The 50259-nt window shown below is 73.8% G+C and carries 48 protein-coding genes (1 of these 48 cut by a window edge); 37 read left to right on the top strand and 11 right to left on the bottom strand.

From position 1 onward, the window contains the following. The 6 genes from VFZ92_RS08525 to VFZ92_RS08550 all read left to right on the top strand — a co-directional run. A protein-coding gene (locus tag VFZ92_RS08525) for a hemolysin family protein (protein ID WP_330875265.1) crosses the window boundary here: on the top strand, nt 1–723 show its 3' portion. 684 nt of this gene lie to the left of the window's left edge; the window shows 723 of its 1407 coding nt (coding positions 685–1407); the start codon falls outside the window, past its left edge; its stop codon occupies nt 721–723. Next, the gene (locus VFZ92_RS08530; protein ID WP_330875266.1) at nt 720–1772 is read left to right on the top strand and encodes a hemolysin family protein; all 1053 of its coding nucleotides are present in this window, start codon (nt 720–722) and stop codon (nt 1770–1772) included. The genes VFZ92_RS08525 and VFZ92_RS08530 overlap by 4 nt, the downstream gene beginning before the upstream one ends. Before the next feature lie 121 nt (nt 1773–1893). Next, complete coding sequence (locus tag VFZ92_RS08535; protein WP_330875267.1) at nt 1894–3132, top strand: sensor histidine kinase; 1239 nt, start codon at nt 1894–1896, stop codon at nt 3130–3132. Then, a complete protein-coding gene (locus VFZ92_RS08540) occupies nt 3129–3812 on the top strand; it encodes a response regulator transcription factor (protein ID WP_330875268.1) in 684 nt (227 codons plus the stop codon). Before VFZ92_RS08535 ends, VFZ92_RS08540 begins: the two co-directional genes overlap by 4 nt. Nucleotides 3813–4486: 674 nt before the next feature. Beyond that, the gene (locus VFZ92_RS08545; protein ID WP_330875269.1) at nt 4487–5233 is read left to right on the top strand and encodes a class I SAM-dependent methyltransferase; all 747 of its coding nucleotides are present in this window, start codon (nt 4487–4489) and stop codon (nt 5231–5233) included. Nucleotides 5234–5282: 49 nt separating this feature from the next. Further along, the gene (locus tag VFZ92_RS08550) at nt 5283–5861 is read left to right on the top strand and encodes a sigma-70 family RNA polymerase sigma factor (protein WP_330875312.1); all 579 of its coding nucleotides are present in this window, start codon (nt 5283–5285) and stop codon (nt 5859–5861) included. A gap of 127 nt (nt 5862–5988) precedes the next feature. Here VFZ92_RS08550 and VFZ92_RS08555 read toward each other — a convergent pair whose 3' ends face one another. After that, nucleotides 5989–6741 carry a zf-HC2 domain-containing protein gene (locus tag VFZ92_RS08555; protein WP_330875270.1) on the bottom strand — a complete coding sequence of 251 codons (753 nt, stop codon included), beginning with the start codon at nt 6739–6741 and terminating at the stop codon, nt 5989–5991. A gap of 64 nt (nt 6742–6805) precedes the next feature. On the opposite strand from VFZ92_RS08555, the gene VFZ92_RS08560 reads away from it, so the two are divergent. The 7 genes from VFZ92_RS08560 to VFZ92_RS08590 all read left to right on the top strand — a co-directional run bounded on the left by VFZ92_RS08560 (nt 6806) and on the right by VFZ92_RS08590 (nt 15071). Next, nucleotides 6806–7372, top strand: a complete 567-nt coding sequence (locus VFZ92_RS08560) for a sigma-70 family RNA polymerase sigma factor (RefSeq protein ID WP_330875271.1) — start codon at nt 6806–6808, stop codon at nt 7370–7372. Between the two features lie 105 nt (nt 7373–7477). Continuing rightward, nucleotides 7478–8536, top strand: coding sequence for an ABC transporter substrate-binding protein (locus tag VFZ92_RS08565; protein ID WP_330875272.1), 1059 nt, complete (start codon nt 7478–7480; stop codon nt 8534–8536). 3 nt (nt 8537–8539) lie between these two features. Beyond that, nucleotides 8540–9607 (top strand): iron ABC transporter permease, encoded by a 1068-nt coding sequence (locus VFZ92_RS08570; RefSeq protein ID WP_330875273.1) that lies wholly within the window; start codon nt 8540–8542, stop codon nt 9605–9607. Further along, nucleotides 9608–10405: an ABC transporter ATP-binding protein gene (locus tag VFZ92_RS08575; RefSeq protein WP_330875274.1), complete on the top strand. Its 798-nt coding sequence runs from the start codon at nt 9608–9610 to the stop codon at nt 10403–10405. 107 nt (nt 10406–10512) lie between these two features. Then, nucleotides 10513–11940 (top strand): PepSY domain-containing protein, encoded by a 1428-nt coding sequence (locus tag VFZ92_RS08580; protein WP_330875275.1) that lies wholly within the window; start codon nt 10513–10515, stop codon nt 11938–11940. A 174-nt stretch (nt 11941–12114) separates the two neighbouring features. After that, entirely contained in the window at nt 12115–13857 is a 1743-nt protein-coding gene (locus VFZ92_RS08585; protein WP_330875276.1) for a hypothetical protein, read from the top strand. Between the two features lie 17 nt (nt 13858–13874). Continuing rightward, nucleotides 13875–15071: a VWA domain-containing protein gene (locus VFZ92_RS08590; RefSeq protein WP_330875277.1), complete on the top strand. Its 1197-nt coding sequence runs from the start codon at nt 13875–13877 to the stop codon at nt 15069–15071. A 95-nt stretch (nt 15072–15166) separates the two neighbouring features. On the opposite strand, the gene VFZ92_RS08595 is transcribed toward VFZ92_RS08590, so the two are convergent. After that, nucleotides 15167–15733 (bottom strand): hypothetical protein, encoded by a 567-nt coding sequence (locus VFZ92_RS08595; RefSeq protein WP_330875278.1) that lies wholly within the window; start codon nt 15731–15733, stop codon nt 15167–15169. A 144-nt stretch (nt 15734–15877) separates the two neighbouring features. Between VFZ92_RS08595 and VFZ92_RS08600 the strand changes: the two genes are divergently transcribed. The 16 genes from VFZ92_RS08600 to VFZ92_RS08675 all read left to right on the top strand — a co-directional run bounded on the left by VFZ92_RS08600 (nt 15878) and on the right by VFZ92_RS08675 (nt 32695). Beyond that, nucleotides 15878–16570, top strand: coding sequence for a TetR/AcrR family transcriptional regulator (locus VFZ92_RS08600; protein WP_330875279.1), 693 nt, complete (start codon nt 15878–15880; stop codon nt 16568–16570). 93 nt (nt 16571–16663) lie between these two features. After that, a complete protein-coding gene (locus VFZ92_RS08605) occupies nt 16664–17254 on the top strand; it encodes a (2Fe-2S)-binding protein (protein ID WP_330875280.1) in 591 nt (196 codons plus the stop codon). Continuing rightward, entirely contained in the window at nt 17255–18235 is a 981-nt protein-coding gene (locus VFZ92_RS08610; RefSeq protein ID WP_330875281.1) for a xanthine dehydrogenase family protein subunit M, read from the top strand. Next, complete coding sequence (locus VFZ92_RS08615) at nt 18232–20439, top strand: xanthine dehydrogenase family protein molybdopterin-binding subunit (RefSeq protein WP_330875282.1); 2208 nt, start codon at nt 18232–18234, stop codon at nt 20437–20439. Before VFZ92_RS08610 ends, VFZ92_RS08615 begins: the two co-directional genes overlap by 4 nt. A 240-nt stretch (nt 20440–20679) precedes the next feature. Next, nucleotides 20680–21411, top strand: coding sequence for an ABC transporter permease (locus VFZ92_RS08620; RefSeq protein WP_330875313.1), 732 nt, complete (start codon nt 20680–20682; stop codon nt 21409–21411). After that, a complete protein-coding gene (locus VFZ92_RS08625) occupies nt 21411–22235 on the top strand; it encodes an ABC transporter permease (RefSeq protein WP_330875283.1) in 825 nt (274 codons plus the stop codon). Before VFZ92_RS08620 ends, VFZ92_RS08625 begins: the two co-directional genes overlap by 1 nt. Next, nucleotides 22232–23500 carry an MCE family protein gene (locus tag VFZ92_RS08630; protein WP_330875284.1) on the top strand — a complete coding sequence of 423 codons (1269 nt, stop codon included), beginning with the start codon at nt 22232–22234 and terminating at the stop codon, nt 23498–23500. Before VFZ92_RS08625 ends, VFZ92_RS08630 begins: the two co-directional genes overlap by 4 nt. Further along, complete coding sequence (locus tag VFZ92_RS08635; RefSeq protein ID WP_330875285.1) at nt 23497–24546, top strand: MCE family protein; 1050 nt, start codon at nt 23497–23499, stop codon at nt 24544–24546. The genes VFZ92_RS08630 and VFZ92_RS08635 overlap by 4 nt, the downstream gene beginning before the upstream one ends. Continuing rightward, nucleotides 24543–25559, top strand: coding sequence for an MCE family protein (locus VFZ92_RS08640; RefSeq protein ID WP_330875286.1), 1017 nt, complete (start codon nt 24543–24545; stop codon nt 25557–25559). The genes VFZ92_RS08635 and VFZ92_RS08640 overlap by 4 nt, the downstream gene beginning before the upstream one ends. After that, nucleotides 25556–26740 (top strand): MCE family protein, encoded by a 1185-nt coding sequence (locus tag VFZ92_RS08645; RefSeq protein WP_330875287.1) that lies wholly within the window; start codon nt 25556–25558, stop codon nt 26738–26740. The genes VFZ92_RS08640 and VFZ92_RS08645 overlap by 4 nt, the downstream gene beginning before the upstream one ends. Next, nucleotides 26737–27894 carry an MCE family protein gene (locus VFZ92_RS08650; protein WP_330875288.1) on the top strand — a complete coding sequence of 386 codons (1158 nt, stop codon included), beginning with the start codon at nt 26737–26739 and terminating at the stop codon, nt 27892–27894. The genes VFZ92_RS08645 and VFZ92_RS08650 overlap by 4 nt, the downstream gene beginning before the upstream one ends. Then, nucleotides 27891–29120, top strand: a complete 1230-nt coding sequence (locus VFZ92_RS08655; protein WP_330875289.1) for an MCE family protein — start codon at nt 27891–27893, stop codon at nt 29118–29120. The genes VFZ92_RS08650 and VFZ92_RS08655 overlap by 4 nt, the downstream gene beginning before the upstream one ends. Further along, a complete protein-coding gene (locus VFZ92_RS08660) occupies nt 29117–29605 on the top strand; it encodes a hypothetical protein (RefSeq protein ID WP_330875290.1) in 489 nt (162 codons plus the stop codon). The genes VFZ92_RS08655 and VFZ92_RS08660 overlap by 4 nt, the downstream gene beginning before the upstream one ends. Then, nucleotides 29602–30108, top strand: coding sequence for a hypothetical protein (locus VFZ92_RS08665; RefSeq protein ID WP_330875291.1), 507 nt, complete (start codon nt 29602–29604; stop codon nt 30106–30108). The genes VFZ92_RS08660 and VFZ92_RS08665 overlap by 4 nt, the downstream gene beginning before the upstream one ends. Before the next feature lie 90 nt (nt 30109–30198). Continuing rightward, nucleotides 30199–31644, top strand: coding sequence for an argininosuccinate synthase (gene argG, locus VFZ92_RS08670; protein ID WP_330875292.1), 1446 nt, complete (start codon nt 30199–30201; stop codon nt 31642–31644). 265 nt (nt 31645–31909) lie between these two features. Then, on the top strand, nt 31910–32695 hold the full coding sequence (locus VFZ92_RS08675; protein ID WP_330875293.1) for a class I SAM-dependent methyltransferase: 786 nt from the start codon (nt 31910–31912) through the stop codon (nt 32693–32695). A gap of 25 nt (nt 32696–32720) precedes the next feature. Here the strand turns inward: VFZ92_RS08675 and VFZ92_RS08680 are convergent, their stop codons facing one another. The 5 genes from VFZ92_RS08680 to VFZ92_RS08700 all read right to left on the bottom strand — a co-directional run bounded on the left by VFZ92_RS08680 (nt 32721) and on the right by VFZ92_RS08700 (nt 36606). Next, entirely contained in the window at nt 32721–33350 is a 630-nt protein-coding gene (locus VFZ92_RS08680; RefSeq protein WP_330875294.1) for a DUF6518 family protein, read from the bottom strand. 151 nt (nt 33351–33501) lie between these two features. Further along, nucleotides 33502–34170, bottom strand: coding sequence for a polysaccharide deacetylase family protein (locus tag VFZ92_RS08685; protein WP_330875295.1), 669 nt, complete (start codon nt 34168–34170; stop codon nt 33502–33504). An 86-nt stretch (nt 34171–34256) separates the two neighbouring features. Continuing rightward, entirely contained in the window at nt 34257–34940 is a 684-nt protein-coding gene (locus VFZ92_RS08690; RefSeq protein WP_330875296.1) for a glycoside hydrolase family 11 protein, read from the bottom strand. 355 nt (nt 34941–35295) lie between these two features. Next, on the bottom strand, nt 35296–36273 hold the full coding sequence (locus tag VFZ92_RS08695) for an alpha/beta hydrolase (RefSeq protein ID WP_330875297.1): 978 nt from the start codon (nt 36271–36273) through the stop codon (nt 35296–35298). Between the two features lie 27 nt (nt 36274–36300). Continuing rightward, nucleotides 36301–36606, bottom strand: coding sequence for a putative quinol monooxygenase (locus VFZ92_RS08700; RefSeq protein WP_330875298.1), 306 nt, complete (start codon nt 36604–36606; stop codon nt 36301–36303). A 144-nt stretch (nt 36607–36750) separates the two neighbouring features. Between VFZ92_RS08700 and VFZ92_RS08705 the strand changes: the two genes are divergently transcribed. After that, nucleotides 36751–37626, top strand: a complete 876-nt coding sequence (locus VFZ92_RS08705) for an AraC family transcriptional regulator (protein ID WP_330875299.1) — start codon at nt 36751–36753, stop codon at nt 37624–37626. Nucleotides 37627–37635: 9 nt separating this feature from the next. Here the strand turns inward: VFZ92_RS08705 and VFZ92_RS08710 are convergent, their stop codons facing one another. Then, on the bottom strand, nt 37636–38211 hold the full coding sequence (locus VFZ92_RS08710; RefSeq protein WP_330875300.1) for an XRE family transcriptional regulator: 576 nt from the start codon (nt 38209–38211) through the stop codon (nt 37636–37638). Beyond that, nucleotides 38199–39059, bottom strand: coding sequence for a LysR family transcriptional regulator (locus VFZ92_RS08715; RefSeq protein WP_330875301.1), 861 nt, complete (start codon nt 39057–39059; stop codon nt 38199–38201). Before VFZ92_RS08715 ends, VFZ92_RS08710 begins: the two co-directional genes overlap by 13 nt. Before the next feature lie 132 nt (nt 39060–39191). Here VFZ92_RS08715 and VFZ92_RS08720 point away from each other — a divergent pair, with 132 nt between their 5' ends. From VFZ92_RS08720 to ligD, 3 genes are all read left to right on the top strand, one after another. After that, the gene (locus tag VFZ92_RS08720; protein ID WP_330875302.1) at nt 39192–40046 is read left to right on the top strand and encodes an SDR family oxidoreductase; all 855 of its coding nucleotides are present in this window, start codon (nt 39192–39194) and stop codon (nt 40044–40046) included. A gap of 164 nt (nt 40047–40210) precedes the next feature. Further along, nucleotides 40211–40492, top strand: a complete 282-nt coding sequence (locus VFZ92_RS08725; RefSeq protein WP_330875303.1) for a hypothetical protein — start codon at nt 40211–40213, stop codon at nt 40490–40492. A 512-nt stretch (nt 40493–41004) separates the two neighbouring features. Further along, complete coding sequence (ligD, locus tag VFZ92_RS08730) at nt 41005–43047, top strand: DNA ligase D (protein WP_330875304.1); 2043 nt, start codon at nt 41005–41007, stop codon at nt 43045–43047. Nucleotides 43048–43218: 171 nt separating this feature from the next. Here ligD and VFZ92_RS08735 read toward each other — a convergent pair whose 3' ends face one another. Further along, complete coding sequence (locus VFZ92_RS08735; protein WP_330875305.1) at nt 43219–43635, bottom strand: helix-turn-helix transcriptional regulator; 417 nt, start codon at nt 43633–43635, stop codon at nt 43219–43221. A gap of 224 nt (nt 43636–43859) precedes the next feature. Between VFZ92_RS08735 and VFZ92_RS08740 the strand changes: the two genes are divergently transcribed. From VFZ92_RS08740 to VFZ92_RS08750, 3 genes are read left to right on the top strand one after another with little or no spacing between them, the layout of a single operon-like run. Further along, the gene (locus tag VFZ92_RS08740; RefSeq protein ID WP_330875306.1) at nt 43860–44324 is read left to right on the top strand and encodes an MFS transporter; all 465 of its coding nucleotides are present in this window, start codon (nt 43860–43862) and stop codon (nt 44322–44324) included. Then, nucleotides 44317–45150, top strand: coding sequence for a hypothetical protein (locus tag VFZ92_RS08745; protein ID WP_330875307.1), 834 nt, complete (start codon nt 44317–44319; stop codon nt 45148–45150). Before VFZ92_RS08740 ends, VFZ92_RS08745 begins: the two co-directional genes overlap by 8 nt. Beyond that, a complete protein-coding gene (locus tag VFZ92_RS08750; RefSeq protein ID WP_330875308.1) occupies nt 45147–47009 on the top strand; it encodes a WD40 repeat domain-containing protein in 1863 nt (620 codons plus the stop codon). Before VFZ92_RS08745 ends, VFZ92_RS08750 begins: the two co-directional genes overlap by 4 nt. A gap of 9 nt (nt 47010–47018) precedes the next feature. On the opposite strand, the gene VFZ92_RS08755 is transcribed toward VFZ92_RS08750, so the two are convergent. After that, a complete protein-coding gene (locus VFZ92_RS08755) occupies nt 47019–48017 on the bottom strand; it encodes a LacI family DNA-binding transcriptional regulator (protein WP_330875309.1) in 999 nt (332 codons plus the stop codon). A gap of 95 nt (nt 48018–48112) precedes the next feature. On the opposite strand from VFZ92_RS08755, the gene VFZ92_RS08760 reads away from it, so the two are divergent. Continuing rightward, nucleotides 48113–50035 (top strand): glycoside hydrolase family 30 beta sandwich domain-containing protein, encoded by a 1923-nt coding sequence (locus VFZ92_RS08760; protein WP_330875310.1) that lies wholly within the window; start codon nt 48113–48115, stop codon nt 50033–50035. Nucleotides 50036–50259 lie beyond the last annotated feature (224 nt).

Here is a 50259-nt window from a genome sequence, read left to right on the forward strand (position 1 = left end):
ACCGTCAAGGCGGACGAGCCCGTGTCGCGGATCGTGGAGCTGCTCGACACCGGGCACTCCCGCTTCCCCGTCGTGGGGGAGGACCTCGACGACGTGGTCGGCCTGGTCGGCCTCGCCGAGGTCCTGACCGTCGACCCCGAGAAGCGCGCCGACACGCCGATCGGGCGGATCGCCTCGCCCGCCGTGCTCGTGCCCTCGACGCTGCCGCTGCCCGCCGTGCTGGAGCGGCTGCGCGCCGAGCACCGCCAGACCGCCTGCGTGGTCGACGAGTTCGGCGGGTTCGCGGGCGTCGTGTCGCTGGAGGACCTGGCGGAGGAACTCGTCGGGGAGATCCACGACGAGGACGACCTGATCGCCGACGTGGTCGAACAGCGGCCCGACGGCTCGTGGACGGTGCCCGGCAGGCTCCGCATCGACGAGATCGAGGACGCGACCGGCGTCTCGCTGCCGACCGACAACGGCTACGACACGGTGTCCGGCCTCGTGCTGAGCGAACTCGGCCGCACCGCCCGCGTGGGCGACGAGATCGAGGTCGCCGTGCCCGTGCCGTCGCTCGACGACGAACCGCCGTCGTGGCGGCACGTGCTGGTGCGGGTCGCGGCGGTCGCCAGGAACGTGCCCAGCACGGTCGTGCTGCGCGACCGGCCCGCGCCGCCCGACCCACCGGACGACGAGGAGGAACGGGGAACCGTGCCCGAGGATGACGAGGTGCTGGGCCGATGAGCATCGGGTTGTCGCTCGCCGTGTCGTTCGCCCTGCTGGTGGGCAACGCCTTCTTCGTCGCCGCGGAGTTCGCGCTGATCTCCGCGAAGCGCCACCGGCTGGAGCAGTCGGCCGCCGAGGGCAGCCGGGCCGCCCGCGCGGCCGTCGCGGGCGTGCGGGAGCTGTCGCTCATGCTCGCGGGCGCGCAGCTCGGCATCACGCTGTGCACCCTGGGGCTCGGCGCGCTGGCCGAGCCCGCCGTGGCGACGCTGCTCGACCCGCTGTTCCTGCTGACCGGGCTGCCCCCGGTGGTGGCGCACGGGATCGCGTTCGCGCTCAGCCTCGTGCTGGTGGTGTTCCTGCACATGGTCGTCGGGGAGATGGCGCCGAAGTCGTGGGCGATCTCGCACCCCGAGCGCTCGGCGCTGCTGCTGGCGCTGCCGTTCCGCGGGTTCGCCCGAGGGGTGCGCTGGCTGCTGTCCGCGCTCAACGGCACGTCCAACGCGCTGCTGCGGCTGCTCAAGGTGCAGCCGCAGGACGAACTGGCCCAGGCGCACCGGCCGAACGACCTGCTGATGCTGCTGCGCCAGTCCGGTGAGCACGGCACGATCCCCGAGGGCCAGCAGCGCCTGCTCACCAGGATGCTGCACCTCCAGAACACCACCCTGGCCGAGGTGATGATCCCGAGGGACAGGACCGTGACCGTGACCGAGGGCACCACCGCCCACGAGGTCGAGCGGCTCAGCCGCGACACCGGTCGGTCGCGGTTCCCGGTGCTGGACCCCGACGGCGCGTTCGTCGGCCTGCTGCACATCCGCGAGGTCGTGCGCGCCACGGCCACCGGCGCCGACCCGGCGGCGGGCACGATGATGACCACACCGCTGACGCTGCCCGCCGACCTGCCCGTCGCCCGCGCGGTCACCGCGATGCGCGGCGCGAGGTCGCAGCTGGCGCTGGTCGCCGACGGCGAGCGGACCGTGGTGGGCATCGCCGCGCTGGAGGACCTCCTCGAACAGCTCATCGGGGAGTTCGACGACGAGACCGACCGCGAGCGCGGCACCGCGGGCTGACCTCGACCGCGGTGTCCGGTGTGGACCGTGCACACCGGACACCGCGGGTTCCGTCCCCCGTGGTGGCGCATCCCCTGGGGTGTGACTCCCCCGGTTCCGGGGGGCCAGCACAATGGCTCCCATGACCAGCAGTGCGACGGAGGCGGTCGGGACGCCGGTCCGCCGGGTACCGGGGCGCGACCGCGACGTGGCGCGGTCCCTGACGCGCCAGTCGGTCCTGGTGGCGGCCGTGTGCCTGCTCACCGACGCGGTGAGCTTCCTGACCAGGGGACCCGAGAGCGTGGGGGCGTTCGAGGCGCTGCTCCTGGTCGTGATCGTCGTCGCGGACGCCGCCCTGGCCTCGTCGCCCCGGTACTCGGGCTGGGTCGCGCTCGCGCAGGGCGCCCTGGTCCCGGTGCTGGCGGTCGTCCTGCCGGGCCGCAGCGCGACCACCGCCGGGCTGCTGGTGTCCGCCTACCGGTCGGGCGCCTGGCTGCGGAACCTGCCCGCCGGGCTCTCGCTGATCGCACTGGGCACCGGCGTGCTGGTGTCGCTGTGGATCAGCGGGTCGAGGGACCCCCTGGCCGTGCTGACCCTGGTGACCGCCAACTCCGTGCTGCCGTGGCTGGTCGGCCGCTACACCACCGCGCGCAAGGCCCACGTCGACGAGCTGCGCCGCCAGCGGGAGGACGCGCTGCGCGACGCGCGCGCCGAGGTGGCCAGGGCGGTGGCCAGGGAGCGCGAGGCCATCGCCAACGACCTGCACGACGTCATCTCCCACCACGTCAGCGCGATCGGCGTCCACGCCGCCGCGGCCAGGCTGAACCTGGACGACCGGGACTCCGCGGCCTCGGGCGCGGGTCCGGTGACCACGTCGCTCACGGCGGTGGAGGCGTCCAGCCGGGCGGCGATGGTGGACCTGCGCAGGCTGCTCGACCTGCTGCACGAGGGCGACGACTCCGCGCAGCCCGGCCTCGGCAAGCTCCAGGAGCTGTTCGACGGCGTCCGGAACTCCGGTCTCCGGGTGGCCTTCGCCGTCTACGACGACCCGCGCCCGGTGCCGAGCGCCGTCGACACCGCGCTGTACCGGGTGGCGCAGGAGATGATGACCAACGCGCTGCGGCACGGCGACGGGACGGCGGTGCGGGTGGAACTGGAGTACGGCCGCGACCACGTGGTGCTCACCGCCCGCAACCGGGTCGCCTCCGAGGCGGTGCTCGCGGAGCGCGGTTCCCTGGTGGGGCAACGGGGTTCGGCTCGCGGGCTGGAGGGGATCGGGAAGCGCGCGGAGAGCCTCGGCGGTTCCGCGACCTCCGGCCTCGTCGAGGACGGGCAGTTCTGGGAGACCAGCGTGACGATGCCGATCGGAAGCGGAACATGACCCTGCGCATCGTGATCGCCGACGACCACGCGATGTTCCGCTCCGGCCTGCGGGCCGTGCTGGACGCCCAGCCGGACATGAGCTGCGTCGCGGACGTCGGCGACGGCTACAGCGCCGTCGAGGCGACCCGGAACCTGCGGCCCGACCTGGTGATCCTCGACGTGCGGATGCCCAAGCTCGACGGGCTCGCGGCGGCCCGCGAACTCATGTCGTCGGGGTTCCGCGACCTCAAGGTCGTGCTGCTCACCACGTTCGACGCCGACGACTACGTGCACGAGGCGCTGGCGTCGGGCGTGAGCGGCTTCGTGCTGAAGAGCCTGCCGCCCGAGGAACTGGTGACCGCGATCCGCGTCGCCGCGCGGGGCGACACCTACATCGACCCGTCGATCACCCGCCGCCTCGCCCCCCGGCTGGCCGACGTGCTGACGCCCACCGCCGGGCCCAGGAGCACGGCACCGGGGGTGGACCGGCTCACCGCGCGCGAGCACGAGGTGTTCCTGCTGATGGCGGCCGGCCTGTCCAACGCCGAGATCTGCGACCAGCTCTACGTCGGCGGTCAGACCGTCAAGACCCACGTGTCGCGCGTGCTGGCGAAGCTCGGGCTGCGGGACCGCGTGCACGCCGTGCGCTTCGCCCACCACCACGGCCTGATCGGGCAGGACGACACCTCCGGCCTGTGACGGACCCGGAACCGTCGGTGCTGTCCGGCAGCGTCGTCCTGGGAGTGGACGCAGGAGGCCGTCGCGGGTGGTTCGGACGGGGGTCCGCGTTCGGCGACCGCCGAGGAGCGGGCGAACGCCAGGCGGGCGGTGTCGCCGCGCGCGGCGCTGGTGGACCTGCCGCACGTCCTGGAGGGCGGGGTGCCCGGCGCGGCGGCCCACCAGGCGGCCGTGCGGCTGCTGCCCGCCGGGCACCGGGCCCAGGGCGGCGCACCCGGCAGGCGCGCGGTGGGACCCGTCCACCGGCACCTGGTCGGTGGACGACGCGGCGGCGGTGCGCGCCCTGGAGCCCCGCGACGGGCGCGGCCCGCCACCCGCGGAGGTGGTGGACGCGTTCCTGTCCGTGCACGCCGAGCGCGCCGCGCGTCCGCTGGTCGAGGAGCTGCACGCCCGCGCCGGCACGCGGAACGGCGGTACCGCCCGCAGTTCGAGCCGCCTGCGGCGCGTGCGGCCGACGCGACCGGGCGCATCCCCGCCGCCGGCCGCACGGTCCTGGGCTCCGGGGCGGCGGGCCCAGGGGAAGGGCTCGGCGCGACGGGCCGGTCGTTCGGCGGGGACCCGGTCCAGGTCGCTGTTGCCAGTGTTTGGCAGTAAGCTTCGTCACATCGGGAGCCGAGCGGCGGAGGACGAACGTGGTGGACCAGGTGGTCGCGGAGCGGTGGGTCGAGCGGTGGGACCGCCAGCAGGAGCGCTACGTCGCCGACCGCGAGGAGCGGTTCCGGGTGATCGGCGACGTCGTCGAGCACGTGTGCGCCGCCGTGGAGGCACCGGTGGTCGTGGACCTCGGGTGCGGGCCCGGTTCGCTGTCGACGCGGCTGCACGCCCGCGTGCCCGCCGCGAGGGTCGTCGGGGTCGACGCGGACCCGTTCCTGCTGGCCCTGGCCCGCGCGGGTCGGACGCCGGTCGAGTACGTGCGGGCGGAACTCGGTGAGCCCGGCTGGGTGGAGGCCCTCGGTGTCGGGTCCGGGTGGGACGCGGCGGTGTCGACCACGGCGCTGCACTGGATCGCGGCCGAACGCCTGGAGGGCGTCTACCGCGACCTCGCCGCGGCGATCCGGCCCGGCGGTGTGCTGGTCAACGGCGACCACCTCCACGACGAGCGGCCCGCGCTGCGGGAGCTGGCCGAGGTCGTCCGCCACCGGCGGGCCGAGCGCGCGGGGGTCGTCGAGAACGAGGAGTGGTCGGCCTGGTGGGACGCCGTCCGCGCCGATCCCGAGCTGAGCGGTGCGTTCACCGGCGAGCGACCCCGAGCCGAGAACGACGGCCGCGGCAACGGGCTGAGCGCGCGCTGGCACGTGGAGGCGCTGCGGCGGGCCGGGTTCGCCGAGGTGGGCGTGGTGTGGCAGTCCGGTGACGACCACGTGGTGGTCGCGGTGCGCTGACGGGAGGTTGAACGTCCGGTCCGGCCGTTCCGTAGTCCTCGTCGTGAGGCTGCTGCGGAACGACGACGCCGAGATCACCCGGTTGGCGCTGGAGGCCCGTTCCGGGGACCGGTCGGCGACCGAGCGGTTCGTGCGCGCGACCCAGGCCGACGTCTGGCGCTTCGTCGCGCACCTGGCGGGCGACGCTCAACTCGCCGACGACCTGGCGCAGGAGACGTTCCTGCGCGCGCTGCCGAGCCTCGCGCGCTTCCAGGCCAGGTCGTCGGCCAGGACGTGGCTGCTGTCGATCGCGCGGCGGGTGGTGGCCGACCACCTCCGGTCGGTGAAGGTCCGGCCCAGGGTGGACGGCCACGACGACTGGCGGACCGCGGCCGAACTGGCGCAGCCGGACGCGGGACCGGGCTTCGCCGACCGCGTCGCGCTGCACGACGCCGTGTCCTCGCTCGACCCCGACCGCGGGGCGGCGTTCGTGCTCACCCAGGCGCTCGGCCTGTCCTACGCCGAGGCCGCGGAGGTGTGCGACTGCCCGGTGGGGACGATCCGGTCGCGCGTGGCCAGGGCCCGCGAGGACCTGGTGGCGCTGCTGCGCGACGACGACCGGTCGGGCCGGGAGCGGTCGGCGGGCTGACGCCGCGGGGCACCCCGCCGACCGCCGGTGAGGCGACGACACACCGACCGCGACACACCGAGGCGCTCCGGCGCCGAGACGGCCTGACGACGTGACGGTTCGGCGGGGCGGCGACGCGGCAGAGCCGTCAGGCGGCGTGCTTGCCGCTCACCGGGCGCAGGTGTCGCCACCGGGGACTTCCGCCGTGCACCCGCCGCGCCGGGCCGTCCTGCGCGCCCCCGTCGTCGACGGGGAGGGGTGTGCCGTCCGGGCCGGTCGCGCGGGCGCCGTCCTCCGGGGTGCGGCCCGTGCGGTGCACGACCAGCAGCACCACCAGGCCCAGCACCAGGAACGCGTGCGAGGTGATCCGCGACAGCGGCGCGGTGCCCGTGACCAGGTCGTGCGCGGAGAAGGGCGTGAGCACCGCGACGAACCCGGCCATCACCGGGAGCAGCCCGGTGCTCGCGCTGGGGCGCAGGGCGGTCCACAGCATCCCCAGGCCGAGGGCGAGGTTCCACGCGGTGCTCTCGTTGAACAGGTGCGTCGACCCCGCCCCGTGGCCTGCGTGGGCGTCCCCGGCGTTCACCCCGAAGACCTGGGCCAACCCGAGCGTCAGCTGGGCGACGGCCACGCCCGCCAGCACGGCGCGCGGGTACCAGCCGCGGGTCGGCCGCGCGGCGGGCGGCACGGGCGGTGCGGCGGCCAGCACCTGCGCGGCGAGGTCCGGGACGTCGACCGCCGGGCGCAGGCGCAGACCGCGCGTCAGCGCCGCCGCGTCCTGCTGCCACCGCCTGCACGCGGCGCAGGACTCCAGGTGCGCGTCGGTCACCCCGGCGGGCACGGGTTCGGCCTCGCCGTCCGATCGCGCCGACAGGGCTTCTCGGCAGATGTCGCAGTCCACGTGGAGATTGTCGCTCCAAGCGGAGCAGAAGTTCCCTCCCGGCTCTGGGTTAACCTCATCGACCGTGTCCACTACACGCGACGACGACGCGGTGACGGCCAGTGCGCTGGCCGCCGGAGCAGGCGATCGGGCGGCGCTCGAACGGTTCGTCCGCACCACCCAGCGCGACGTGTGGAGACTCGTGGCGCACCTCGCGAGCGTCCGGGAGGCCGACGACCTGACGCAGGAGGTCTACCTCCGCGCCCTGCGCAGCCTCCCCGGTTTCGAGGGCAGGTCGTCCGCCCGCACCTGGCTGCTGTCGATCGCCCGCCGCACGGTGGTCGACCACGTGCGGGCCGCGGTGGCCAGGCCGTCGATCGCGTGGGCCGCCGACTACGTGAAGGTGTCCGACGCCCGCGTCCGGGAGCGGAACCGCACCGGGTTCGAGGACGTCGTCGACCTGAACGTGCTGCTCGACGGCCTCACGCCCGAGCGCCGCGAGGCCCTCGTGCTGACCCAGGTGTTCGGCCTGTCCTACGTCGAGGTGGCGGAGGTCTGCGGCTGTCCGATCGGGACGGTCCGCTCCCGCGTCGCGCGGGCCCGCGACGACCTGCTGCGAGCGGGCGGCCAGGAGGACTCCGGGGTCGTGTGATCCCGAGGTCCACCCCGGACCGCGGACGGCGGGAACCGAACGCGGAACCGATCCGACTACTCGATCAGCGGTCCGGTGAGGACCGGACGAGACGGGAGTCGGTTCGTGGTCGGTCGAGCGCTGCGCGGTGCAGCCGTCGCTTCGGTGTTCCTGCTCTCGGCGTGCGGCGGTGGCCCGCCCTCCGCCGCACCGCCCGCCCCGGCCGGGGCGGGGTTCCCGGTGGAGCTGGAGAACTGCCGGGGAGCGAGGATCAGCTTCGACTCCGCGCCGTCGAGGATCGTGACCAGCAACGCCTCCAGCCTGGAGGTGCTGTTCTGGCTCGGCGCGCAGGAGAAGGTGCTGGGCACCGGGTTCCCGCCCGCCGCGGGCACCATGCCCGAGGAGTTCGCCGAGGCGGCGGCGAAGGTCCCCGTGCTGGGGGACCGGGTGATCGCCAAGGAGAAGCTGCTCGGCTCCGGCGCCGACCTGTACATCGACACGTTCAGCGGCATGGGCGCGATGGGTGGCGCCGCGGGCGTCGCGCCCACCGAGGAGGAGTTCGCCGCCGTCGGCGTCAAGCACCTGTTCCTCCGGTCCACGGCCTGCCCGGCGGACGCGGGCCGCGCGGTCACGGACCTGTCGGGGGTCCAGGAGGACATCAGGCGGCTGGGCGCGGTGACCGGCACCGCGGCCAGGGCCGGGGAACTCGTCGCAGGCATGGAGCGCACGACCGGCGAGGTCCGCGCCGCCCTCGCGGGCGTGCCCGAGGGCGAGCGCCCCACCTACTACTTCTTCGACGTGGGCGCGACCCCCGGCCAGCCGGTCGCGGCGTGCAACCAGCAGGTCGCCAACGCGGTGATCACCCTGGCGGGCGCGCGCAACGTCTACGGCGACTGCTCGGGCGGGTTCAAGCCGGTGGGCTGGGAGGACGTCGTCGCCCGGAACCCCGACTGGATCCAGCTCGGCGTGCGCAACCGGGGTGACGCGCGGGCCAACCAGGCCGGGTTCGACGAGGCGGTCAGGTTCCTCAAGGAGTTCCCCGCCACCGCGGGCCTCGAGGCCGTCCGCGAGGACCGGTTCCTGCGGATCCCGTCCGAGCGCACCACGATCGCGAGCGTGCGCAACGCCGACACCGTCCGGGAGATCGCGGCGACGCTGCACCCCGACCTGGTCAAGGCGGGCTGACGGGTGGTGGTGCTGCCGTCCCGCCGCGAGCGGGACCGGACCGGCGACTCCTCGGCCGCACGGGCCGGTCTCGTCTCGGCGGTGCTGGTCGTGGCCCTCGTGGTGCTCCTCAGCGTGGCCGTGTCGCTGGGCTCCAGCACGATCCCGGTCGGCGACGTGTGGGCGGCGGTGTGGCGCGGGCTGACCGGCGCCGCTCCCGTGGCCGGGACGTCGGACGTCATCGTCTGGCAGCTCCGCGTCCCGCGCGCGCTGCTGGCCGCGGTCGTCGGCGCGGGACTGGGGCTGGTCGGCACGGCGGTGCAGGCGCTGGTGCGCAACCCCCTCGCCGACCCGTACCTGCTGGGCATCTCCTCCGGCGCCTCCCTGGGCGCCGTCGCGGCCATCGTGTTCGGCGCGAGCGCGGGAGGGCTGGCGGAGCTCGGCCTGTCCGGTGCCGCGTTCGTCGGCGCGCTCCTGTCGTTCAGCCTGGTGTGGACGATGGCCCGCCGCGGCGGCGGCTTCTCCCCGCTGCGCCTGGTCCTCGCGGGCGTGGGCATCGGGCAGTTCCTGTCCGGCATCACCAGCTACCTGGTCCTCCAGACCGCCGACGAGCAGCAGACGAGGGGCGTCCTGTTCTGGCTGATGGGCAACCTCGGCGGGGCGAGGTGGGACCTGCTCGCCGTGCCCGCGCTCGCCGTGGTGCTCGTCGGCCTGCTGCTCCAGTCCCGCGCCCGCGGCCTCAACGCCCTGCTGATGGGCGACGAGACCGCGGCGGGACTGGGAATCGACGTGTCCAGGCTGCGGAGGGAGCTGTTCGTCGCCACCAGCCTGCTGACCGGCGTGCTCGTGGCCGTCTCGGGCGCGATCGGGTTCGTCGGGCTGATGGTCCCGCACGTGTGCCGCCTGGTCGTCGGCGGCGACCACCGCCGCCTGCTGCCCGTGGCCGCCCTGTTCGGGGCCGTGCTGCTGGTGGCGGTCGACGTCGTCGCCCGCACGGCCCTGGAGACGCAGGAACTGCCCGTAGGCGTGGTCACCGCGTTCATCGGCGCCCCGACCCTGCTGTACCTGCTCGACCGGAAGCTGGAGAAGTAGATGCGCCTGGACGTCGAGGACCTCCACGTCACCCTGTCCGGCCGCAGCGTGGTGTCGGGCGTCCACCTGTTCGCCGCCGACGGCGAGGTCGTCGGGCTCGTGGGGCCCAACGGCAGCGGCAAGTCCACCGTGCTGCGCACCGTCTACCGGCACCTGCGCCCGACCTCGGGACGGGTGCTGCTCGACGACGCCGACGTGCTGGGGCTGACCGCGCGGCAGGCCGCCCGGCACGTCGCCGCCCTGCCCCAGGAGCGCGGCACGGACTTCGAGCTGTCCGTCCGGGAGGTCGTCGCGATGGGCCGCACGCCCTACAAGCGCGCGTTCGCGGGCGACGACCCGGAGGACCGGCGGATCATCACCACCGCCCTGGAGCAGGTCGGCATGGCCGCCGACGCCGGGCGCGGGTTCTCCACGCTGTCCGGCGGCGAGCGCCAGCGGGTGCTGCTGGCGCGCGCGTTCACCCAGCAGCCCGACGTCCTGGTGCTCGACGAGCCCACCAACCACCTCGACGTGCGGCACCAGGTCGAACTGCTGTCCCTGCTGCGCGAGCACCGCCGCACCACGTTCGTCGCCCTGCACGACCTCAACGCCGCGGCCTCGGTCTGCGACCGGCTGCACGTCCTGCACGACGGCGCGGTCGTGGCCTCCGGGACGCCGCGCGAGGTGCTGACCGGTGACCTCATGGCCTCGGTGTTCGGCGTGCGGGCGGCGGTGGTGGACCACCCGCTCACCGGTGACCCGCTGATCGCCTTCGACCACCGCACCCCGGCGAGCGCGGTCGCGGCGCGGCCCACCTGATCCCACCGGGGCCGGGACCGCCCCGACGATCTCGAAGTCCGCGGGAACCGAACGGCTCCCGCGGACGACTACTGCGTCAGGTCCCCACTCCCCGCACGAGGTGTCGCATGTCTGCTCCCGCCGTTGAGGCCGAAAGAACCGACGAGACGTCCGGCCCGCCCCGGCTCGCGGTGGCGCCGCTGCTGCGTCGGCTGCACTTCTACGCGGGGGTGCTGGTCGGTCCGTTCCTCGTGATCGCCGCCGCCTCCGGGATGCTGTTCGCGCTCGCGCCGCAGGTCGACGACGTCCTCTACGGCGACGTCCTGGTGGCGTCCCCGGTCGGGGGCGCCCCGCGTCCGCTCGCCGAGCAGGTGGAGGCGGCGCGGGCCGCCGTGCCGGACGGGACGGTGACCGGCGTGCTGGTCGCGGACGACCCGGAGGCCACGACGCGGGTGGTGCTCGCGGAGCCCGGCCTGCCCGAGGAGTACAGCACGACCGTCTACGTCAACCCCTACACCGCCCGGTCGCAGGGGCAGCTGACCACCTGGTTCGGCTCCACGCCCGCCACCACCTGGCTGGACAACCTGCACAGCAACCTGAACCTCGGCGTGCCGGGCACGCTGTACTCGGAGCTGGCGGCGAGCTGGCTGTGGGTGCTGTCCCTGGTGGGGCTGGTGCTGTGGATCGGCAGGCGCCGCACCGCGCGGCGCCGCGTCCGCGCCCTGCTGGTGCCGGAATCGGGCGCGAAGGGCGTGCGGAAGACCCGGTCGTGGCACGCGAGCATCGGCGTGTGGGCACTGGTCGGCGCGCTGTTCCTGTCCGCCACCGGGTTGACCTGGTCGACCTACGCCGGCGAGAACTTCAGCGCGGCGCTCACGGCGCTCGACGCCAAGGCACCCGTGCTCGACACCGCGCTCCCCGGTGCCGCGGGCGGCACCAGCGGGTCCGGTGAGCACTCGGAGCACGGCGGCGGCCAGGAGGGCACCGCACCGGTGGACGCGGCGGCCTTCGACCGGGTGCTCGGCACCGCGCGCGGCGCGGGCCTCGACGGCCCGCTGGAACTCACCGTCCCCGCCGCCGCGGGCACCGCGTGGACGGCGGCGCAGACCGACAACACCTGGCCGGTCCGGCTGGACAAGGTCGCGGTCGACGCCGACGGCTCCGCGGTGACCGCCCGCTCCGACTGGGCCGACCGCCCGTTCCTGGCGAAGCTGTCGTCGCTCGGCATCCAGGCGCACATGGGCGTGCTGTTCGGCGCGGCCAACCAGGCCGTGCTGTTCCTGCTGGCCGCGGCGATCCTCACGGTGGTCGTCCTCGGCTACCGGATGTGGTGGCAGCGCCGACCCACCCGCGCCGACCGCCGGGCACCGCTCGGCACCGCGCCGAAGCGGGGGACGTGGCAGCGGCTCCCGCTGTGGTTCGTCGTCCCCGCGCCGCTGGTGCTGATCCTGGTCGGCTGGGCGATCCCGTTGCTGGGCCTCAGCCTGGTCGCGTTCCTGGTCCTCGACGGGGTGATCGGGTTCGTCCGCTCCCGTCGGCGGGCCGGGGTCGGCTGACCACTCCGGACGACACCCCGGTCGATCGTCCGGCGATCGACCGGGGCGATCGGGTGTCGTCGGCGTCCGGGCGCAGAAATGCGGAACCCCTCGCGCGCAACGGGTGCAGACTGCCTTCCAGTCAAGCGGAAGGCGCCCTGCCGCCCACGACGGTCACGTGCGCGGAGGTCGCGGATGTCCACACCCACCTCGTCGAACCGCGCCACGAGGTCACGGTTCCGGCTCGTCGCGGTCCTCGCCGCCGTCGTGCTGGTGGGGGCCGTCGTCGTGGTGGTCCTGCGGTCCATCCCGGACCACCGCACCACGTTCCTGGTCGACTCGTCCTCCGCGGAGGGCGATCTGGCACCGGTCGCCGGCGCGGTCGGGTCGGCCGCGCGCAACGCGGGTGACGACGACGCCCTCGCCCTGCGCGCGTTCGGCGGCGCCTGCGGCGATCCGGCGAACACCTGGCTACCCGTCGGCACCGCCACCGGCAACGGGCGCGAGATCGGCGAGGCGGCGGGCAAGCTCAGACCGGTCGGCGACGCGACGCTGTTCAGCGGGATCCTCGCCGCCGTCGACGACTTCTCCGGCTGGTACCCGTTCCCCGGTCGGCTGGGCAACCGGGTGGTCGTCGTCTCGACCCACGGTTCCGACGCCTGCGCCGAGGACCAGGCCGCCGGGTTGAAGGCGGTCGAGGACCGGGTCGCCGCGTCCGGGACGCACCTGGACGTCCGGCTCGTCGGCTACCGCGTTCCCGCCGACCAGCGCGAGCCGCTGGCGAAGCTGGCGGTCGCCACCGGGTCGGCCGAGCCGGAGTTCGTGGAGACGGCGGAGGACCTCGGTGGGACGCTGACGCGGTTGGCGGTGCCGGTGTCGTCGGACGCGGCCAAGGTCGGCGTCCCCGAGCCCACCACGTCCACCTCGTCCGTTCCACCGCCACCACCGTTCCGGCCGTTCGCCTACGCGACCGCGACCGGCGTCCGGCTGCGCACCGGTCCCGAGGCCGAGTCGGTGGTGCTGGACCAGGTCTCGGAGAACTCCCCCGGAGTGGGGGAGCCGGTGTGGTCGGCGGACGGGAAGCGGCTGGCCTGGCTCCGCCTCAGCGGGGACGCGGGGCGGACCGTCGTGCTCCACGACGTCGAGACCGGCACCCGGCACACCTGGACCTGCGTGGGCTGCGGTGTCGCGTTCGCCGGGTCCCGCCTGATCGGGACCGAGGCGTCGGGCACCGGCTGGGTGCTCTACCCGGACACCGGCGGCCCGCCGACGCCCGTGGAGATCCCCGGCCTTCCCCCGCGACCCCGGGGTGCCTTGGAGGGGTTCGTGACCAGCTCCCTCGTCACCAGCCGCAGCGGGCGGGGCTACGCCGTGCACGCGGTGGACAACGGGGGCGCAGCGGGTTCCACCGACACCGCCTACCGCGTGCACGAGGACCTGACGGCCACGCGGGCGTTCCAGGTGGACGGTGATCCCCGGCCGTCCCCGCTGGCGGTGAACGAGGACGGGACGCGGTTCGCCTGCGTCACGGACGGGCTCACGCTGGTCGACACGGCGAAGGGGACCGTCGTCACGGGCGAGGACCTCGACTGGCGGGCGACCACGAACCCTGGGGCCGTCGCGGGTCTGCGGTTCCTGCCGGACGGCGACGCCGTCGCCGTGACGCTCGTCGCCCCTCCGGCTCCGCCCGTGCAGCCGGGGTCGTGGTGGAACGCCGTGCGGCCCGCCGCTGTCACCGGCCACCGGTTCACCAACGGCGCCTGGACCAGGTCCGCGCAGGCGGAACCCCTGGTCGAGGACGTCGGTGGAGGCTGGCGGGCCACCCTGACCTTCTCGGGGATCGCCGGGTTCAGCGGCGCGGGCGAGCTGACGCTGACCGAGGAGGGGCGGTCGATCGTGGTCGAGCCGAACGCCGTCGCGATCCTCCCCGCCCCCTGACCGACGGGAGACACCCCGTGGTGGAACCGGAGAGCCCTCGCTCCGAGGCGCACAACACCCTGTCGGCCGAGCACGTGACCACGTCCCTCCAGGTGGGCACCGTGCACGGCGCCGTGGTGGGGACGATCAACTGGTTCGGTGTGCAGGTGCCGCGGTCGGTGGCCAGGGCCGTGATCACCCTGGTCGTGGTCGCGCTGGTGGGCGCCGGGACGTTCGCCGTGGTGACCTGGGTGGTCCCGCTGTTCGCGCCGACGTACAAGACGGAGTTCCTCCTGGACCTCGCCGGGTCGGACACCCCGGACGGGCTCGCGGACAGCACGGCGTCGCTGGCGAAGGCGCTGGGCAACTCCGGTGACCAGGACGCGATGGCGCTCCGCGGGTTCGGCGGGGAGTGCGGCGCGGAGGACAACACGACCCGGCTCGTCGGGTTCGGCGAGGACAACCGGGCGGAGATCGGCGAGGCGGTGCGCGGCCTGTCGGCCTCGGGGAGCGCCACGCTCGTGCGCGGCATCGTGGAGGCGACCGCCGACTTCTCGGACCCGCTGTCGCTGGACGCGACGCAGGTGAACCGGATCATCGTCGTCACCCGGCACGGCGTCGACGCCTGCGACGACGACGCGCGGTTCGTGGAGCGGGAGGTGCGCGACCGGGTGGCCGCCGCCGGGCTCGCGATCGAGTTCCGGTTCGTCGGCTACCAGCTCCCCGCCGAGCACCGCGACCGGCTGACCGCGCTCGCGACGGCCGCGAACGCCCCGCCGCCGCTGCTGGCCGAGAAGCCCGCCGACCTGGACGCGGCACTGGACTGGGTCGCCAACGTCGAACCCGGCCGCCGTTCCGCGCAGCGGGTGGTCGACCTGCTCAACCCGGCCGTCGCGAAGGTCAACGACGCCGCCCAGGCCATCGTGGACGGACGTCTCGACGTGGCGGGCCGCACCCTCGACGGGGTCGAGCCCGTGACGGCCGAGGCGGAGTTCGAGGAGTTGCGCAGCCGGGCCACGACGTCCGCCGCGGTCGACCTGCACGCACGGGCCGTCGACCTCCGCGACCGCCAGGGACGGGTCGTCGCCGCGGCGGTGGAGCTGCTGGCCGCGGCGCGGTCGGGTGCCGCGCTCGACGAGCGGCTCCGGACGTTCAGGGAGGTGGCCGACGACTACAACGCGCAGGTCGACGTGGTGAACGAGGCGTTGGCCGCGCTGCGCCCGCCGGGAGGGTGACCGTCACGGGCGTGCGGGGGAGCGGTGCGCGCCGTCGTCCCGTCCCGCCCGAACGCCGGGCCGTCGGATGACGGCCCGGCTGTTCGCGCGCCGGGTCAGAAACCCTGGTTGCAACTCGGCACGGTGGGGTTGATGTCGAGGGCTGAGATCCGGACGAAGCCCGCGAACGTGTTGCGCGGCACGAAGACGAGCAACGAGTTGGGTTGGTTCGGCGGGAGGTGGCAGAAGGCCCTGAGCTGTTCGCCGACCCGGAGGTCGCCGCCGAAGTTCACGCAGCCGTCCCCGGAGCAGGACCACAGGTTGGTCCGGATCTTCGTCCGCGCGAAGGAACCGGAGAGGGCGCCGCACCGCTCGCGGTTCTCGGTGTCGCCGGTGAAGTTCGCGGCGGGGACGTAGCCGCCGCGACCGAAGGTGGGGTTGGTGTAGGTGAGGTTGAAGCCGCCGTCGGGGTGGGAGCAGTACGTGTCGACGGGCTGGCGGGCGGGCACGGACTGCGCGTCCTTGGCGCAGACCGAGTTGTCGCAGGCCTGGGTGATCGACGCGGCGTCCAACGTCTGCCTCGACTTCGTCGCCGACGCCGTGCCGTTCACGAACACCATTCCCGTCAGCGCGAGCAGGAAGGCCGTGCTGAGCAGCCCGGCGCGCCTGAGCGATTGACGCATGTCTCTCCTCTTCGAGAAGGGTGGCTGTGTTGCCGGGGCAAGCATCGACGGCCGCGTTCATCGAATCGGCATCGTCGCGTTCATCGCGCCGGGCGTTCCAGGACAACGGCGAAGCGGTAACGGCATCCTGTTACCGTCGCCACCATGAAGAGAGACCTGACGCGCGAGCGGATCATCGGAGCCGCCTCCGACCTGCTGGCCGAAGGGGGCCGCGAGGCGCTGTCGACGCGCGCGGTGTGCACCGCGTCCGGGGTGCAGTCGCCCACCCTCTACCGGATCTTCGGCGACAAGCAGGGGCTGCTGGACGCGGTCGCGAGCCACGGGTTCGAGGTCTACCTGCGGAGCAAGACCTCCCTCGTCGAGACAGACGACCCCGTGGAGGACCTGCGGCACGGCTGGGACCTGCACGTGGACTTCGGCGTGCGCAACCCCGCGCTCTACTCGCTGATCTACGGCGACGCCCGGCCCGGCGTCGAGTCTCCCGCCGCGCGGCAGGCGTCCGCCGTGCTCGCCGGGAAGATCAGGCGCGTCGCCGAGGCGGGTCGGCTGCGGGTCACCGAGGAGCGCGCCGCCCACCTGGTGCACGCGGCCGGGTGCGGCATGACGTTCACCCTCATCTCGCTCCCCGAGGCCGAGCGCGACCCGGCGCTGTCGCTGCTCGCCCGCGAGTCGACGATCGCCGCGGTCACCACCGAGGGCGTCGCCCCCGACCGGTCCGGCGTCGACCCGGTCACCACGGCCGTCGCGCTGCGCGCCGTCGTGCCCACCCTGACCGCGCTGAGCGCTCCCGAGCGCGTCCTGCTGGAGGAGTGGCTGAACAGGATCGCCTCCTCCTAGCTGTTTGCATCGATAGCATTTGGACGTTGCCGTCGTTACGTTATCTTTGGTAGCTTTCGAGCGTTGCCATCGATAACAGAAGGAGGCGTCCCGATGTCCGAGGACGAGCCACCGCCCGCCTTCACCCCCACCAGGCGCACCGTGCTCAAGGCCGGTGCCGCGGCCACGGCGACCACCTCGCTGCCCGCGTGGCCGCGGGCCGCGCTCGCCGCGGCCGACGGCACCGTCCGGATCTCCCTGCGCGTCAACGGGACGACCCACGAGCAGGTCCTCGAACCGCGGGTGACGCTGCTCGACGCCCTGCGCGAGCGCCTGGGGCTGACCGGCACCAAGAAGGGCTGCGACCGCGGCGAGTGCGGCGCGTGCACCGTGCTCGCCGACGGGCGGCGGATCAAGTCCTGCCTGACGCTCGCCGTCATGCAGCAGGACCGCGAGATCACCACCGTCGAGGGCCTCGCGGACGGCGAACCGCACCCCGTGCAGGCCGCCTTCCTCCGCCGCGACGCGTTCCAGTGCGGCTTCTGCACACCGGGCCAGATCATGTCGGCCGTCGCGTGCGTCGCGGAGGGGCACACCGGGTCCGACGACGAGATCCGGGACTGGATGAGCGGCAACCTGTGCCGCTGCGGCTGCTACCCCAACATCGTGGCGGCCGTTCGCGACGCCGCGGAGGAGATGACCTGAATGGACTCGTTCGCCTACTCACGCCCCGACCGGACCGAGGACGCCGTCGCCCTCGGCACCGCGCCCGGCTCGCGCTACGTCGCGGGCGGCACCGACCTGCTCAACCTCATGAAGGACGGCGTGCAGCGGCACGACCGCCTGGTCGACATCAACTCCCTGCCGCTGACCGACGTGCGGGTCTCCGACACGCTCGTCCGCCTCGGCTCCCTGAGCCGGATGAGCGACGTCGCCGCGCACGGCGAGGTCGTCCGCAGGCTGCCCGCGCTGGCGCAGGCGCTGCTGGCGAGCGCGTCGCCCCAGGTGCGCAACATGGCCTCCCTGGGCGGGAACCTCCTCCAGCGCACGCGGTGCTGGTACTTCCGCGACCCCGCCATGCCGTGCAACAAGCGGGACCCCGGCAGCGGGTGCGCCGCGCTGGACGGGGTGAACCGGTGGCACGCCGTCCTCGGCGGCAGCGACCACTGCATCGCGGTCCACCCGTCCGACCTGGCCGTGGCCCTCACCGCCCTGGAGGCCACGGTGCGCGTCGTCGGCGCCGACGGCCCCCGCGAGATCCCCGTGGCGGAGTTCTACCCGCCGCCGGGCGACACCCCGCACGTGGAGTCCACCCTGCGGCCGGGTGAGCTGATCACCGGCGTGGACGTGCCCGTGACGGAGCTGGCCCGGAGTTCGCGGTACCTGAAGGTCCGCGACCGGGCGACGTTCGAGTTCGCCGTGGTCTCCGTGGCCGCCGCCGTGCTGCTGAGCGGCGACGTGGTGCGCGAGGCGCGCCTGGTGTTCGGCGGGGTCGCGCCGCGGCCGTGGCGGTCGCGCGAGGCGGAGCGGGAACTCGTCGGCAGGCGCCTGGACGACCCGGCGATCAGCGCCGCCGTCACCGCGCTGGTGCGCGACGCCGTGCCGCGCGAGCACAACGCCTTCAAGGTGCCGCTGCTCCAGCGCGCCACCACCGACGTCCTGCGACGGTTCAGGAGGACCCGATGAGCCCGTCCGTGGTCGGTCGACCCCTCACGCGGGTGGACGGCATGGCCAAGGTCACCGGGGCCGCCCGGTACGCCGCCGACGCCGACGTGCCGGGCGTGACCCACGCCGTCCTGGTGACGAGCACCGTCGCGCGCGGTCGCGTCACCGCGCTGGACACCGCCGCGGCGCAGGCCGCTCCCGGTGTGCTCGGCGTCGTCACCCACCTGACCATGCCCCGGCTCACCGTGCCCGGCCCGACGGCGGCCTACCTCAAGCGGTTCCTGCCCGTGCAGGACGACGTGGTCCGGCACGCGGGCCAGCCCGTGGCGGTCGTCGTGGCGGAGACCCTGGAGCAGGCGCGGCACGCCGCGACCCAGGTCCGGGTGACCTACCGGGCGGAACCGCCGCGGGTCGTGCTCGCCGACTCGATGGGCGAGGCCTACGTGCCACCACCGGGCAACGACGGCCCCAACGACTACCAGCGCGGCGACGTCGCGGCCGGGTTCGCCGCCGCGGACGTGGTGGTCGAGACCGCGTGCACGACCCCGTTGCAGCACCACAACGCCCTGGAGCCGTCGGCGACGGTGGCCGAGTGGACCGGCGACCGGCTGACCGTGCACGAGTCCACGCAGGGCATCACCAACACCCAGAACGCGCTGGTGCAGGCGTTCGGCCTGCCGAGGGAGAACGTCCGGGTCGTCACGCCCCACGTCGGCGGCGGGTTCGGCGCCAAGGGACCGGTGTGGCCGCACACCGTGCTCGCCGCGGCGGTCGCCCGGCAGGTCGGCAGGCCCGTCAAGCTCGTCCTGTCCCGCGCGGACACCTACACCTCCAACGGCCACCGCGCCGAGACCCGGCAGGCGCTGCGCCTCGGGGCGACCCGCGACGGCGGGCTGACCGCGGTCGAGCACGTCGTGACGCAGCAGGTGTCGCGCACGGAGGAGGCGCTGTTCAACAGCTCCGAGCCCACCCGGATGCTCTACGCCTGCCCGAACGTGCGCTCCACCCAGCGCGCCGTGCGCCTGGACCTGGCCACCGGCAGCTTCGTGCGGTCACCGGAGGCGGCGACCTCCCACGCGCTGGAGTCCGCGATGGACGAGCTGAGCTACGCGCTCGGCGTGGACCCGGTGGAGCTGCGGCTGCGCAACTTCTCGGACACCAACCAGGAGACCGGGGTCCGGCACGGCAGCAACCACCTGCGCGAGTGCTACGAGGAGGGCGCGCGCCGGTTCGGCTGGTCGCGCCGCGACCCCCGGCCGGGGTCCACCCGCGACGGTGCCGAACTGGTCGGCCTCGGCATGGCCACGGCCGCGCACACGGCCGGTGGGCGTCCCGGTTCCGGGGCCACCGTGACGATCTCGCTCGACGGCACCGCGACCATCCGCTCGGGCACGCAGGACATCGGCACGGGCACCCGCACGGTCATGGGCCAGGTCGGGGCCGAGGTGCTCGGCCTGCCCGCCCACGACGTCACGTTCCTCCTGGGCGACACGGACTTCCCTCCCGCGTTCGCCTCGGCGGCCTCGGCCACCGTGCCGAGCGTCGGCAGCGGTGTGGTCAGGGCGGCCACCGCGGCCCGCGAGCAGGTGGTCGCCGCCGCCGTCGCCGACGGGGGAGGGCCGCTGCACGGTGTGCCGCCGGAGCGCGTCAGCACGGCCGACGGGTACCTGTTCGTGGCCGACCAGCCCCGGCGGCGGGTCTCCTACCGGGACGTGCTGCGCCGCCTCGGCAGGCCGGTCGAGGTCACCAGCAACCCGGTCCCGGTGCCGCTGGCCTACTCGGTGGGCGCGGTGTTCGTCGAGGTGCGCGTCGACCCGGTGGTGGGGCGGGTGCGCGTCCGCAGGGTCGTCGGGGTCTTCGACACCGGTCGGGTCCTGAACCGGCAGACCGTCCGCAGCCAGGCCATCGGTGGGGCGGTCTGGGGCATCGGGTTCACCCTCACCGAGCACACCCTGGTGGACCCGCACCTCGGCCGGGTGCTCACGCCGAACCTGTCCGGCTACCTCGTGCCGGTCAACGCCGACGTGCCGGAGGTCGACGTGAGCTTCATCGACCGGCCGGACCCGGCCAGCCCCGCGCTCGGCGCCCGCGGCTTCGGCGAGACCCCGATGACCGGCGTCACCGCCGCCATCGGCAACGCCGTGCACCACGCCATCGGGCGCCGGATCACCGACCTGCCCATCACCCAGGACAAGGTCATCGCCGCGCTGTCCGAACAGAACTGAGGAATCCTCTAGAACGAGTTCTATCAAAAGGAGATTATTCCGGTCCCGTGATGGCATCGCCGCAGTTCAACAGTAGTAGGACCGGGGTCGGCGCAGGGAGGTGGGCCTTGAGATAAACGAGAACAGATTCTAGTGTGACCTGGGTAACGCTCCGGCCTGAGGTGATCCGGGGGAGGCGTGGTGAGCGGCGACATCCAGTACGGCTACTTCGGCGGCGCCGCGTTCCGCCAGGTCGGCCGGATGTCCTCGCTCGCCTGGGACGTGCTGCGGATGATCCCGCGCAGACCGTTCCAGTTCAAGGAGGTCGTGACGCAGGCGTGGTTCTTCGCCAGCGTCACGGTCCTGCCGACGGCGCTGGTCTCCATCCCGTTCGGCGCGGTGATCGCGCTCCAGCTCGGCGCGCTGACCAAGCAGATCGGCGCCCAGTCGTTCACCGGCGCGGCCAGCGCGCTCGCGATCATCCAGCAGGCGAGCCCGCTGATCACCGCGCTGCTCGTCGCGGGCGCGGGCGGTTCGGCGATGTGCGCGGACATCGGCGCCCGCAAGATCCGCGACGAGATCGACGCGCTGGAGGTCATGGGCGTCTCCGCGACGCACCGGCTGGTCGTGCCGAGGGTGTTGGGCGCGATGGTCGTCGCGGTGCTGCTCAACGGGGTGGTCAGCGTCGTCGGCGTGCTCGGCGGCTACTTCTTCAACGTGGTCGTGCAGGGCGGCACGCCCGGTGCCTACCTGGCCGGCTTCAACGCGCTCGCCCAGCTGCCCGACCTGTGGATCAGCGAGTTCAAGGCGCTGCTCTACGGGTTCGTGGCGGGGGTCGTCGCCGCCTACCGGGGCCTGAACCCGCCCGCGGGCCCCAAGGGCGTCGGGGACGCGGTCAACCAGGCCGTCGTCATCACGTTCCTCCTGCTGTTCCTGATCAACGTCGTGCTGACGGCGATCTACCTCGGCGTCGTCCCGGCGAAGGGCACGTGATGGCGCGGGCCCGGTCGCGCTCCACGCCGTTCGACGCGCTCGAAGGGCTCGGCCACCAGCTCGCCTTCTACGGCCGGGTGATCGCCTGGGTGCCCGCCACGCTCGTCCGCCACCCCAGGGAGACGCTGCGCCTGCTCGCCGAGGTGACCTTCGGCAGCGGGGCGCTCGCGATCATCGGCGGCACGCTCGGCGTGATGATCGGCATGACCCTGTTCACCGGGATGATCGTGGGGCTCCAGGGCTACGCGGCGCTCAACCAGATGGGCACCGCCGCGCTCACCGGGTTCATCTCCGCCTACTTCAACACCAGGGAGGTGGCGCCGCTCGCGGCGGGGCTCGCGCTGTCGGCGACCGTCGGGTGCGGGTTCACCGCCCAGCTCGGCGCGATGCGGATCTCCGAGGAGATCGACGCGCTGGAGGTGATGGGCGTGCCCAGCGTGCCGTTCCTGGTCACCACGCGGGTGATCGCCGGGCTCGGCGCGGTGGTCCCGCTCTACGTCGTCGGCCTGCTCTGCTCCTACCTCGCGTCCAGACAGGTGACCGTGCTGTTCTACGGCCAGTCCGCGGGCACCTACGACCACTACTTCACGCTCTTCCTGTCCCCGCAGGACGTGCTGTGGTCGTTCCTGAAGGTCGTGGTGTTCGCGACCGTGGTGATCCTGGCGCACTGCTACTACGGCTACCACGCCACCGGCGGACCGGCGGGCGTCGGCGTCGCGGTCGGCCGGGCCGTGCGCGCGGCGCTGGTGCTCCAGATGCTGCTGGACTTCTTCCTCAGCCTGGCGATCTGGGGCGCCACCACGACGGTGCGGATAGCCGGATGAGCACCAGGCTGCGGCACCAGGCGCTGGGCGTGGCGTTCCTGCTCGTCGCCGCGCTGTTCGTCGCGGGCTCGATCGGCGTGTACCGCAAGGTGTTCACGTCGGTCGTGCTCGTCAGGCTGGAGGCGACCGGCGTCGGCAGCCAGCTCCAGCGCGGCGCCGACGTCAAGATCCGCGGGGTCGTCGTCGGCGAGGTGCGGGCCGTGCGGGCGACCGGCGGCGCGGCCGTGCTCGACCTCGCGCTGCGGCCGGACCGGGTGGACCTGATCCCGGCCAACGTCGCCGCGCGGCTGCTGCCGAAGACGCTGTTCGGCGAGCGCTACGTGGCGTTGCAGGTCCCCGAGCGGCCCTCGGCGGCCCGCCTCGCCGAGGGCGACGTGATCGGCCAGGACCGCAGCAGCGCCGCGATCGAGGTCGACCGGGTGCTGGCCGACCTCATGCCGCTGGTGCAGGCCGTGCAGCCGCAGAAGCTGTCCGCGACGCTGACCGCGATGTCCCGTGCGCTGGACGGGCGCGGCGCGCGGCTGGGCGACACGGTCGTGCGGCTGGACCGGTACGTGGCCGCGCTCACCGCGTCCATCCCGGACCTCAACGCCGACGTCACCGCGCTCGCCGACGTGGCCGAGGACTACGCCGGCGCCGCACCGGACCTGCTGGGGGCGCTGGCCGACCTGACGACGACCAGCCGCACGCTCGTCGAGCAGCGGGAGAACCTGCTGGAGCTGTACGGCACGCTCACCACCACGGCGATCGACCTGGAGAACTTCCTGCGGGTCAACCGGAACAACCTGATCAACCTCAGCGCGACCGCCAGGCCGACGCTGGAGCTGCTCGCCCGGTACGCGCCCGAGTACCCGTGCGTGCTCAAGCAGCTCGCGGAGTCGGTCGACCGGGCCGACTTCACCTTCGGCAAGGGCACCGAGCACCCGCAGATCGGCAAGTTCACCCTGGAGATCACCACCAGCCGCGGCAAGTACCTGCCCGGCGTCGACACCCCGCGCTACGACGACAAGCGCGGCCCGCGCTGCTACGACCCGGTCGAGCCGCCGGGCAAGTTCCCCCAGTACCCGCCGGGCGGCCCGGTGCTCGACGGGTCCACGAAGCCGTCCGCCGTCGGCGCGCCCGCGCTGGCGAACTCGCCGGAGGAGCAGAAGCTCGTGGGCCTGCTGGCGGCGGCGGAACTGGGCGTGGTGCCGGAGGAGGTGCCGAGCTGGAGCGCGCTGCTGCTCGGCCCGCTCTACCGAGGGGCGGAGGTGGAGCTGCGGTGAACGCCTTCCGGCCCGCGCTGGTGAAGATGGTGGTCTTCGCCGCCGTGACGATCACGCTGACCTGGGTCCTCGGCGCGACCATCGCGAACTTCGGCGGCGGCGGCACGTCCTCGTACACCGCCAGGTTCACCGACGTCGTCGGCCTGAACGTCGGCGACGACGTGCGGATGTCCGGGGTCCGGGTGGGGCGGGTCACGTCGATCGCCGTGGCGGACCGGACGCTCGCCGAGGTCGGCTTCGAGGTCGAGGAGCGGCGGGTGCTGCCCGCGAGCGTCTCGGCGGTGATCAGGTACCGCAACCTCATCGGCCAGCGCTACGTGGCGCTGGACGTCGGCGTCGGCGACGTCGGCGTCGGCGACGTCGGCGCCACCCTGCCGCCCGGCGGGGCGATCCCGCTGGAGCGGACGCGGCCCGCGCTGAACCTCACGGTGCTGTTCAACGGGTTCAAGCCGCTGTTCCGGGCGCTGGACCCCGAGCAGGTGAACACGCTGTCCCACGAGATCATCCAGGTGTTGCAGGGCGAGGGCGGCACGGTCGACAGCCTGCTCGCGCACACCGCGTCCCTCACCACCGCGCTGGCCGACAAGGACGCGGTGATCGGGCAGGTGATCGACAACCTGAACACCGTGCTCGGCACCGTCAACGCGCGCGGCCCCGAGCTGTCCGGGCTGATCGTCCAGGTGCAGCAGCTCGCGACCGGCCTCGCCGAGCAGCGCGCGCCGATCGGCGAGGCCATCGGCGCGCTGGGCGAGCTGACCGGCACCACCGCCGGGCTGCTCACCGACGCGCGCCCGCCGCTCAAGGACGACATCGCGGCGCTCGGCCTGCTGTCCACCACGCTCGACGACAGCGAGCAGGTGATCGACGAGCTGCTGGTCGGCCTCCCCGGCAACCTCCAGGCGTTCACCAGGACCGCGAGCTACGGGAGCTGGTTCAACTTCTTCCTGTGCCGGATGTCCGGGACCGTCGGCATCTCCTCGCTCGGCGTCGAGGTGCCCATCGCCCCCCTGCCCGCGACGAGGATGCCCGAGAGGTGCGGCCCGTGAAACCCCTGCGAGATCGTGACCAGGCGCGCGTGGGGATGGCGACGCTCGCCGTCATCGCGCTCGGCGCCACCGTCGCCTTCAACCTCGACGACCTGCCGCTGATCGGCGGTGGCGTGACCTACCGGGCCTACTTCAGCGAGTCGGCCGGGTTGGCGTCGGGCAACGAGGTCCGCGTCGCAGGCGTCAAGGTCGGCGAGGTGACCGGGGTCGGCCTCGCGGGCGACCAGGTCGACGTCGTCTTCCGGGTGCGCGACACCTGGCTGGGGGACCGGACGTCGGCGTCCATCGGCATCAAGACGCTGCTGGGGGACAAGTACCTCGACCTCGCCCCGGCCGGTGGCGCCCCGCTGGACCCGGACGTGGTCATCCCGCGCGAGCGGACCCTGGCGCCGTTCGACGTCTCCGAGGCGGTCGGGCAGCTCTCGGACACGGTGAGCCGCATCGACACCGACCAGCTCGCGGAGAGCTTCGAGGTCGTCGCCGAGGCGTTGGCGGACACCCCGCCGCACCTCAGGAGCGCGCTCGACGGCCTGTCGTCGCTGTCGAGGACCATCTCCTCGCGCGACGAGCAGCTGGTCGACCTGGCCGCGAACGCGAGCCGGATCAGCGGGACCCTGGCCGACCGGGACGGCGAGCTGCGCAGGCTGATCTCCGACGGCACCCTGCTGCTCGGCGAGCTGCGACTGCGCCGCGAGGCGATCAGCGCCCTGCTGACGGGCACCCGGACGCTCGCCGACGAGCTGCGCGGGCTGGTCGCCGACAACACCGCCCAGCTCACGCCGACGCTGGAGCGGCTCGACCGGGTCACCGCGGTGTTGCAGCGCAACCAGGACAACCTCAGCGCCGCGCTGGCGTCCATGGCGCCGTTCGTGCGGGTGTTCGGCAACACCGTCGGCAACGGGCGCTGGTTCGAGGGCTACCTGTGCGGCCTGCTCCCACCACCGATCGTCACGGACGTGGTGCAGGTCAACCCGGAGGGCTGCCTCCCGCCGCTCGCGGCGGGTGTCCGATGAGGACGGACGGGGGCCGCGACCTCGGCAGGTGGCTCGCGCTGGGCTGCGTGTTCGCGCTGCTGGCCGCCGGAGCGCTGTGGTGGGTGCGGATCGGGTCGACCGGCAGGCGCGTCACCGCCGTGTTCGACAAGGCCGTCGGCGTCCACACCGGATCGGCGGTGCGGGTGCTCGGCGTCCAGGTCGGCCTGATCACCGGCGTCCGGCCGCGCGGCGGGCAGGTCGACGTGGACATCCTGGTGGACCGCGACGTCCGGGTCCCCGCCGACGTCCGCGCCGTCGTCGTGGCACCCAGCCTGGTCAGCGACCGGTACGTGCAGCTCACGCCCGCCTACCGCGACGGCGCTGAGCTGGCGCCGGGCGCGGGCATCCCCAGGGAGCGCACCGCCACCCCGGTGGAGCTGGACTCGCTGTACGGGAGCCTCAACGACCTCTCGACCGCGCTGGGACCGAACGGGGCCAACGCCGACGGCGCGCTGTCGGACCTGCTCGACGTGGCGGCGGCCAACCTCGACGGGAACGGGCAGAACCTCAACGACACCGTCACCCGGCTCGCGGAGGCGGCGTCCGCGCTGGACAGGTCCAAGGGCGACCTGTTCGCCACGGTCGACAACCTGCGCGACTTCACCGGCGCGCTGGCCGAGAGCGACGGCCAGGTCCGGGAGTTCAGCGGCCGGGTCGCCGACGTGTCCACGTTCCTCGCGGCCGACAGCGAGCAGGCCGGTGCGGCGCTGGCGTCGCTCGCCCTCGCGCTGACCGACGTCCAGGGCTTCGTGGAGCAGAACCGGGAACTGCTCCAGTCCACCGTCAGCAGGCTCACCGGCGTCACGAAGGCGCTCGTCGACCAGCGCGGCGCGCTGGCCGAGGTGCTCGACATCGCGCCGAACGCGGCGTCCGGGCTGCTGAACGCCTACGACGAGGCGTCCGGCACGATCGCCGTGCGCGCCAACCTCAACGAGCTGACCTACCCGCCGGTGCTGATGGCGTGCAAGCTGCTCCGGCTCACCACGCCGAAGCAGGTGCCGGACGTGCTGGCCTCCGCGTGCGAGCAGCTCGCGCCCGTCCTGGACGGGGTGGTCCGGCTGCCCTCGGTCGCCGAGGTGCTGGCCGCCGTCCAGCAGGGCACGCTGCCGCCGCTCCCGCTGCCCGCCATGGAGGTCTGGTACCGGGGAGCGGACCGGTGACGGCCCGGCGGTGGTGCCTGCTCGCCGTGCTGGCGCTCGGCGGGTGCTCGGGCGGCCTCTACGACGTCCCGCTGCCCGGCGGAGCCGACCTCGGCGACCGCCCGTTCCGGATCACCGCGGAGTTCGCCGACGTGCTGGACCTGGTGCCGCAGGCCAGCGTGAAGACCGCGGACGTGGCCGTCGGCCGGGTCGAGCGGGTCGAACTGGCGCCGGACAACAGGACCGCGCTGGTCACCGTGGCGGTCAACGGCGACGTGCGGCTGCCCGCGAACGCCTCCGCGAACCTGCGCCAGTCGAGCCTGCTGGGGGAGAAGTACGTCGAGCTGGGCGGGCCGAGCGGTGAGGCCGCTCGGGGCGAGCTGACCGACGGCGCGGTCATCCCCCTCAGCCGCACCAACCGCAACCCGGAGATCGAGGAGGTGCTGGGCGCGCTGTCGCTGCTGCTCAACGGCGGGGGCGTCGCCCAGATCCGCGACATCGTGGCGGAGCTGAACGCGGCCATGTCCGGCAAGGAGCCGCGGATCCGCTCGTTCCTGTCCACGATGGACACGTTCGTCGGCAACCTCGACGGGCAGAAGGAGGAGATCACCAGGGCGATCGACGGCCTCGACCGGCTGTCCGGGACGCTGGTGGCGCAGACCGGCGCCATCACCACCACGCTGGACCACCTGGCCCCCGGCCTCCAGGTGATCACCGAGCAGCGCGGCGAACTCGTGACGATGCTGCGGTCGCTGGACGAGCTGTCCGCGGTCGCCGTCGACACGCTGAACCGCGGCCGCGAGGACGTCGTCGCCGACCTGCACGCGCTCGTGCCGATCCTGCGGCGGCTGGTGGAGGCGGGCGACAGCCTGCCGAAGGCGATGACCACGATCGCCACCTACCCGTTCACGCCCTACGCGGCGAACGCCGTCAAGGGCGACTACTTCAACTCCGACGTCCGGCTCGACCTCGACCTGTCGAACCTGGTGGAGAACCTGGCCTCGTCGAACCGGCCGCTGCTGCCCCTGCCGCCGCTGACGAGCGTGCCGGGGCTGACCGCGCCCGCGCCCCCGACCGCCCCGCCGGTGCTCGCGCTGCCGGGGTTCCCCTCCCTCGCCCCGACCGTCGGCGGGCTGGCGGGCGTGCTCGAAGGGCTGCTGGGAGGTGGCGGGTGACCAGCCGCCGGACCAGGGTGCAGCTGCTGCTGCTCGTCGTCATCGCCGTGGTGGGGCTGACCTACACGGGCGCGGAGTACGCCGGGCTGGACCGGCTGCTCGGCGCGCGCGGCTACGTCGTGACCGCGCGGTTCACCGACTCGGGCGGCATCTTCGTCAACGCCGAGGTCACCTACCGGGGCGTGACCGTCGGCCGCGTCACCGAGCTGCGGCTCACCGACCGGGGCGTGGAGGTGGACCTCGACGTCGAGCCGTCCGCGCCGCCGATCCCGGCGTCCGCGCGGGCGCTGGTGGCGAACCGGTCCGCGATCGGCGAGCAGTACGTCGACCTCGAACCGGACGACGAGCACGGCCCGTTCCTCGGGCAGGGCTCGGTGATCGCGCTCGACCGGACGGCCGTCCCGCCCAGCCCGGAATCGGTGCTGACCAACCTCGACGCGCTCGTCACGTCGGTCCCCACCGACTCGCTGCGGACGGTCGTGGACGAGCTGCACGCCGCGTTCACCGGGGCCGGGGAACCGCTGGGGCGGCTGCTGGACAGCGCCGACTCCCTCACCGGCGCGGCGGTCGACCACCTCCCGCAGACGATCGGGCTGCTCGCGGACGGCCGCACGGTGCTGGAGACGCAGCGGGCCGAAGCCGCGAACATCGCCGCGTTCGGCCAGGGGCTCGCCCGGATCTCCGCCCAGCTCAAGGAGTCCGACCCGGACCTGCGCGCGGTGATCGGCCGGGCCCCGGCCGTGGCCGCGCAGGTCGACGACGTCCTGCGCACCTCGGGCACCGACCTCGGCGTGCTGGTGGCGAACCTGCTCACCACGACCCAGATCACCACCAGCCGCGCGGACGCCATCGAGCAGGCGCTCGTCGTCTACCCGATCGTCGTGGCCACGACCCGCACCACGTCACCGGACGGCACCGGCCACCTGGGCGCGGTGCTCAACTTCTTCGACCCCTTGTCGTGCACCAGGGGCTACGAGACCACCGCCCAGCGGCCCGCCGACGACGTGACCGCCGTCCCGGCCAACGGCCAGGCCTACTGCGCGGAGCCGCCGAACAGCCCGATCAGCGTGCGCGGCGCGCAGAACGCCCCGGTCGCCGGGACACCCCGGCAGCTCCCGCCGCCGGAGCCGCCGCGGGAGCCCCGGCTGCCGGGCGTGCTCGGCTCGCCGGACACCAGGCCCTCGCCGACGAGCCTGGCCGAACTGCTCGGGCTGGGGGAGTGGTGAGGCTGTTCGCGGCGCTGGCCGCCGTCGGGGTGCTCGGCGCGGCCTGGTTCGGCTGGTCGTGGTGGCAGGCGGGCCACGGCGACGCCCAGCGCTTCGCGCTGACCCGCGACGAGGTGCTGCGCCAGGGGGAGCAGCGGCTGGTGGTGCTGAACACCGTGGACCGCCGCGATCCCGTGGAGGTGCAGCGGTCCTGGCAGTCGGTGGCGACCGGGCGGCTGCTGGACCAGCTGACCCGCGACCGCGAAGCGCACGTGCGGGACATCGGGGCGGCGAGGACCGCGACGGCGGTGACGGTGCTCGGCGCGGCGGTGACGTCGCTGGACGTCCACTCCGGGCAGGCCGGGCTGATGGCCGTGCTGGAGGTCGGTGTCACGCCGGAGGGCGGGCCGACCACGGCCAAGCGCACCAGGTTCGACGTGGACCTGACCAGGTCGGGGGACCAGTGGCTGCTCAGCTCGGTGCGGGTCGTGGGGTACGGCGGATGAGGCGGGCCTCGACGCTGGGTGTGCTGGCGGCGGTCGTGGTCGCCAGCGCGGTCGCGTCGCTGTGGTTCGGCCTGGCCGCGGACCGCCTGCGCCAGAGCCCGTGGGCCACCAACACCGCGCTGGTCGACGCCTCCGCGACCAGGGCGGTCGTCGACGAGGTCGGCGCCGCCGTGCGCTCGGTGTTCTCCTACGACCACGGCAACACCGACGCGACCGAGCGCTCGGCGCGCCAGGTGCTGGCGGGTGAGGCGGTCGAGCAGTACACCGCGCTGTTCGGCGAGGTCCGGCAGCGGGCCGTGGAGCAGCAGGTCGTGTTCACCACCGCCGTGCGCTCCATCGGCGTGGTCGAGCTGGTGGGCGACCGCGCGCGGCTGCTCGTGTTCGTCGACCAGCAGACCCTGCGATCGGCCGACAACGAGCACTCCTCGCGCGCGGGCCAGCTCGACGTGCGCGCGGAGCGGCTGGGAGGGCGCTGGCGGATCACCGCGATCACCGTGCTGTGACCTGGGGGGTCGCGCTCCGGGGTCGGTCCGGGGGGTGGAACCGCGCCTAGGGGTTTGTATGATCATGCAGCGTCGTGCATAATTGACGTCGTGTCCAAAGTGCTCACTTCCCTCCCGGCCGGCGAACGCGTCGGCATTGCCTTCTCCGGCGGCCTCGACACCTCGGTGGCGGTCGCGTGGATGCGCGAGAAGGGCGCGGTGCCGTGCACGTACACGGCCGACATCGGCCAGTACGACGAGCCCGACATCGCGTCGGTGCCCGATCGCGCCGAGCTGTACGGCGCCGAGATCGCCCGGCTGGTCGACTGCCGGGCGGCGCTGGTGGAGGAAGGGCTCGCGGCGCTGGCCTGCGGGGCGTTCCACATTCGCACCGGCGGTCGGACGTACTTCAACACCACGCCGCTGGGGCGGGCCGTGACCGGCACCATGCTGGTGCGGGCCATGCTCGACGACGACGTGCAGATCTGGGGCGACGGCTCCACCTACAAGGGCAACGACATCGAGCGGTTCTACCGCTACGGCCTGCTGGCCAACCCCTCGCTGCGGATCTACAAGCCGTGGCTGGACGCCGAGTTCGTCGGTGAGCTGGGTGGCCGCACCGAGATGTCCGAGTGGTTGCAGACCCGCGACCTGCCGTACCGCTCCAGCACCGAGAAGGCGTACTCGACCGACGCGAACATCTGGGGCGCGACGCACGAGGCCAAGGCGCTGGAGAACCTCGACACGGGCATCGAGCTGGTCGACCCGATCATGGGCGTGCGGTTCTGGGACCCCGCCGTCGAGATCGCCCCCGAGGACATCACGATCGGCTTCGACCAGGGCCGTCCCGTGACGATCAACGGCAAGGAGTTCGGCACGCCGGTCGACCTCGTGCTGGAGGCCAACGCCATCGGCGGTCGCCACGGTCTCGGCATGTCCGACCAGATCGAGAACCGGATCATCGAGGCCAAGAGCCGCGGCATCTACGAGGCACCGGGCATGGCCCTGCTGCACGCCGCGTACGAGCGGCTCGTCAACGCGATCCACAACGAGGACACGCTGGCCGCCTACCACAACGACGGGCGCAAGCTCGGCAGGCTCATGTACGAGGGCCGCTGGCTGGACCCGCAGGCGCTGATGATGCGCGAGGCGCTCCAGCGCTGGGTCGGCACCGCCGTGACCGGCCAGGTGACGCTGCGCCTGCGGCGCGGTGACGACTACTCGATCCTCGACACCACCGGGCCGTCGTTCAGCTACCACCCCGACAAGCTGTCCATGGAACGCACCGAGGACTCGGCGTTCGGCCCGGTCGACCGCATCGGCCAGCTCACGATGCGCAACCTCGACATCGCCGACTCCCGCGCGAAGCTGGAGCTGTACGCCGGGTTCGGCATGGTCGGCAGCAGGCAGTCGGCGCTGATCAGCGCCGCGCAGGTGACGTCGACCGAACTGATCGGCACCATGCCCGACGGCGGGGCCGAGGCCATCGCGTCGCGCGGTGAGGTGGCGGACGACGAACTGCTCGACCACGCGGCGCTGGAGTCGGGCAACGACTGATCGGCCGCGCTCGACCGGGAGCCCTGGACGCGTCGCGCGTTCAGGGCTCCCGGCTTTCCGGGGGTCGCGAGCGGATGCTCGGCACCCGCTCGCTGAGGTGCCGGAAACGCGTGCGGTGAACCGAGTCCGTCGACTGGCCCGGCGTGCGTTCGGTCGAGGTGGGCGTGGAGGTCCCCGCCTCCACGCCCGCGGTTGCTCGCCGACCCCCACCACCGCGTTCGCGACGACGTCCGAACTGTGCGAACGTGCCTGGCGGAGGTGTCCGATGAGCGGTGGACCGGTCGACGTGCGGGCGGGCGCGGACGAGTACGACGCGTCCACGGGGCGGTGGAGCGGGCTGCTCGCGCCGCGCTTCGTCGGCTGGCTGCCGACGGGAGACGGTCTCGCCTGGTGCGACGTCGGCTGTGGCACGGGCGCGCTGGCGCGGGCCGTCCTCGCGGGGGCGCGCCCGACGTGGATCCTGGGGGTGGATCCGTCCGAGACCTTCGTCGCCGCGGCCGTGCGCGACGGCGTCGACGCGGTCGTGGGCACCGCCACGGCGATCCCCGCCGGTGACGCCGAGTTCGACCGGGTCGTGTCCGGGCTCGTCCTGAACGTCGTGCCGCGGCCGGAGGACGCGCTGGCCGAGATGCGCCGGGTGGCGAGGCCCGGCGGTGTGGTCGGCGCCTACGTCTGGGACTACGCCGAGGGCACGGGGGTGTTCCGCCTGTTCTGGGACGCGGCCCTCGCGGTCGACCCGGCGGCGGCCGACCTCGACGAGAGGGTGCGCTTCCCGGTCTGCCGCCCCGACCCGCTGCGGGCGCTGTTCGAGGGCGCGGGCCTGACCGGCGTGGTGGTCGAGCCCCTGGACCTGCCCGTGGAGTTCGGCTCGTTCGACGACCTGTGGCTGCCGTTCCTCAGCGGTGAGGGCGCGGCGCCGAGGTACCTCGCGACCCTCACCGGGGAGCACCGCTCCGCGGTCGCCGCCCAGTTCCGCCGGACCGTCCCGCACGCGCCGGACGGCTCGATCTCCCTCGCGGCGCGGGCGTGGACCGTGCGCGGGGTCGTCTGAAACCGGTCGAGGCGTTCCAGGGGCGTCAGCCCGACAGCAGGGCTGGCAGTTCGGCCAGCAGTCCCAGCGCGAGCACGGCGAGCACCGACAGCACCAGGCCGGTGGCGAGCCCGACGAGCCGGTCGCGGGCCGTCCGCCCCAGCAGCAGCGGGACCAGCACGGCCACGACGCCGTAGGCGACGGCGTCGCCGTGGTAGCGCAGGACGAACTCGTACCAGAGCGCGTCCATCCCGAACACCCCGCCGAGCAGGGCGGGCCCGGTGGGACGGCGCCAGCCCTCGCCGGTGCGCCACCACGCGCCCGCCGTGCCGAAGACCGGTCCCGCCACCAGGGCGAGCGCCAACCAGAACAGGGGGTAGGTCAGGTCGCCCACGCCGTCGCGGACGAGTCCGGCGTAGGCGTAGTAGCCGACGACCGCGCCGATCTCGGTCGCGGTGCCCGCCAGCACCGCGGGCAGGCCGCGCACCCGGACGAGCGCACCGGCCGCGAACGCGGCGGCCGACCAGACGGAACCGGAGTTCGACACCGCTTGCAGCGCGTCGGGCAGCACGCCCTGGAGCACGTTGGTGACCGCGCCGACGAGGAGGCCCGCGAGCAGCGCGAGGCCGGTCGACGACGGCGTGGACGGCGGGCGGCGGGTGGGGTCGATGAGCACGGGGGCGAGCCTCGCGCGGCCGGTGGCCCGCCGGCATCAGCCGTGTGGCCGATGTCGGCCCGCCGAGTGGCCGGTGTGCCGCGACCGACCACGGAGGACCGGGACCCGGTGCGGCGTGCGGAACCCCGCCGCCGCACCGGGTGGCCGCACGTCAGCCGGGGGCGACCGCGCGGCCGGTCTGCGGGGAGATCATGCCCGCGCACAGGTTGCGGCTCGCCAGCGTCTGGGCGATCCGCGGGATCGCGGCGCGCGTGTTGGCGGGCCAGTCGTGCATGAGGATGACCTGCCCGTTGGTGAGCCGGGCGTGGGCCGCGACGATCGCGTCGGTGCTCGCGCCGTTCCAGTCCTGCGAGTCGACGTCCCAGATGATCTGGCGCAGACCGTACTTCGCCGCGACCGACTGCACGGTCGCGTTGGTCTCGCCGTACGGCGGGCGGAACAGCCTCGGCGTGCCACCGCCGCCGTTGGCGATGGCCTGCTGGGTGCGGGAGATCTCCGAGTCGACCTGCGCCTGGCTCTGCTGGGTCAGGTGCGGGTGGGTGTAGCTGTGGTTGCCGATCCACATGCCCGCCTGCGCCTGCGCCCTGACCAGACCGGGGTTGGCCGCGGCGTTGTTGCCCTGGTTGAACATGGTGGCGCGCAAGCCGTTCTGCCGGAGCGCGGTGAGCAGGGCCTGGGTGTTGCCCGACGGGCCGTCGTCGAAGGTGAGCCCGACGTACCCGTTGCAGGCCGCGGCGTTGGCGGGGGTGGCCGTGACGGCGCTCGCCACCGCGAGCGCGGCGGCGGCCAGTCCGGTGGCCAGGGAGCGTGTCTTTCCCATGCGGTGTGGTCCTTCCATCGATCCGGTGCGGGCCTGGCGTACCGGTGGTCTCCCGCGACCCGCGTCGCGGGAGACCACCGGCCGGGTCACGACACGGTGATGTTGGAGCTGCCGCTGCTCTGGTAGCCCTCGGTCGCCATGATCATGTAGTAGTTGAACGAGCCCAGGTTCATCCCGGCCCTCGACCACGCGTTGAAGTGGTTGCCCGTGGTGATGGTGCCGCCGGTCTTCTTCTGCTGCCGGACGCTCCAGAACTGCGGGAAGGTCTTCGTGCCCTCGACCGACGGGGCGTTGTACCGCATCGTCCGGTAGATGTCGTACGTGCCGCCGTCGGTGGTGACGGTGCCCTTGTACTCGCCCGTGGGCCGGTAGTTGCCCCAGTTGTCGACGATGTAGTACTCGACGAGCGGGTTGGACGTCCAGCCGTAGAGCGTCAGGTAGGCGTTGCCGGACGGGTTGAAGCTGCCCGAGTAGTTGACCGTCCTGCGCGAGCCGTTGGCCCAGCCCTTGCCGCCGACGAAGTTGCCGGTGTTGCGCCAGCTCGTGCTGTAGTTGCCGCCCGAGCCCAGGGTGATGCAGGCCGAGCCGCCGCCGTCGGTCCACCACGAGTAGTAGTAGCCGTTGTTGTTCCCGGTCTGGCTCGAACACGTGGCGGCGTTCGCCACGCCCGCGGCACCGGGCAGCAGAGACATGACCAGTGCGGCGCAGGCGCCTCCCGCGAGCAGCCTGAAACGGCTGAGCCCGCGGCCCTTCTGCGGTGTCGTGCGCATGCTTCCTCCTCGTTGAGGGTGTGACGCGGCGGCGAGGCAGCGTGGTGCGACCGGGTGGCCGGTAGCGGCCTCCGCGGTGCCCGGATCAACGGTGGTCGAGCCCTGTCGACACCGACAGTGTTGAACCGGCTGCGCGTTGTTGTCAACGGGTTTCGAGAATGTTTCGGAAAGTATCTTTGACACTTTCGGCAGAGGAAGTGCCTACGAACAACGTTTAAGTCCGGCGAAGTGGCCAGGTCGGGTCGCCGATGCTGAATCGATTGACCGGATTGGGAGATCGCCAGCGCCGAAACTTTCGAGAGCCGGTGATCACCGTGCGTCGAGCACCCCACCGAGCCGGGCCCCCGTCCGCTGATCACCGACCCCTCTCGGGGGAGGGCTGTTCCAGGACGCGGGCGAGCCAGTCGGCGCGGGTCCGGCGGGCCGTGATCGAGAGGGCCGCTCCCGGTGCCAGCGCGTCGAACCCGTGGACGCCGCCCGCCCAGACGTGGAGTTCCGCCTGACCGCCAGCCGCCCAGATCCGGGAGGCGTAGGCGACGTCCTCGTCGCGGAAGACCTCGGCCGAGCCCACGTCGACGTACGTCGTCGGCAGACCGGAGAGGTCGTCGGCGACCGCGGGGGAGACGTGGCCCGGCACGTCCCGCTCCGCGAGGTCGCCGAGCACCGACCGCCAGCCGAACTCGTTCATCTCCCGCGTCCAGACGGCGGGCTCGCCGGAGAACTGGAGGCTGGACGTGGTGTTGTTGCGGTGGTCCAGCATGGGGCAGACCAGGACCTGGGCGGCGATCGACGGAGTGCCGCGGTCGCGCGCCAGCAGCGTGACGCCCGCCGCGAGGCCGCCGCCCGCGCTGATGCCCGCCACCACGACGCGCTCCGGGTCGACACCGAGGTCGTCGGCGTGCTCGACCGTCCACAGCAGACCGAGGTAGCAGTCGTCGACCAGCGTGGTGCCCGTGGCCTCCGGCGCGAGGCGGTGGTCGACGGACACGACGACCGCGCCGAACCGGAAGAGCCAGTCGAGGGGGACGTCGATCTGCGAGAAGCGGTCGCCCATGACCATGCCGCCGCCGTGGATCCAGTAGACGCACGGCGCGGGAGCGGTGCGGTCGGTGCCCGCGGGGCTGAAGACCGACAGCGGGATCGAGGCGCCGTCGGCGGTGGGGACGGTGACCTCCCGCCGCTCGACGGCACGGCCGTCCAGCAGGGTCTCGACCGGCGTCGACGGGTACCGGCGCAGCCGCGCCAGCAGGTCGAGGTCGATCTCGGTGCCGAGCGGCACGTCGGCGAGCAGCGCGCTCAGCTCGGGGTCGATGTCGGGGCGAACCGGTGCCACGGGGAGTCCTCTCGGTGGTCGGGGTGGTCAGAAGGCGGCTTTGCCGCCGACGGGCACGGCGTCGACGTACCGCGACTCGCCCGCCAGCAGCGGCTGGAGCTTCGCGACCAGCGCCACGGCCTGCTCGGTCGCGAAGAACGCGGCGTGGGCCTCGGGGCTGGTCCAGCCCTCGGTGACGTGCACGGTGTCCGGGTCGCTCGCCGAGCGGCTGACGAGGAAGACGACGCAGTCCGGGTTCGGCAGGGACGGCGCGTCGAGCAGGAACGCGACCAGGTCGTCACCCCTGCCGGGCCGCGCGGTCATGGTGGCGTGGAAGCCGTGGCCGATCGTCATGAACGTTCTCCTCGCTGGTGGTCACCCGGGATGGTGATGTGACCAGCTAAGCATTCCCACCTGCGGAAATGGTAGATCGATGCTCCTGAGCACTTGCCCGATCCTCTCGTTGCGGCGAGGATCCGATTCTGCTTCACTCACCTGATGGACCTTGAGGAGCTGCGCGGTCTGCTGGAGCGCCACGCCCGCCCCGACACGACCACCGCCATCGAGGACGTGCTGGTCTCGAAGGTCGACCGGGACGACGGCCCGTCGCCCGCGATGTCCGGCACGGTGATGGCGCTCATCGCGCGGGGCGCGAAGCACATCGCGCTGGGCGACCGCGTCCACGAGTACCGGGCGGGCCAGTACCTCGTGGCGTCGGTCGACCTGCCGATCACCGGCCACTACGTCGGTGTCGGCCCCGAGAGCCCGGCCCTGGGCTTCGGCCTGACCCTGCGCCCGTCCGCCATCGCGGAACTGCTGCTGCACGCCGGGCCGGGCGACCTCCCGCCCATCGGCGGCGCCAGCGCGTCCGGGCTGGCCGTCAGCGACGCCTCCGCCGGGCTGGTCGACGCGGTCGTGCGGCTGCTGCGCCTGCTCGACGAGCCGAGGGACGTCGCCGTGCTCGCACCGCTGGTCAAGCGCGAGATCCTGTGGCGGCTCGTCACCGGCGAGCAGGGCGCCACCGTCCGCCAGCTCGGCCTGGCCGACAGCGGGCTCAGCCACGTCGCCCGCGCGGTCCGGTGGATCCGCGAGCACTTCGCCCAGTCGTTCCGCGTCGAGGACGTGGCGCGGCTCGCGGGCATGAGCGTGTCGGCGTTCTACCGCAACTTCCACGCCGTCACGGCGATGAGCCCGATCCAGTTCCAGAAGCAGATCCGCCTCCAGCAGGCGAGGCTCCTGCTCGCCGCGGACCCCACCGACGTCACGGGGATCAGCCGCCGCGTCGGGTACGACAGCCCGTCGCAGTTCAGCCGCGAGTACCGCCGCCAGTTCGGCGCGTCACCGAGCCAGGACGCCCTCCGGTTGCGCGCGTGACCGGCCGGGTCAGGTGGTGCGGGCCCGCAGGTGGGCGCGTTCGCCCTGCTGGCCGAACAGCACCAGAAGCTCGACCGGCTCGGCTCCCGCGGACCCCATCCAGTGCGGGACGGTCGTGTCGAACTCCGCCACCTCGCCCGGTCTCAGCACCAGGTCCCGATCCCCGAGCAGGAGCCGCAGCAGTCCACTGAGGACGTAGACCCACTCGTAGCCCTCGTGCGTCTTCAGGTCCGGGGCCGATTCCCCCTCCGACGCCGGGATGACCAGCTTGTGCGCCTGCACGCCGCCCGCGCGCCGGGTCAGCGGGACGAACGTCATCCCGAAGCGCCGCACCGGTGTGAGGTGCACGCGCGGGTCCCCGGTGTGCGGCGCGCCGACCAGTTCGTCGAGCGGGACGCCGTGGGCGCGGGCCAGCGGCAGCAGCAGTTCCAGGTTCGGCCGCCGCCCACCGCTCTCCAACCGCGACAGCGTGCTCTCGGAGATGCCGGTGGTGTCCGCGAGGTCGGCGAGCGTGATGCCCCGTGCGCGGCGGAGTTCACGCAGCCGCGGTCCGACCGCGGCCAGCACGGCGCTCAGCTCGTCCATGGCCTCGACGTGCCGGAGGAGGCGGCGCGGACGAGGGCCGCGGTCGCCGTGGACCGGGACTGCTGCGGCCACGCGATGGCCAGGACGGCGGGCGGGGCGTCCGGGACGCGGACGTAGGCGATCCCCGGCCGGGGGTAGCGGTCGACGACGGATTCGGGGAGCAGCGTGACGAGTTCGCCGAGTTCCACGAGCTTGAGCAGCTGCGGCAGGTCGCGGACGCCGTGCTGCTCGACGATCCGGTCGAGGAATCGGCCGACGTCGTCGGGACCGGCCGGGTCCGCGATGGGCAGGCCGAGTTCGGCGAGGCCGATGCTCTCGCGGGTGGCGAGCGGGTGTCCGGAGGGGACGGCGGCGACGCGCGGCTCCTCGACCACGGTCTCGGCGTCGAGCCCGGTGCGGTCGAACGGTTCGTAGACGAGGGCGGCGTCGGCCTCGCCCCGGCGCAGCAGCCGCGGGTGCTCGCCCCAGCCGCACAGCCGGATCGACACGGGCCGAGCCGCGGGATCGGCGGCGTAGGCGGCCAGGATGCCGTCCAGCAGGCCGGCGTCGCTGTCGGCCTTGACCGCGAGGACCAGCTTCGGCTCGGGGGCCGCGGTGCGCTGCGCCCGGCGCCCGGCCGCGTCGAGGGCGTCCAGCGCGACGCGGGCCTGGTCGAGCAGGACGGCGCCCGCGGGTGTCAGCGCGACGCTGTGGGTGGTCCGCTCGAACAGGGTCACGCCCAGGTCCGCTTCGAGGCCGCGGATCGCGCGGGACAGGGGTGGCGCGGAGATGCCGAGCCGGTCGGCGGCGCGGGAGAAGTTCAGCTCCTCGGCGACGGCGACGAAGTAGCGCAGCGGCCGTGACTCCACCCGTCCACCTCCGATCGGTGTGTCCCGGAGGGTAACAGCCGGGACCGCCTCGATCCTTCTCGCGCGCCGCCTGCGCGGGCATCGTGGTCGGCGCGCCCAGGACTTGGGCGTACGTCTGGTGAACGGGTTCTCATGATCATTGTCAGTGGTGCGAACGGAACGCTCGGCGGACTGGTCGTCCAGCGGTTGCTGGACCGGGTGGCTCCCGAGCGGGTCGGCGTGTGCGTCCGCGACCCGGAGAGGGCGCGGGGGTTGGCCGAGCGGGGCGTCCGCGTGCGGCGGGGCGACTTCGCCGACGCCGCGAGCCTCGACCACGCCTTCGAGGGAGCCTCGCGGGTGCTCGTCGTGTCGGTGGACAGCGCGGGCGAGGAGGCGCTGCGCCTGCACGGGACGGCGATCGACGCGGCGGCGAGGTCCGGCGCGCGGCGGGTCGTCTACACGAGCCACACGGGCTCGAACCCCGACTCGCCCTTCCCGCCGATGCCGGACCACGCCGCCACCGAGGTCCTCCTGCGGGACTCGGGGGTGGACTTCACGGTGCTGCGCAACGGTTTCTACGCGTCGTCGGCGCTCGTGCTGCTCGGCGCCGCGCTGGAGACCGGTGAGCTGGCCCTGCCGGAGGACGGGCCGGTGTCCTGGACCGCCCACGCCGACCTCGCCGAGGCCGCGGTCGTCGCGCTGGTCGACGACGTCCTGGACGGGGTGAGCCCGGACCTCACCGGGGCGGAGGCGGTCGACATGGCCGGTGTCGCGGCCATCGCCTCGGAGTTGACGGGCAGGCCGGTCCGCCGGGTCGTCGTGCCGGACGAGGACTACCGCGCGGGCCTGCTCGCCCGCGGCGTGCCCGGACGCGCGGCCGACCTGCTCGTCGGCCTGTTCGAGGCGAGCCGGAAGGGCGAGTTCGCACGGGTGGACCCGGCGCTCCCGAGGCTGCTCGGACGGCCCCCGGCGCCGCTGCGGGACGTCCTGCGCGCGGCGATCGGGTAGGCGGCGACCGGCCCGGCCCCGTCGACACGCGGGGCCAGGCCTGGTTGAACCGATTTTGAAACGGTTCTAAGGTGGTCCCGTCGTCACCACCCGCCGAGGGACGTGGGACCCGTGCCCGTACCACCGCGTGCGCCGACGCTCGTCACCGAGCCCCGGAGCCGTCCATGGCCGGTCTAGAGGACCGGATGATCGACCTGGTGTGGCACGTCGTGGTGACGTGCGGTCGACGGCGGCCCGCGGAGGCCACCGCGAGGCGCATCCTCCGCGAGCACTTCACGCCCGCCGACAGCGGCGACGTGCACGGCAGGGCCGTGCGGGGCAGGCTGGTGCACGCGCTGCGGGCGGAGTTCGGGGCGCCCGCCGAGGCCGCCGTCGACCGGGCGAGGGTGCGCGACGAACTGGCGATCCTCAGGTCCAGGGGTCTTCCCGGCTTCGGCGGACGATGACCGAGGACGTCGACCGGCCCGCGACGCCGGGAGCGCTGTGGACGCCGGGAGCGCCCGCCGCGATGCTCGGCGTGCCGACCACACCCTGCGCACCTGGCGGCACCGCTACGACCTCGGTCCCGCGGCCCGGACCGCGGGCGGGCACCGCCGCCGCGCCGACGAGGACGTGCGGCGCGTGCGGCGGAGAAGGTCTCGTCCACCGTCGTGCTGCCGTGGGCACCGGGCCGACCTCGCCGGGCGGGTCCCGCCGGCCGCCCTGACCGCGCGGACCGGTCTGTCGTGGCCGTCGCCTGCCGGGGGCGGGCCGACCTCGACCTGCCGGGTGTCCACCGTCCGGGGTCGCTGCGGGACGCGGTGCTCCTGGTGCTCGACGCGGTGCCCACCGAGATCCGCTGACCAGGCCCGGACCGGGGCGCGGAGCTAGGCCGAATGGGTTACGGTCGGTCGGGCAGGGCGGTGGTCCGGGCGCGGCAGGCCTGAGCGGTGCCGCCACGGTGGGGCGGAGGTCGTCGATGGCACGCGGTCCCGCCGAACCCGTCGACCCGGTGCCGCCGTGGGTCGAACCGATGCTCGCCAAGCCCGACGGCGGCGTGCTGCGCGGCGGTCCGGAGTGGACGTACGAGTACAAGCTCGACGGCTACCGGGCGTCCATGCGCGTCGCCCCCGACGGGACCACGGTGCTGACCAGCCGCAACGGCATCGACTTCACCCCCGAGTTCACCAGCCTGGTCGGCGTCCTCGCCGAGGGGCTCGACGGGCGCGCGGCCGTGCTCGACGGCGAGATCGTCGTCTACGGCGCCGACGGCCGGATCGAGTTCGGGGAGTTGCAGCAGCGGCGCGGGCGGTACCGCAAGCACGCGGGCTCCCCGTGGCGCGACGAGGTGTTCCACGACGTGGCCGAGGTCCGGTACCTCGCGTTCGACCTGCTCCGGCTCGGCGACCGGTCGCTGCTCGACCGGCCGTACGACGAGCGCCGGGCGCTGCTGGAGCGGCTGCCGATGCCGGACCCGCACCGGGTCTCGGTGGTGCCCGCGTTCACGTTCGACTCCCTCGCCGCGGACCGGCGCACGCCCGCCACCCTGCTCGACGCGGTCGCGGCGGCGGGGTACGAGGGGCTGATCGCGAAGCTGCGCGCCTCGCCCTACGTGCCGGGCGCGCGGCCGGACTCGTGGCTCAAGCACCCGATCGTGCGGACCCAGGAGGTGCTGGTCTGCGGGTGGCGGCCGGGGCAGAACCGGTTCACCGGCATGGTCGGCGGTCTCCTGCTGGGCGCGCACGACCCCGTGACCGGGGCACTGGTGTACATCGGCGACGTCGGGACCGGGTTCACCGACCGCGACCGCCACGAGCTGCGCGCGCTCCTGGTCCCGCTGGAGCGGTCCACGCACCCGTTCGCGGCCGACCCGCCGCGCGACGACGTCCGCCGGGGGCGGTGGGTGGAACCGCGACTCGTCGGCGAGGTGCGGTACCGCCAGTTCACCCGTGGCGCGGACGGCCGCACCGGCAGGCTCCGGCACACGGCGTGGCGCGGCCTGCGCGAGGACCGCGCCGCGGCGGACGTGGTCGCGCCGCGCGCCGCACCGGACGTGGTCGCGCAGCGGGCCGCGCCGGAACCACCGGCCCCGCGCGCCGCGCCCGCGCCGCCCGCCCGGCAGGCGAAGCGCGTCACCGTGCGGGCGGGGGAGCGGCAGCTCGTCCTGTCCAACCTGGACAAACCGCTGTACCCGGACGGCTTCACCAAGGCCCAGGTCATCCACTACTACAGCACCGTCGCCCCGTTCCTCCTGCCGCACCTGCGCGACCGGCCGGTCACCTTCGTCCGCTACCCCGACGGCGTGGCGGGCGAGCACTTCTACGAGAAGAACGTCCCGCGCGGAGCCCCGGACTGGATCAGGACGGTGCGGCTGCCCAGCGGCGGCTCGCGCGACACCGTCGAGCACGCCCTGCTCGACGAGCTGCCCGCCCTGGTGTGGGCGGCGAACCTGGCCGCGCTGGAACTCCACGTTCCCCAGTGGACGATCGGACCCGGCACCGCCCGTCGGGTCCCGGACCGGCTGGTGTTCGACCTCGACCCCGGACCGGGCACGAGCGTGGTCGAGTGCGCCCGCGTGGCCGAGCGGCTGCACGACGTCCTCGTCGCCGACGGCCTCACGCCGGTCGCGAAGACGTCGGGCTCCAAGGGGATGCAGGTCTGCGCGGGCGTGAGGGGCGTGCGGTCGGGCGACACCTCCGCGTACGCGAAGGCGGTCGCGCAGCGGTTCGCGGCGCGGACGCCGGACCTGGTGACGGCGACGATGGCGAAGGCGGCGCGGCCGGGGAGGGTCTTCATCGACTGGAGCCAGAACAACCCCGCCAAGACGACCGTCGCGCCGTACTCCCTGCGCGGCCGTGAGCACCCCACCGCGTCCACCCCGGTCACCTGGGCCGAGGTCCGGGCGTGCAGCGCCGCCGAGCAGCTGGTGTTCACCGCCGAGGACGTCGTGGAGCGGGTGCGGGAGCTGGGCGACCTGTTCGCCGTGCTGGAGGGGAGCCGGGCCGGCCTACCGACCGGCTGACCGGTCCCGCGCGGCCCGGTCGACCTCGGCCGTGACGGCGGCGCGGACCGCGTCCAGGTCGTGCCCGCCGGAGAGGTGCCCGGCAGGCGCGCGGGTGGAGGGAGGCCGGGGTGCGCCCCGCCAGTTCGGTCGGGCCGCTCGCCCGCGTTCCGCGGTGGGTGGTGACGGCCGCTACCTGGTGGTGTGCGGGTGGAGGGTGACCAGCAGCAGGGCGTCGAGCAGGCGGTGCCAGTCGGGTTCGGTGAGGTCGCGGCCGGTCAGGTCGCCCAGCCTGGCCAGCGCGTCGAGCAGGCGCCCGGCCAGTTCGGCCGTGCCGGCCCCGGTGGACTCGGCGAGCACCTGGACGTCGTGGCGGAACCGGGTGCCGCGGCTGAGCCGGACCAGGGAGGCGGGCAGCGCGGGGGGAGGCTCGCCGTCGGGGGCGAAGTCGACCGTCAACCGCGTGTCGAGCGCCGAGGCCAGCGGGTCGAGCGCGTCGAGGGTCGGGTTGCCCCGGCCGTTCTCCAGGTTGGCCACGCGGGGCGCCGACAGCCCCGCGTCGGGGTCGTGGGCTTCCACGCCCTGGTGTGGGTGGACGTCGCGACCCACGTCCTCTCGGCCGCTGCGATCCTGGCGACCACCCGGCGGCCCGCGGGCCCGAGGACCGGTGGCGCGCGCGGCCTCCTCGGGGAACTCGGTGCGGGACCGGCCTTCCTGCGCGGCGAGGTGACCGCCTCGGCGCTGGTCGTGGTCAACGGCGTCTTCCTGCGCGCCAACGCGTCGCCGACGGCGCTGCTTGCGGGAACTGGGGAGGAACCGCGCGCACGGGGTTCGTGCTGTCCGCGCTCGGCGTCGGGTTCCTGCTCGGCGCGCCGCTCGTCCGGGCGCTGGTCGACCGCGTGTCGCCGGGGTACCTCCTCGGCGGCACGCTCGCGGCCACGGCCGTCGGGTTCGGGCTGCTGTTCGGCTCGACGCCGATGGCCACCGCGCTCCCCGCCGCCGTGGTCACCGGGGCGTTCGGGTCGACGGCGCTGGTGGTCGTGAAGACCTCGGTGCGGCGGATCACGCCGAACGAGCTCCTGGGCCGGGTCGGTTCCGCGCTGTTCACCGCGGAGGCGGTCGCCGCGTTCGCGGGACCCGTCATCGCGGAGGCCTCGTCCCCGGCCACCGCGACCCTCGTCGCCTGCGGCGGGACGGTGCTCAGCGGCGTGCTGGCGGTGGTGCCGCTGCCGCGCTCGGTCCACACCGGACACCGCGAGACCGATGCCCGCTCAGTCACGTGGTCATCCGATGGCTGAAGATCACCGGCGTGGGCCACCGGTCAGCGGTCGAACCCGTCGGGTCCGAGCACGCGCTGACCTCCGCGCCCAGCACCTCGGACCGATCACCGCGCTGCGGGCCGACGGGCGGGCGGTCCTCGTCAGCGGGTCGGGCGACGGCGGGGTGCGGCGCTCCGACGCGGAGACCGGTGGCCGGATGACGGGAACGACGAGCGGACGACCGGAAGGGCACGACACCGTGGACGCGGAACAGCTCCTGTGGCGCCTGGCGGACAGGCTGGCACCTTTCCCCAACGCCAAACCCGACTGGTTCGACCACGCGGGCGACCTCGTCGTGGCCGACGGCCCGGTCATCTGGGAGACCCCGTGGGTCACCGAGGGCGGGTTCACGCACCGGCTGCCAGCGGGCACCTACCCGGTGCACGTCGGCACGTCCGCGTGCACCCCGGACGACCACGACCCCGACGCGTTCCGCTACACCACGCGGATGCTGGTGGTCCCGTTGGCGGATCCGGACCGGATCGCCCAGGCGGAGTGGGACGTCGAGTGCTACGACGACGTCCACATGGTCGAGGACTACGCCGTGCTGTGGGGCGAGGAGGCCATGCGCGCGACGCTCCCGCACGAGGACGGCGTGCCCGCGTTCTTCCCGGACGTGCGCGACCGCATCGAGGCCGAGGGCCCCCACCTCCGGCGGGACAACTGGGCCGAGGTCGTGCTGGACCGGGACACCGGGGTCAACGCCCTCGTCTTCCCCGTCACCGCCGAGAACCTCAACGGCTACGAGATCGTCGACGACGAGGAGAACCTGCTGTGCCTGGTGCTGACGGAGGCCGGCTGGTGAGCGCCCCGACGGCCATCAGGACCCCGCACCGCGGACCGGTCACCGCGCTGGCCGCGCTGCGGGTCGACGGGCGGGCGGTGCTCGTGAGCGGGTCGAGCGACGGCGGGGTGCGGCGGTGGGACGCGCTCACCGGTGAGGCGCTGGACGAGCCGCTGGACGGGCGCGGGTGGGTGTGGTCGCTGGCCACCGCTCGTGCCGACGGGCGCCCGGTGGTCGTGGGCGGTTTCCAGGACGGGCGGCTGGTGCGCTGGGACGCGGCGACCGGCGAGGCGGTGGGGGACGGGGCGCGGACCGGGTGGGTGCGGTCCCTGGCGGTCGTGGGGTCGGTGGTGTTCAGCGGTTCCGACGACGGCGACGTGCGGCGGTGGGACGTGACCACGGGTCTGCCGGTCGGCGGTCCGCTGCCGGGCAGGCCGTCGTCGGTGTGGTCGTTGGCGACGGTGGTGGTGGCTGGTCGGACGCTGCTGGTCGGTGGGTTCGCCGACGGTGCTCTGTGGCGGTGGGACGTGGAAACCGGCGCTCCCGTCGGCGAGCCGAGGATGGTCCACGGTGGACCCGTGCGGGCGCTGGCCGTCGTGGGCTCGGTGCTGTGCAGCGCCTCCGACGACGGCACGGTGCGGCGCTGGGACGTCGAGACCGGGCAGCCGGTCGGCGAACCCCTCTCCGCCGTCGTGCTGTCGCTGCTGCCGGTCGCGCTGCCCGACGGCCGCACCGTGCTCGTGGGCGGCTGTCGCGACGGCGCGGTGCTCCGGTGGGACGGCGAGACCGCGCGGCCGCTCGCCGGTCACGTCCGCCCGGTGCGGTCGTTGGCCGCGGTCGAGGCGGACGACGGTCGGACGCTGCTGTTCAGCGGCTCGGACGACGGTGAGGTGCGCCGCTGGGACGCCGCCACCGGCGAGGCCGTCGGCTCTCCGCTGACCGGCCACAACGACTACGTCGTCGGACTGGTCACCACCGGGTTGGCCGACGGCCGCACGCTGGTCGTCAGCGCGGGCGACACCACGGTCCGCCGCTGGGACCCGGCCACCGGCCTGCCCGTCGGTGAGCCGATGATCGCAGGCGCGAAGGTGCGATCGGTCGCCGCGCTCGGACCGCTCGTCGTCAGCGGGTACGAGGACGGCCTGGTGCGCCGCTGGGACGCCGAGACCGGGCTGCCGGTGGGCGAACCCCTCGTCGGCCACGCCGAGATGGTGGTGTGCCTGGACGTGTTCACCCCGTCGACCGGGCGGACGCTCGTCGCCAGCTGCTCCTGGGACGGCGTCGTGCGGTTCTGGGACGCGCTGACGGGCAGGCCGGAGGGCGAGCCGATCACCGGGTTCGGCCGCACCCCGAGGTGGCTGACCACAGTGCGGCTCCCCGGCGGTCGCACGCTGCTCGCCGTCGTGACCTCGGACAAGACCGTGCTGCGGTGGGACGTGGAGACCCGGCAGCCCGTCGGCGAACCGATCACCGGTGAGCACGGGGTGGCCGGGCCGATCGCCTCGATCGTCCTGGACGACGGCCGCGCGGTCCTCGCGTTCGCGGAGAAGCACAGCAGGCTGCGGCTCTGGGACGCGGAGACCGGGGAACCGGTCAGCGACGTCCTGCCCGGCCACCGCGAGAACTACTCGGTGTTCTCGGTGGTCGCCGCCCGGCTGGACGGCGGGCGGCAGGTGTTCGCGAGCATGGGCAAGGGCGGCGTCGTGCTGGTGTGGGACGCGGGGACGGGGCGGCGGGTCGCGGAGCTGGCCGTCGGTGACGACCGCACGTCCACCATGACCGCGTTCGGCGCGCCCGGCGGCCGGCTGGTCGTGATCACCAGCGCCAACGCCGACCTGGCGATCTCGGTGCGCGAGGTGGCCGACGTGGAGCAGCCGTGACGAACCGCGTCACACGGGCACGGGACCGGTGGAGTCGCGGACGACCAGCGTCGTGGACAGCTCCAGGTGCAGGGCCTCCGGCCGGTGCCCGTCCAGGACGCGCCCGAGCTGCGTGACGGCGAGGCGGCCCATCTCCTGGAGCGGTTGGCGGACCGTGGTGAGGGCGGGGCGGGTGGCGCGGCTGAGGTCGATGTCGTCGAAGCCCGCGACGGACAGGTCCTCCGGCACGCGCAGACCGCGGTCGTGGGCCGCCCGGAGCGCGCCGACGGCGAGCTTGTCGTTGAAGCACACCAGCGCCGTCAGGCGGTCCGCGCCGTCCAGCAGCTCACCCGCCGCGCGAACGCCGTCGTCGATCGTCGGCTCGACGTGCCTGGTCAGGCGCGGTGAGGGCAGGACACCGACCTGCGCGAGCGCCGCGTGGTGGCCCGCCAGCCTGGCGTCACCGGCGAGCCACACGTCCGGGCCCGCGATGACGCCGATGGCGCGGTGGCCGTGCCCCACCAGGTGCGCGGTGAGCGCGCGGGCGCCGGAGAGGTGGGCGGCGGAGATCGACGGGATGTCCGCGGGCAGCGCGGTGCGCGGGTCGACCACGATGAACGGGAAGCCGCGCCGGGACAGCGCCACGAGCCGGTCGTCGTCCTCCGGCGGCAGGATCAGCACGGCGGCGTCGATCCCCGGCTCGTCCGGCAGGCCCGCGAGGACCTCGGAGCCCTGGGAGGCCTCGCCCGCGTCGAGCACCGTGCGCGCCCCGTGCAGGCGCAGGGTCTCGACGACCGAGGACACGATCAGTCCGAAGTAGTCGGTGAGCAGGTACGGGCAGCGCACGTAGACCGTGCGGGCCGCGCCGCCGGTGCCGGCGGGCTGCCGGTGGCGCTCGACCGCCTGGAGCACGAGGTCGCGGGTCCGCGGCGACACGTTGGCGTGGTCGTTGAGCACGCGGGAGACGGTGGCGATCGAGACGCCGGTCTCCGCGGCGATGTCGCGGACCTTCGCGCGCCTGTTCTCCACCAGGCCGATCTTAACGACGTCTTGCGCCTTGACGCCGCTCCAGCAGCCGTGTTCCATCCTGAAACAGCTTGTTACATACTGCTCGAAGGAGAGCGATGAGAACCCCCGTCGCCGTAGCCCTCACGTCCGTGGTCGCCCTGGTGCTCGGCACGCCGGGCGGTGTCCACGCCGACGCCCGGAAGCACGACGCGCCGAGGGTCGGGGTCTGGCTCACCACCCCTGACCGGACGCGGCTGCTGGCCGAGCAGCCGTCCGTGCCGTTCCGGCGCGGCGACTCGCCCCACCAGACCATCGTCGTGGACCCGGACCGGACGTTCCAGGAGGTCGACGGGTTCGGCGCCTCGATCACCGACTCGTCGGCGGCCGTGCTGCACCGGCTGACCCCGGCGGCGCGCGAGAAGGCGATGCGCGACCTGTTCGACCCCGAGCGCGGCATCGGCGTCAGCTTCCTGCGCCAGCCCGTCGGCTCCTCCGACTTCACCGCGGCGGCCGAGCACTACACGTTCGACGACGTGCCCGCCGGGCAGACCGACTTCCCGTTGCGCCACTTCAGCACCGCCCGCGACGAGGAGCGGGTGCTGCCCCTGCTGCGCCGCGCCAAGCAGCTCAACCCGCGGCTGAAGGTCATCGCGACGCCGTGGAGCCCGCCCGCGTGGATGAAGACCGACGACTCGCTGGTGGGCGGTCGGCTCAAGGACGACCCCGCGGTCTACGACGCCTACGCGCGCTACCTCGTCAAGTTCGTGCGCGCCTACGCCGCGGCGGGTGTGCCGGTCGACTACCTGTCGGTGCAGAACGAGCCGCAGAACCGCACCCCCGTGGGCTATCCGGGCACGGACATGCCCGTCGACCAGCAGGAGAAGGTGATCAGCGCGCTCGGGCCGCTGCTGCGGTGGGCCAGTCCGAGGACGAAGATCCTGGCCTACGACCACAACTGGGCCACGCACCCCGGCGACATCGGCACCACGCCGCCCGGTGAGGACCCCGAGACCGACTACGCCGCGGACTTCCTGTCCGGCCCGGCCGCGAAGTGGGTCGCGGGCACCGCCTTCCACTGCTACTACGGCGATCCCTCCGCGCAGACCGCGCTGCACGACGCCCACCCGGACAAGGGGATCTGGTTCACCGAGTGCTCCGGCTCCCACGGTCCGGCCGACCCGCCCGCGAAGGTCTTCCGCGACACCCTGGTCTGGCACGCCCGCACCATCGCCATCGGCACCACCCGCAACTGGGCCAAGTCCGTGGTGAACTGGAACATCGCGCTCGACGAGACCGGCGGGCCGCACCTGGGCGGCTGCGACACGTGCACCGGCCTGGTGACCGTCGGCGCCGACGGCTCCGTGACGACCAACGCCGAGTACTACACGGTCGGCCACCTCTCGAAGTTCGTGAAGCCGGGCGCGAAACGCGTCGCCAGCACGTCCTTCGGCTCCACCGGCTGGAACGGGCAGGTCGCCGACGTGGCGTTCCGCAACCCCGACGGCTCCACGGCCCTGGTCGTGCACAACGAGAACGACGAGCCGCGGACGTTCGCCGTCGCGGTCGGCGAGCAGGTCTTCGAGTACACGCTGCCCGGCGGTGCGCTCGCGACGTTCACCTGGCCCCGCCACCGGTCCCCGCGGTCCGACCTGGACCGGGTCGAGCTGCCCGCCGCGACGGCGACCGCCTCGCCCGCGGGCACCGCGCCGTCGGCCGCCGTGGACGCCGAGGCCTCCACGTGGTGGAGCAGCGGCCAGGCCCAGGAGCCCGGCCAGCACCTCCAGGTCGACCTGGGCGGCAGCACGGTCTTCCGGCGGGTCGCGATCGACAGCGGCGGCAACCTCGGCGACTACGCACGCGGCTGGCAGCTGTCCGCGAGCGACAACGGCACCACGTGGCGCACCATCGCGACCGGCACCGGCACCGGCCACCTGACGAACGTCGACGTCCGCCGCACCAGCGCGCGGTACCGGCGGATCACCTCGACCGCCGCGGCCGACAACTGGTGGAGCATCGCGGACATCCGCCTGTACGACTGACTTCTCCACTGATTTCTCCACAAAGCCTGTGGAGATTGCTCCCAACCCTGCAAGGAGCATCATGTCATCGGTATCGAGAACAAGGGTGGCCGCTGTCGTGACCGCGGTGACGGCCACCGTCGGGGCGCTGCTCGCCTTCCCGGCCGCACCGGCGGTGGCGGCGCCGACCGTCAACGTCTGGCTCACCACGGGCGACCGGGCCAACCTGTTGCGCCAGCAAGGAA

Origin of the sequence: Umezawaea sp. (genome assembly GCF_036375055.1) — a bacterium.
Taxonomy (GTDB): Bacteria; Actinomycetota; Actinomycetes; order Mycobacteriales; family Pseudonocardiaceae; genus Umezawaea.

Bases quoted from the DNA above. Each gene is read 5' to 3' on its own strand.
- VFZ92_RS08675 (WP_330875293.1), top strand. From the start codon at position 31,910: ATGAGCGGTGGACCGGTCGACGTGCGGGCGGGCGCGGACGAGTACGAC.
- VFZ92_RS08745 (WP_330875307.1), top strand. From the start codon at position 44,317: ATGGCTGAAGATCACCGGCGTGGGCCACCGGTCAGCGGTCGAACCCGT.
- VFZ92_RS08690 (WP_330875296.1), bottom strand. From the start codon at position 34,940: ATGCGCACGACACCGCAGAAGGGCCGCGGGCTCAGCCGTTTCAGGCTG.
- VFZ92_RS08585 (WP_330875276.1), top strand. From the start codon at position 12,115: ATGTCCACACCCACCTCGTCGAACCGCGCCACGAGGTCACGGTTCCGG.
- VFZ92_RS08760 (WP_330875310.1), top strand. From the start codon at position 48,113: ATGAGAACCCCCGTCGCCGTAGCCCTCACGTCCGTGGTCGCCCTGGTG.
- VFZ92_RS08620 (WP_330875313.1), top strand. From the start codon at position 20,680: ATGTCCTCGCTCGCCTGGGACGTGCTGCGGATGATCCCGCGCAGACCG.
- VFZ92_RS08685 (WP_330875295.1), bottom strand. From the start codon at position 34,170: ATGGGAAAGACACGCTCCCTGGCCACCGGACTGGCCGCCGCCGCGCTC.
- VFZ92_RS08645 (WP_330875287.1), top strand. From the start codon at position 25,556: ATGAGGACGGACGGGGGCCGCGACCTCGGCAGGTGGCTCGCGCTGGGC.
- VFZ92_RS08625 (WP_330875283.1), top strand. From the start codon at position 21,411: ATGGCGCGGGCCCGGTCGCGCTCCACGCCGTTCGACGCGCTCGAAGGG.
- VFZ92_RS08605 (WP_330875280.1), top strand. From the start codon at position 16,664: ATGTCCGAGGACGAGCCACCGCCCGCCTTCACCCCCACCAGGCGCACC.
- VFZ92_RS08705 (WP_330875299.1), top strand. From the start codon at position 36,751: ATGGACCTTGAGGAGCTGCGCGGTCTGCTGGAGCGCCACGCCCGCCCC.
- VFZ92_RS08665 (WP_330875291.1), top strand. From the start codon at position 29,602: ATGAGGCGGGCCTCGACGCTGGGTGTGCTGGCGGCGGTCGTGGTCGCC.
- VFZ92_RS08610 (WP_330875281.1), top strand. From the start codon at position 17,255: ATGGACTCGTTCGCCTACTCACGCCCCGACCGGACCGAGGACGCCGTC.
- VFZ92_RS08710 (WP_330875300.1), bottom strand. From the start codon at position 38,211: ATGGACGAGCTGAGCGCCGTGCTGGCCGCGGTCGGACCGCGGCTGCGT.
- VFZ92_RS08540 (WP_330875268.1), top strand. From the start codon at position 3,129: ATGACCCTGCGCATCGTGATCGCCGACGACCACGCGATGTTCCGCTCC.
- VFZ92_RS08700 (WP_330875298.1), bottom strand. From the start codon at position 36,606: ATGACGATCGGCCACGGCTTCCACGCCACCATGACCGCGCGGCCCGGC.
- VFZ92_RS08600 (WP_330875279.1), top strand. From the start codon at position 15,878: ATGAAGAGAGACCTGACGCGCGAGCGGATCATCGGAGCCGCCTCCGAC.
- VFZ92_RS08630 (WP_330875284.1), top strand. From the start codon at position 22,232: ATGAGCACCAGGCTGCGGCACCAGGCGCTGGGCGTGGCGTTCCTGCTC.
- VFZ92_RS08725 (WP_330875303.1), top strand. From the start codon at position 40,211: ATGGCCGGTCTAGAGGACCGGATGATCGACCTGGTGTGGCACGTCGTG.
- VFZ92_RS08575 (WP_330875274.1), top strand. From the start codon at position 9,608: ATGCGCCTGGACGTCGAGGACCTCCACGTCACCCTGTCCGGCCGCAGC.
- VFZ92_RS08720 (WP_330875302.1), top strand. From the start codon at position 39,192: ATGATCATTGTCAGTGGTGCGAACGGAACGCTCGGCGGACTGGTCGTC.
- VFZ92_RS08580 (WP_330875275.1), top strand. From the start codon at position 10,513: ATGTCTGCTCCCGCCGTTGAGGCCGAAAGAACCGACGAGACGTCCGGC.
- VFZ92_RS08595 (WP_330875278.1), bottom strand. From the start codon at position 15,733: ATGCGTCAATCGCTCAGGCGCGCCGGGCTGCTCAGCACGGCCTTCCTG.
- VFZ92_RS08530 (WP_330875266.1), top strand. From the start codon at position 720: ATGAGCATCGGGTTGTCGCTCGCCGTGTCGTTCGCCCTGCTGGTGGGC.
- ligD (WP_330875304.1), top strand. From the start codon at position 41,005: ATGGCACGCGGTCCCGCCGAACCCGTCGACCCGGTGCCGCCGTGGGTC.
- VFZ92_RS08535 (WP_330875267.1), top strand. From the start codon at position 1,894: ATGACCAGCAGTGCGACGGAGGCGGTCGGGACGCCGGTCCGCCGGGTA.
- VFZ92_RS08615 (WP_330875282.1), top strand. From the start codon at position 18,232: ATGAGCCCGTCCGTGGTCGGTCGACCCCTCACGCGGGTGGACGGCATG.